Origin of the sequence: Streptomyces sp. NPDC014623 (genome assembly GCF_043088245.1) — a bacterium.
In the GTDB taxonomy this organism is placed as follows: Bacteria; Actinomycetota; Actinomycetes; order Streptomycetales; family Streptomycetaceae; genus Streptomyces.
Window position 1 is genome coordinate 669,656 of sequence record NZ_JBIBZU010000001.1, and the last position, 55,642, is coordinate 725,297.

Genomic DNA, 55,642 nt, shown 5'->3' on the forward strand with positions numbered 1-55,642 from the left:
CGTGCGGCGGGCCTCGGCCTGAGTGAGGCCGGGACCCGCCGCACACCGGGGCCTAGACGAACGGGATCTTCACGACCGCCGCGTCCGTACCGGTCTGCACCTGGGACGTGCCGTTGCCCAGCGCGTTCCAGATCTCCAGGCGGACCGTTCCGCCCTTGAGGTTGCCCAGGCTTCCGGTCACCGCTTTGGTGCCCGCCGCCTGCGTGTACTCCTCCCACCCCGTGACCGGGTCGGTCGCGAAGTAGCGGAAGGTTTCGGTCCGGTCGAAGGTACCGTCGCCGGTGAGGTCGTAACTCACCCTGACCTGCGAGGCGAGGCCCACCTTCGTGCCCGCGTCGACCCGCAGGCGGAAGGCGGTGGACGTGCCCGCCGCGAGCGTTCCGTCGACCTTCCTGACCTCGTAGACCGTCGGCCTGTACGGCGTGCCGTCCCGGTTGACGCCGTCGGCCGAGGCCAGCGTGTCGGCTCCCGCCGCGCCGTCCGTGGCGGTGGTGAGGGTGCCGCCCGACTTCAGCCGGAAGGTGTTGCCGGTCGACGGACCCGGCTCCTCGGGATCCGGGTCGGGGTCCCCGCCGCCGGTACCCGTGCCGGTCGCCGTGGAACGGGCCGGCACCGAGAGGGTCGCGCCGTCGGAGAAGGTGACGGTGCGGGCGGTGGAGCCGTGGTTGTGGGCGCTGTACGTCCGGACGCCGTTCTTGGTGAAGACCGCCGACGTCGGGATGTTCCCGCTGACGGTCAGGTCGGGCGCGCCCAGGCTGTCGAGCGTGGTGATCCAGTGGTACGTGTGCGCCTTGGACTCACCCTGCTCCGGGGTGTAGCCCGCGTTCCCCGCGTCCCACTTGGCCTTCGCCGCCGCCGGGTCGGCCAGTGACTCGAACTCCCACAGGAGGTCGCGCCACTCGACGGCCGGCCCGCCGTTCTCCCGCTCCATCTCGGCGATGTTCCGCTTGACGGCGGCCTTCTCGCGGGCCAGGTGCAGGGAACCACCGGTGACGGGGAGGACGTTGATGCCGTGGATCTCCTCCGGGTTCGCGGTCCACCAGGTGGAGTACGCCCCGCCGCTGCCCCACACCATGCCGACCGTGTCGTGCCCGAAGGAGCCCGGGAAGACCTGCTGGTCGGCGTCGAACCAGTACTGCGTGATCGCTTCCGACTCGGTGGTCAGCAGGAAGCTGCCGAGGTCACGCAGCCCGGTGTCGCCCGTCGCCGCGCCCCACAGGACGAGTCCCGCGCTGAGGTTGACGGACTCCGACGAGGATTCCTGGTTGTTGCCCGCCGCGAAGCCCTGGTGGCCGGAGGCCCAGCTGTGGCCCGCGTACACGTCGAAGCCGCGCAGGAACGGGTACGCGCTGTCCGTGCGGCTGGGGTTGGCGGTGTCCCGCACCAGGGTCTTGACCATGGTGCCCCAGGCGGAGTCCGCGGACCACGCCTGGTCGTACTGGGCGATGACCGCCGCCGCGTACACGTAGTAGCTGTAGTGGAAGTGGTGGTCGTTCAGCTCGGTGTCGCTGCCGTACGAGGCCGGGTAGCCGGTGAGCGTCTTCCAGCTCTTGTCGTAGCTGAACTCGGACGCGCCACCCGCCGTGAACCACTCCTGGAGGCGGCCCTTCATCAGGCCGAGCAGCTTGTCCCGGATGCCGGTCTGGCCGATCTGGTCGGCGACGGGCACCAGCTGGGCGAGGCGGCCGAGCGCCTTGCCGGTCCAGTACGTGTCACTGGCCCCGGAGAACGGGTCGGAGGCGTTCGCCACCTCGTTCAGATAACCGGTCAGCCGCGCCTTGTCGACCCCGCTCGACGCGGGCAGGGCGGGCAGCACGCCCTGGTTCTTCTGGCTGGTGGTGAAGGACGCGGACTCCCGCACCTTCATGGTGCCGCGCGGGGAGACGTACGTGTACGGCGTGAGCGCGTCGGAGGTGTGCAGCCACTGGTGGCGGTACAGCGCCTGGAGCGTGCCGCGTTCGGTCCCCTCCTTGGCCTCCGTGGTCAGGCTGTAGGTCGCCTTGACCGTGCCGCCGGTGGACTCCCAGGCCACCTTGGATCCGGTGACGAAGCTGAAGGCGTACTTCCGGTAGGTCGCGAGCGCGTCCGTGGACGGCAGCACGGCCAGCGAGAAGTAGTCCTTGCCACCGAGGCCCGCGGTGATCGTGGAGCCGGAGACGGTCCAGTCGCTGCCGGTCGGGGCGAAGAGGGCGTAGTGATGGCCGGCGACCGTGATGCCGAGGACGTTGCCGCTGTCCGCGAAGACCGCGGGGGTGCCCGCCGTGGTGATGCGGGCGTCACCACCGGAGCCCTTGGCGTACACGAAGGGCATGCCGTGCCCGATGGTCGTGCGCAGGGTGCGGGCGCCGTCCGACCAGTAGGGGGTGACCGTCCAGTCGGACCAGGCGTCGGCCTTGGTGTCCGGGGAGTTCAGACCGCTGAGGCCGACGGTGAGGTCGGCCTTGTGCGCGTATTCGTACTGGCGGCCGTCCCCGACGACCGCGGGCGTGGTCGGGTAACCGACCTCCAGTCCGCCGGAGGTCGCCTGGTAGGTCAGCGGGTGCCCGTACATCGGGGTGGAATACGGATTGCCGCCGTACCGCTGGTAGGCGAGCGAGGACCACCAGTCGTTGGTCGGGACGGGTTTGTCCTTGGCCGCCGCCGTGAGCTTGGGCGTGACGGGGGCGCCGGTGTCGGTGGTGGGACCGGAGGTGCCGGCGGGGCGGCTGTCGGTGTAACTGCCGGAGCCTGCGGGGATGGTGGCGGCTGCCGCCGGGGACGCGGCAGGGCCCAGACCGACGGCGGCCAGGGCGACGGCCAGAAGCGTCGCCGCTGCTGGTCTGGAGAAGGAGGCTTGCATGGGCAGCACCTCGTCATGGGGGGGGTCGGAGCGTTTTCGAGAGCGCTCTCAAGTGCCAAGGAAAGTAAAACCTTTGAAACATAAGTGTCAATAGAGCTGACACAGAAGGCAGTTGGCATCTACGCAAAGTTGTCATGCGTTCGAGTCTTGACGGGGAGGACACGCTGAGGATCGCTTCGGCCCCAGGCTTCGAGAGCGCTCTCACACCCGTGGGGTACCGGAACGACGACAAGAGGGTCCGCGTACGCCACGTTCGAGGCGCGACTCCAGGCCCTCAGCGTGGGGACCTGCGCATGCACCACGTGCGCGGGCCGCTGTCGGGGAGCTGGACCGCGGCCGTGACCTTGAAGCCCAGACGCTCGTAGAACAGCACGTTCGCCTCGCTGGAGGTCTCCAGGAACGCCGGATGCCCAGCGCGCTCGGCCTCCCGGAGGCCGGGAGCCAGCACCGCACTGCCGAGGCCCCGCCCTTGGGCCTCGGGGGCGGTTCCCACCGTCTCCAGGAACCATCCCGGCTCCTGGGGCCGGTACGGGGCAACGGCCGCGTCCGCGGCTGCGGAAGCGGCGGCCCGGTCGCCGCTGAGCTCGCCGAGGACCGGCCCGAGTTCGGCGAAGGCGGGCGAGGGATCCCGGCCGGGAACGGCCCAGACAGCCACGGCGCGGCCTCCCTCGGCGACCCAGACCCGTCCGTACACCATGCCGATGCGGGTCAGGCACAGCTCCTGGAACCGCCGGACCCGCTCCTCGTGATCGTCCGCTGCGATCACGTGCCGCGTGTAGGGATAGTCGGCGAAAGCGCGGGCGAGGGTGTCGACCGCGGTGGGGACGTCGGCATCGGTGAGGGGACGCACGACAGGTGCTCCCTGGTTCTGCGCAGTGTTCACCGGGCCATCCTGACACCGGGCACGGGCCCCAGCTCGCGCGGCGGACGGCGGACAGCCGCCGGTCCTCACCGGGAACTGCCGCACACCGCGCTCCGCCGCCGCGCGAACGGCGGGCTTCCGCGGGCGGCACCGGTCTCCGGGAGCCCCCGGACAGGCGCGGGCGGATACGCCGCCGGCCCCCGGGAAGAATCCCGGGGGCCGGCGTCGTACAGGTACTACGGGTACCGCGTGGAGCTGCTGATCCGAGGATCAGAAGTCCATGTCACCGCCCGGCATGCCGCCCGGAGCGGCCGCAGAGGCCTTCTCCGGCTTGTCGGCGATGACGGCCTCGGTGGTGAGGAAGAGCGCGGCGATGGACGCGGCGTTCTGCAGGGCGGAGCGCGTGACCTTCGCCGGGTCGATGATGCCCTCGGCGATCATGTCGACGTACTCGCCGGTCGCGGCGTTGAGGCCGTGACCGATCGGCAGGTTGCGCACCTTCTCGACGATGACGCCACCCTCGAGACCACCGTTGACGGCGATCTGCTTGAGCGGGGCCTCCAGCGCGAGCTTCACGGCGTTGGCACCCGTGGCCTCGTCACCGGTCAGGTCGAGCTTCTCGAAGACGGCCGAGGCCTGGAGCAGAGCCACGCCACCACCGGCGACGATGCCCTCCTCGACGGCGGCCTTGGCGTTGCGCACCGCGTCCTCGATGCGGTGCTTGCGCTCCTTGAGCTCCACCTCGGTGGCGGCGCCGGCCTTGATGACGGCCACGCCGCCGGCCAGCTTCGCGAGGCGCTCCTGGAGCTTCTCGCGGTCGTAGTCCGAGTCGGAGTTCTCGATCTCGGCGCGGATCTGCTTGACGCGGCCCTGGACCTGGTCGCTGTCGCCACCACCGTCGACGATGGTCGTCTCGTCCTTGGTGATGACGACCTTGCGGGCGGTGCCGAGCAGGTCGAGGCCGGCGTTCTCCAGCTTGAGACCGACCTCCTCGGAGACGACGGTGCCGCCGGTGAGGATGGCGATGTCGCCGAGCATGGCCTTGCGGCGGTCACCGAAGCCCGGAGCCTTGACGGCGACGGACTTGAAGGTGCCACGGATCTTGTTGACGACCAGCGTCGACAGAGCCTCGCCCTCGACGTCCTCCGCGATGATCAGCAGGGGCTTGCCCGACTGCATGACCTTCTCGAGCAGCGGAAGGAGGTCCTTCACGTTGCTGATCTTGGAGTTGACGATCAGGATGTACGGGTCGTCGAACGACGTCTCCATACGCTCCATGTCGGTGGCGAAGTACGCCGAGATGTAGCCCTTGTCGAAGCGCATACCCTCGGTGAGCTCCAGCTCCAGACCGAAGGTCTGGGACTCCTCGACGGTGATGACGCCTTCCTTGCCGACCTTGTCCATCGCCTCGGCGATCTTGGCGCCGATCTCGGTGTCGGCAGCGGAGATGGAGGCCGTCGAAGCGATCTGCTCCTTGGTCTCCACGTCCTTCGCCTGCTCCAGCAGAGCGGCGGAGACGGCCTCGACGGCCTTCTCGATGCCACGCTTCAGAGCCATCGGGTTGGCACCCGCGGCGACGTTGCGCAGGCCCTCGCGGACGAGCGCCTGAGCGAGAACGGTGGCGGTGGTCGTACCGTCGCCGGCGACGTCGTCCGTCTTCTTGGCGACCTCCTTGACCAGCTCCGCACCGATCTTCTCGTACGGGTCCTCGAGCTCGATCTCCTTGGCGATGGAAACACCATCGTTGGTGATCGTGGGCGCGCCCCACTTCTTCTCGAGGACGACGTTACGGCCCTTGGGGCCGAGGGTGACCTTGACGGCGTCGGCGAGCTGGTTCATCCCGCGCTCGAGACCGCGCCGTGCCTCCTCGTCGAACGCGATGATCTTGGCCATGTGAAGTGGTCCTCCCGGACAGGGGTGGATTTCTCCGGACCGAGTGGCGCCCGCGACGGACGGCCAGCGTGCTCAGTGGTTCCTTGCACCACTGGGCCTGCGGGCCTCACCGGCCCGGTCCAAGTTCTGTCACTCTCACCTGGAGAGTGCTAACGCCAATGATTAGCACTCGACCCCTGCGAGTGCAAGCGTCACCCCCCGGTTGTGGACAACATCCGAGGCGCGTGCGGGCGCACGTGAGGCCCGCACCCCCTGGTGAGAGGTACGGGCCCCGCGTGTGTGAGTGGTGTCGTCGGACGACCGCGCCGAGCTCAGCCGACGGCGAGCTTGACCATGTCCGCCTGCGGCCCCTTCTGGCCCTGCGAGATCTCGAATTCAACTCGCTGACCCTCTTCGAGGGTGCGGTACCCGTCCATCTGGATCGCGCTGTAGTGGACGAAAACATCCGCACCACCGTCGACCGCGATGAAGCCGTACCCCTTCTCCGCGTTGAACCACTTGACGGTGCCCTGAGCCATGCCTAACTCCCCTATTACTGGCCCTTGCACGAGACCGCACTTCGCGGGCCCGGGTCAGAACTCACCCTCCGACAGGAGAGGGTGGCGTGCGCCGGAACGCGTCGACCGCGGCTGAATGTATCTGCCCAACTGCCCTCTGCAACAGGTCAATCGGACGAGAATTCTGGGCACACGCGACCGCACGCATTGGAGGAATCAGTAATATTCCAGGGCAAGTCGGGCCTGACAAAGGCCACTTATGCCACAAGGAGTTCACGTACTTTGGCTGCTTCTTTTCGCGGCCGGGCGCATTCTCATATGCGGGCGGCATGGGCAGCTGCGAGGGCTTCCCCAACTGTACCGCGCTCAACCATGCAGAATGACCCCCTCCGCTTCTCTCGCGGAGGGGGTCATCGTGTTCACGCCGTGCATGCGGACAGCCGGTCGCCCGGCCGCCCGGGGCCGTGCGGCGGTCAGCCTCCGGCGACGGCCGGGATGATCGAGACGCCGGCGCCGTCCGGGGTCGCCGCGTCCAGTCCGCCCTCGAAGCGCACGTCGTCGTCGTTGACGTACACGTTGACGAAGCGGCGCAGCTTGCCCTGGTCGTCCAGCACGCGGGCGCCGATGCCCGGGTGGTTCTGCTCCAGGGACGCGATGACCTCGGAGAGGGTCGCGCCCTCGGCCGGGACCTCGGCCTGACCGCCCGTGTAGGTGCGGAGGATGGTGGGGATACGGACCTTGACGCTCATGTGGGTGCCTTCCTTCGGTCTCGGGTGGTCAGTTGGCGGCGGCGAGGCCCGCGTCGCGGAACGCGTCCAGGCTGGGCCGGATCGTCGCCGCCAGCCCGGTCGTGGGGGCGACGGCGTCGAGCGTCTTCAGCCCGTCGCCGGTGTTCAGGACGACGGTGGTCAGGGCCGGGTCGAGCAGACCCGCGTCGATCAGCTTCTTCGTCACACCGACCGTCACCCCGCCCGCGGTCTCCGCGAAGATGCCCTCGGTGCGGGCCAGCAGCTTGATCGCGTCGACGACCTGCTCGTCGTTCACGTCCTCCACGGCGCCGCCGGTGCGCCGGGCGATGTCCAGGACGTACGGGCCGTCGGCCGGGTTGCCGATCGCCAGGGACTTGGCGATGGTGTCCGGCTTCTGCGGGCGCACGACGTCGTGGCCGGCCTTGAAGGCGGTGGAGACCGGGGAGCAGCCCTCGGCCTGGGCGCCGAAGATCTTGTACGGCTTGTCCTCGACGAGGCCGAGCTTGATCAGCTCCTGCAGGCCCTTGTCGATCTTCGTGAGCTGCGAGCCGGACGCGATCGGGATGACGAGCTGGTCGGGCAGCCGCCAGCCCAGCTGCTCGCAGATCTCGTAGGCCAGGGTCTTGGAGCCCTCGCCGTAGTACGGCCGGAGGTTGACGTTGACGAAGCCCCAGCCCTCGCCCAGCGGGTCACCGATGAGCTCCGAGCAGAAGCGGTTGACGTCGTCGTAGTTGCCCTCGATGCCGACCAGCTCGCCGCCGTACACCGCGGCCATGACGACCTTGCCCTGCTCCAGGTCGTGCGGGATGAACACGCAGGAGCGGAAGCCGGCCCGGGCGGCGGCGGCGCCCACCGCACCGGCGAGGTTGCCGGTGGAGGAGCAGGAGAGGGTGGTGAACCCGAAGGCGCGGGCGGCCTCCACGGCGATGGCGACGACACGGTCCTTGAAGGAGTGCGTCGGGTTGCCGGAGTCGTCCTTGACGTACAGACCACCGGTCACGCCCAGCTCGCGGGCGAGGTTGTCGGCCTTGACCAGCTTCGTGAAACCGGGGTTGATGTTGGGCTTGTCCGCGACGTCGGAGGGGACCGGCAGCAGCGGCGCGTAGCGCCAGATGTTGTCAGGCCCCTCGGCGATGCGCTTCTTCAGCTCTTCGGGGGAGCCGCTCGGCAGGTCGTACGCCACCTCGAGCGGCCCGAAACAGGACGCGCAGGCGAAGATGGGACCGAGCTCGAAACGCTCGCCGCACTCGCGGCAGGAGAGCGCCGCGGCGGGACCGAGGTCCACGGCGGAAGAATTGGTGTTCGCTGCAACTGTCTGCACGGCCATGATGGCGGAGGCCCTTTCTCCTCATCTTCCTTGCGACGTATCTCGCCACAAGACGGAATTGGCACCTTCCCCACCGTGACCTCGCGGTCGGCAGGAGGGTTGCCGGGACTTCGACGGGCCGTTCCCTCAGTCCCTCTGGATGAGCGCTGTGGCACCGGACCACGGGTCCGGGCATTTGTCTGCGGACCTACCCCGACGTGCGAGGCTCGTCCGCGTTGCTCAGACTGTAACCGACACGTCGGACGCCGGAACCAGTCGTCCGTACCGCGAGATGGATCACACCCAGGGAGAACCGACCGTGCTGGAAGAGATGGAACGCTGGTTGAGCAGGCGTTCCTGGTCAGCCGCCGATCGCCCGCTGGACCGGCTCGTGGCTGCCAGGACGCAGGATCCGCACCGCACGACCGTGAGCGTCGTGCTGCCCGCGCTGAACGAGGAAGCGACCGTCGGGGCGATCGTGGGGACGATCCGGCGCGAGCTCATGGAACGCGTCCCGCTCGTGGACGAACTCGTGGTGATCGACTCGGGCTCCACCGACCGCACCTCCGCCGTCGCCCGCGAGGCCGGTGCGCGCGTCGTGCACCGGGACGCGATACTGCCGCGCATACCCACCGTCCCGGGCAAGGGCGAAGTGCTCTGGCGGTCACTCCTGGTGACCAGCGGAGAGATCGTCTGCTTCGTCGACGCCGACCTCAAGGACTTCTCGCCGGACTTCGTCTCCGGCACCGTCGGCCCGCTGCTCACCGAGCCCGGAGTGCACTTCGTCAAGGCGATGTACGACCGGCCGCTCAACGGAACCGCAGGCCAGGGTGGCCGCGTCACCGAGCTGATGGCCCGCCCCCTGCTCAATCTGCACTGGCCGCAGCTGGCCGGCTTCGTCCAGCCGCTCGGCGGGGAGTACGCGGTACGGCGCTCCCTGCTGGAACAGCTTCCCTTCCCGGTCGGTTACGGAGTGGAGCTGGGCCTGCTCGTCGACGCCCTGAACACGGTGGGGCTCGACGCCCTGGCGCAGGTCGACGTCGGCGTGCGCAGACACCGCCACCAGGACGGCCAGGCGCTGGGCAGGATGGCGGCGACGATCTACCGCACGGCGCAGCTGCGCCTCTCCCGGGCCACCATCGTGCGGCCCGAGATCACCCAGTTCGAGCGGGGCGAGAACGGCTTCGTACCGCACACGCACGCCGTCGACACCGAGGAACGTCCGCCGATGCTGGAGATCGCGGAGTACGCGGCCCGCCGCGCGGCCTGACCCCCCACGTTTGACACCCTCCGGATCGGGCTAGGTTCCGCTCATGGTCTCCGAGCACACCGCCCAGGTCCTCGTCGCGTCCAACCGCGGCCCCGTGTCGTACGCACTGCGGGAGGACGGCACGCTCGACTCGAAACGGGGCGGCGGCGGGCTCGTCTCCGGCCTCAGCGCGGTCGACGACAAGCTGTGGGTGTGCGCCGCCCTCAGCGACGGGGACCGCGAGGCGGTCCGGCGCGGGGTGTCCGAGCCGGGTGTGCGGATGCTCGACATCGACGCCGGGGTCCATGCGGACGCGTACAACGGCATCGCGAATTCGGTGCTCTGGTTCGTCCACCACATGATCTACCAGACACCGCTGGAGCCCGTCTTCGACGCGGAGTTCCGCCGGCAGTGGGCCTCCTACGAGTCGTACAACCGGGCCTTCGCCGAGGCACTCGCCCAGGAGGCGGCCGAGGGCGCCGCGGTCCTGGTGCAGGACTACCACCTCTCGCTGGTCCCCGGCATACTGCGCGAACTCCGTCCCGACCTGCGGATCGGGCACTTCTCGCACACCCCCTGGGCACCCGTCGACTACTTCCGCCTGCTGCCCGACGACATCGGCGAGCAGTTGCTCAGGGGCATCCTGGGCGCCGACCGCGCCGCGTTCCTGACCCGCCGCTGGGCGGACGCGTTCATCGGCTGCTGCACGGAGATCCTGGGTGGCACCGGCCGCACCCGGATCGGGGTGCACGGGCTGGGCGCGGACGCCGACTTCCTGCGCCGCCGCTCCCGCGAGGCGGATGTGGACGACCGCATGGAGATCCTGCGGGAGCAGGTGGGCGCGGACCGGCGCACGATCGTGCGGGTGGACCGCACGGAGCTCTCCAAGAACATCGTCCGCGGGCTGCACGCCTACCGGGCGCTGTTGGAGGAGCGCCCCGAGTGGCGTGAGCGCGTGGTGCACGTGGCCTTCGCCTACCCCTCACGGCAGGACCTCGCGGTCTACCGCGACTACACGGCGGAGGTCCAGCGGGTCGCCGACGCCGTCAACGCGGAGTACGGCACCGAGGGCTGGACCCCGGTCCTGCTGCATGTCGACGACGACTTCGCCCGCTCCCTGGCGGCGTACCGGCTGGCGGACGTGGCCCTGGTCAACCCGATCCGCGACGGCATGAACCTGGTCGCCAAGGAGGTCCCGGTCGTCTCGGACAGCGGCTGCGCACTGGTGCTCTCCCGGGAAGCGGGGGCGTACGAGGAGCTGGGCGAGGACGCGATCGTGGTCAACCCGTACGACGTGTCGGCCACGGCGGCGGCACTGCACGAGGCGCTCACGATGGAGCCCGACGAGCGGAGCGCCCGCACGGAGCGCCTGGCCGCCGCCGCGACCGCACTGCCGCCGCAGCAGTGGTTCCTGGACCAGCTCGACGCGCTGCGGAGCGGAGGCGTCAGCCCCGCGTGAGCTGCCGGGCCAGGCCCCCGAGCAGCTCCGCCACCGCCGCCGGACCCGGCAGCAGCAGGTCGGCGCGCTCGGCGAGGGCGGGGACCGCCGTGCCGCTGCACACCAGCAGGCCGGCGGCGCCCTGGGTGCGGAGCTTGTCCACGGCGGCGTACGCGGCGAGGTCACCGAGGTCGTCACCGGCGTAGAGCACCGTCTCGGCGCCGGTCTCCTTCACGTACTCCTCCAGCGCCACGCCCTTGTCCATGCCCGACGGGCGCAGCTCCAGGACCAGGCGGCCCGGCTCGACGATCAGACCGTGACGGGCGGCGAGGGCGGCCAGCGGAACGCTCAGGGCCTCGAAAGCGGCCTGCGGATCGGCGGCGCGGCGGGTGTGCACGGCGACCGCACGGCCCTTCTCCTCGATCCAGATGCCCCTGTCGGTGCCGGCCCCCGCCCCCGCCATGACCGCGGGAAGCTCCGCCCGGACCGCTTCGACCCCGGGGTCCGGGGCGGGTGCGTGGACGGCCCCGGTGGCGGCGTCCCAGCGTTCGGCCCCGTAGTGCCCGAGGACGACGAGGCGGTCCAGGCCCGGCGCTCCGGCGAAGCCGCCGTACCGCACGGCGGTGTCGGCCGGACGGCCGGTGATCACGGCGACGGCGGCGATCAGGGGCGCGAGGGCGGAGAGAGCCGGGACGACGCCGGGGTGGGCACGGGACTGTTCCGGGTCCGGGACGATGTCGGCGAGGGTGCCGTCGAAATCCAGTGCGACGACCGCCCGGGAGGGACGGGCCAGGAATGCGGCGAGGCCTTCGCGGCCGGCCTGGGTGGACGGGGTCGGGAGGGGGTGTGCCGGGTTGCCCATGGGCAGAGCGTATCGGTGCCCGGGAGTGCCTGCCGGACCCGACGGCCTTCCCCCCGCCCGGGGGCCCGGTCCCGCCCCGTGCCCGGCGGAGCGGGCGTCGGCTCAGCGGCGGTCCCGCCTCGCCTCGCGGACCCGGCGCAGACGGTTCACCGTGACCGGGTCCTCCTCCAGGGCGCGTCGGTCGTCCAGGAGTGCGTTGAGCAGCTGGTAATAGCGGACCGGCGAGATGCCCAGCTCTTCCCGGACCGCCCGTTCCTTCGCCCCCGGCCCCGGCCAGGACTGCCGCTCCAGGGCCAGCACGGCACGCTCCTGGTCGGTGAGCGGGGCCGGGGGATCAGGGGGGTCAGATGGGTGGGCGGTCATATCGACCAACTTACCTACTCGGCGCTCTCCGCCTGCCGGGCCAGGGACCCGATCTCCACGAGCACGCCCTCCGGGTTGCCGCCGGGCTCGACCGCGGAGCCGATCTTCTTCTTGATCATCTCGCTGGTCTGCGCCCACGACGTCTTGCCGAACGGATACAGCTGTGCGTTCGGCAGTGCCGCCAGGAACGCGTGCAGCGGCTTGTGCGTGCTGTCGGCCGCCATCACGTCGGACGCGCTGCTGGTCACGGGCAGCAGGTCGTACTGGTCGGCGAAGGCCAGCACGTTCTCGTCCTTGTAGGCGAAGTCGAGGAACTTGCCCGTCTCCACCCGGTGGCCGTTCTGCTTGAAGCCCATCATCCAGTCGGCCACGCCCATCGAGCCCTTGGTCGGCCCTTCGATCCCGGGCAACGGGACCATGCCGACCTCGACACCCTTCTTCTCGGCCTCCTGCATCAGCGTCGGGTGGCCGTTGAGCATGCCGACCTCGCCCTCGGTGAACGCCTCGAAGGCCTTCGCCCGGTCGAGTTCCCCGGGGGCGACGGGCCCGGTGAGGCCCTTGCCGACGAGGTTGTCCTTCAGCCACCGGAAGGTCGCTATGTTGGCCGGGGAGTCGATGGCGTAGTTGCCCATGTCGTCCGTGTAGCCGCCGCCTCCGCCGAGCAGCCACATCAGGGTCTCGGCCTGGGACTCCTCCTGGCCGAGCGGCAGGGCGACGGGGTAGGTCACACCGTCCTTCTCGAGCGCGGTGGCGTTACGCCGGATGTCGTCCCAGGTCTGCGGGGCGTCGAGGCCCGCCTTCGCGAACAGGCCCTTGTTGTAGAAGAGGAGCCGGGTGCTCGCCACGAACGGAAGGCCGTACGTCTTGCCGTCCACCTCGCCCGCCTCGATGAGCGAGGGCAGGAAGTTGGACTCGGTGCGGATGGCGAGCATCTCGGCGGAGGTGTAGAGCTTGCCCGCCCGGGCGTAGTCGGCGTACGCCCCGATCTGCGCGATGTCGGGGGCCTCGCCGGCCTTCACCATCTCGGCGACCTTGCGGTCGACGTCCTTCCACGAGTAGACGCTGACCTCGACGTCGATGCCGGGATTGTCCTTCTCGAACTTCTCGGCGACGTCGTCCCAGTACTTCTGGGAGCTGGTCGCCGCGTCGGTGCCGTAATCGGCCGCCACCAGCCGCAGCGTGACGTCGCCGTCTCCGGTGTCCGAACCGCACCCCGTCAACGTCGCCGTCATACCGAGTGCGGCCACTGCCGCGGTCAGACCTACAAAGCGCCGCTGCACAGCCCTGTCCATCCCTACGTCGTTCGACGCGGGCCTCGCCGCTCCGGCGACGGACCCGCGAGCCTGCCTCACGTCCACACGGAGGTCTACACCACCGGTGTATCGATTCGGCAATCTAGCAGGGCCGTTTTGTATGGGTACTCAACAAACCAGGATAGTGGACTAGACCTTTTAGGGGTCGTCGGGCGAAACTGTCTTCCGTGAGACACGTCATCGCCCTCGATGTGGGCGGCACAGGAATGAAGGCCGCTCTGGTCGGGGCCGACGGCACCCTGCTCCACGAGACGCGCCGGGCCACCGGCAGGCAACGCGGCGCCGCGGCCGTCGTGGAGACGATCCTGGGCTTCGCCTCGGATCTGTACGCCCACGGCGAGGAACACCTCGGCGAAGGCGCCGCCGCCGTGGGCGTCGCCGTGCCCGGGATCGTCGACGCGGAACGCGGGATCGCCGTCTACGCCTCCAATCTGGGCTGGCGCGACCTGCCTCTGCGGAAGCTGGTCGGCGAACGGCTCGGCGGCATACCGGTCGCACTCGGCCACGACGTGCGCACCGGCGGCCTCGCCGAAGGACGGCTCGGCGCCGGGCGGGGCACCGACCGCTTCATGTTCGTGCCGCTGGGCACCGGTATCGCCGGAGCCATCGGCATCGCGGGCACCATCGAGGCGGGCGCCCACGGCTACGCGGGCGAGATCGGTCACATCGTGGTCCGGCCGGACGGCCCGGACTGCGGCTGCGGGCAGCGCGGCTGCCTGGAGACCCTCGCCTCGGCCGCCGCGGTGTCCAGGGCCTGGGCCGCCGCGTCCGGCGACCCCGGTGCGGACGCCGCGGACTGCGCGAAAGCAGTGGCCTCGGGCGACCCGGAGGCCCGGCGCGTGTGGCAGGACGCGGTCGAGGCGCTGGCCGCCGGACTGGTCACCGCGCTCACCCTGCTGGATCCCCGCACGCTCATCATCGGTGGCGGTCTCGCCGAGGCGGGGGAAACCTTGTTCACACCACTGCGAGCGGCTGTCGAGGAACGGGTCACGTTCCAGAAGCTGCCTCACATCGTCCCGGCGGCCCTCGGGGACACCGCCGGATGCCTGGGCGCAGGGCTGCTCGCCTGGGATCTACTCTCCACGGAGGTATCCGCCTGATGGCCGGACGCGCAGACAGCATGGTCCTCGCAGGGGCCCGGGTGGTGCTTCCCACCGGCACCGTCGAGAACGGCCGGGTGATCGTCGAGGGCACCCGGATCGCCGGCAGCACGACGGACGACGCCCGGACCGTCGACCTTTCGGGCCACTGGGTGGTCCCCGGATTCGTGGACATGCACAACCACGGCGGCGGGGGCGCGTCCTTCGTCACCGGCAGCGCCGAGGAGGTCCTGGCCGGAGCGCGGACGCACCGCGAACACGGCACGACGACCATGGTCGCCTCCACCGTCACCGGCGACATGGACTCCCTGGCCCGCCAGGCCGGAATGCTCTCCGAACTGGTCGAGCAGGGCGAGTTCGCCGGCATCCACTTCGAGGGCCCCTTCATCTCCCCGTGCCGCAAGGGCGCCCACAGCGAGCAACTGCTCCGCGACCCCGACCCCGCCGAGGTGCGCAAGCTGCTCGACGCGGCCCGGGGCAGCGCCAGGATGGTCACCCTCGCCACCGAACTCCCGGGCGGCGTCGAGTCCGTACGGCTGCTCGCCGAACACGGGGTGATCGCCGCCGTCGGCCACACGGACGCCACGTACGAGCAGACCGTCGAGGCGATCGACGCGGGCGCCACCGTCGCCACGCACCTCTTCAACGCGATGCCGGCCATCGGCCACCGCGCCCCGGGGCCGGTCGCGGCCCTGCTGGAGGACGAGCGGGTCACCGTCGAGCTGATCAACGACGGGACGCACCTGCACCCGGCCGCCCTGGAGCTCGCCTACCACCACGCGGGCGCCGACCGGGTCGCCCTGATCACGGACGCCATGGACGCGGCCGGCGCGGGCGACGGCCTCTACGAGCTCGGACCGCTCGCCGTCGAGGTCAGGGACGGTGTCGCACGCCTGGTGGAGGGCGGCTCGATCGCGGGCTCCACCCTCACCCTGGACACCGCGTTCCGCAGGGCCGTCACGATCGACAGGATCCCCGTCGACGACGTCGTCCGGTCCATCTCCGCCAACCCCGCCCGCCTGCTCGGCCTGTACGACAGGGTCGGCTCGCTGGACCCGGGCAAGGACGCCGACCTGGTGGTCCTGGACGCGGACTTCGCCCTCAAGGGCGTCATGCGCCGGGGCGAATGGATCGTGGACCCCCTCACCGGATGAGAGCGGTCCTTCGCGGGCGGCCGGTCGAAGACGTAACGAAGAGACGGCGTTTCTCCCCTGGACCTGGGACGGCCGCCGCCTCTTTGGCATGATCACCGAGGAGAGCGCCGTGCGGAGACGGCGCACGGGAACGGGACCACCGGGGAACGGGGGCAGGCGCAGGTGATACTCACCGTCACGCTGAACACCGCACTCGACCTGACGTACACCGTCCCCGCCCTGGTCCCGCACGGCAGCCACCGCGTCCACGAGGTGACCGAACGCCCCGGCGGCAAGGGCGTCAACGTGGCCCGGGTGCTCTCCGCGCTCGGCCACGACACCGTCGTCACCGGCTTCACCGGCGGCGCCACCGGAGCCGTCCTGCGCGAGCTCCTCGGCGCGCTCCCCCACCGGCCCACCGACGCGCTCGTCACCGTCGCGGGCAACACCCGCCGCACGGTGGCCGTCGTCGACCGCTCCGGCGGCGGCACCACCCAGCTGAACGAGCCGGGCCCGCACATCGGCGCCGACGAATGGGCGTCCTTCCTCCGGACCTTCGGGGAACTGCTCCCCGGGGCCGAGGCCGTCGCCCTGTGCGGCAGTCTGCCTCCCGGCATCCACGTCGGCGCGTACGCGGAACTCGTGCGGCTCACCCGCGCCGCCGGCGTACCCGTCCTCCTGGACACCGACGGCGAACCCCTCCGCCGCGGCATCGCCGCCCGCCCCGACCTCGTCAAGCCGAACGCCGACGAGCTCGCCCGGCTCACCGGGGCCCGCGAGCCCCTGCGCGCCACCCGCGACGCCCGCCGCCGGGGCGCGCGAAGTGTCGTCGCCTCGCTGGGCGCGGACGGGCTCCTCGCCGTCACCCCCGACGGCATCTGGCGGGCGGCCCCGCCGTCCGCCGTGCGGGGCAACCCGACGGGCGCGGGCGACTCCGCCGTGGCCGGGCTGCTCTCCGCCCTCGCCGAAGGGCTGGGCTGGCCGGACCGGCTGGCCCGCGCGGTGGCCCTGTCCACGGCGACCGTGATGGCCCCGGCGGCCGGAGAGTTCGACCCCGCGGACTACGAGGACCTGCTGGCCCGCGTCACCGTCGAACAGCACGCGCCGGCAGCCTGAGAACACCCGGGCCCCACCTCTGCGGGCGGGAACACACGCCGTTCCCCCGGGGGTGCCCGCACACCGCCGCGTCCCGGCTCGCCGGGCGACGACCGGGACGCGGCGGTGCCGGGTTCCCGCGGCGGGCTAACTCTTGACGTGACCCGACTTCAGCGAGAGCTGATCGAGGTTCGCGTCACACGAGTCGCCCTCGTTGCACGACAGCATCAGCTTGTTCGACCCCTTCTCCAGCTGGACGTACGCGTACGTCCTCGTCCAGCCCTTCTCCAGGTCGCCCTCCGCGGCACGCGCGAAGTTCTTCATGTTGATGGAGCGGGGCGCCTCGTCGTTGACCGTGAGGGACGTCTTGGCGTCCCTGCCCGGCACGCCGTACGTCACGTACAGCGTGTACGGGCCGCTCTCCGGCACATCGACCGTCCAGGTGGCCGACCGGCCGACCTCGTTGAGGCTGATGTACTGGCCGTTGGCGCTCTTCGCGCCCTTGACCGTGTTGTCCAGCGAGGCCGTGCCCCCGAGCGTCAGCGTCGCCGCGTCCTGCTCGGGAAGGTCGACGGGCTCCTGGGACGGCTCCGTCGACTTCTCGGGCTTCGAGGACTCCTCGACCCCGTCGGCCGGACCCGCCGAGGAACCGGCCTCGGCCTTCTTTCCGTCGTTGTCGTCGCCCGTCATCAGTGCGACACCGATACCGACGAGCACCACCGCGACCACGGCGACGGCCGCGATCAGCAGCGCCTTCGTGTTGGGACCGCCACGGCCGGGACCGGCATTCCTGCCACCCCCGCCCGGCACCGACCCGTGCTGCGCGGTCACCGCGCCACCCGGATAGGTCTCCGGCGCCGCGTACTGCGGGTTCGGCCGGCCGTACTGCGGCGGCTGCTGGCCGTAGGCCGGCTGCGGCGGGACCTGCCCGTACTGGCGCTCGCCGACCGCCCGCACCTGGTTGTACGACGTTCTGGGCCTGCCGGGCTGCGCCGCCGGACCGGGGTAGCCGTAACCACCCTGCCCGGGTGGCTGTGCGCCTGCCGCCTGCCCGTCCGCGTACAGATAGCCGAACGGATCGTCGTCCTCGGGCTTGCTCGCGCCGTTGTTTCCGGCCGTCATCCCTGGGTCACTCCTCACCATGTCGCCAGCCGTCGCCGACCGGCCGAGCCTACCCCGAACGGAGCACGCGTCGAATTGCCTCCGGCCCCCCGGAAAACCGGGCGGTGTACGGGAACAGCCAGGGCGTTAACGTCAGCCTGCTCTGCGGTGAACCTTCGATCGGGACCGCTTCTCCACGTACATCCGCTGGTCGGCGGAGTGCAGGACCTCTTCGTCCGTCATGCCGCACTCGGCCCAGCCGATACCGAAACTCGCCCCGACCCTGACTGCCCGGCCGTCCACCCTGATGGGCGGAATGATGGCGTTACGCAAGCGTACGGCCAGATCCGCGGCATCTGCCGCCCCCAGGCCGTCCGCGAGGACGACGAATTCGTCACCCCCGAGCCGCGCGACGGTGTCACCGTCCCGTACGCAGGTCGTGAGGCGGCGGGCGACCTCGATGAGAACCGCGTCACCCGCGTGGTGCCCGAAGCGGTCGTTGATGGACTTGAAGCCGTCGAGGTCGCAGAAGAGCACCGCGAGCCCCTTGGTCCCGTCGTCGTGTTCCGGATCGGGCGCCTCGATGTGCACATGGTGGTCGTAGGGACCGACGCCCGGCGCGACCTCCCCTTCGTAGCCGTCCATCCGGTACCCCTGCGCCGAGCTCCCGACATCGCCGTACGCCGCGTCCAGCGCCTCGATCGCGGTGGAGGTGAGCGAGTGAGGCCTCTCACACAGGCGTGCGCTGAGCCGGGAGCGCAGCTCGGCACTGTTGGGCAGGCCGGTGAGCGCGTCGTGCGAGGCGCGGTGTGCGAGGTTCAGCTCGTTGCGCTTGCGCTCCTCGATGTCCTCGACATGGGTGAGCAGGAAGCGCGGGCCGTCCGTGGTGTCGGCGACGACGGAGTTGCGCAGCGAGACCCAGAGGTACGTGCCGTCCCTGCGCCCCAGCCGCAGCTCCGCCCGCCCGCCCTCGGCGGACGTGCGGAGCAGGGTGCCGATGTCCTCGGGATGGACGAGGTCGGCGAAGGAGTAACGGCGCAGGACCGAGGCCGGCCGCCCCAGGAGCCGGCAGAGCGCGTCGTTGGTGCGCAGCAGCCGCCCGTGCTGGTCACCGCCCATTTCGGCGATGGCCATGCCGCTGGGGGCGTACTCGAAGGCCTGGCGGAAGGATTCCTCGCTGGCGCGCAGCGCCTGCTGCTCGCGCTCGAGTCTGACGAGGGCGCGCTGCATATTTGCTCGGAGGCGAGCGTTACTGATCGCAATGGCCGCCTGGGAGGCGTACATCTGGAGGGCCTCACGGCCCCAGGCGCCGGGACGGCGGCCGTTGCGCGGCCTGTCGACCGAGAGGACCCCCAGGAGGTCCAGACCTCCACCGGAGGCGTACATGGGGGCGTAGAGGCGGTCCAGGGGATGCCACTCGTCCTCGAAACGGGGTTCCGGGCCCTCGGTGTGCCACTGCGGTACGTCGTCGTCGAGGAGCACCCAGCCCTCGGTGTGGGGTATGAACCGGAGCTCGTCCCAGGCCTCACCCATCGACAGCCTGCGCTCCCAGGACTCACGGGAGCCGACACGGCCGGTGATCAGGGCTTCCGCGGCGTTGTCGCCGGCGAACGCGGCGACCACGAGATCGCCGTCGGGACGGACGAGGTTCACACAGCCCAGCTCGTAACCGAGGCCGGTGACGATGCCGTCGGCCACGGACTGCAGCGTGTCCGCCAGGCTCCGCGCCGTGTTGAGATCAGCGACGGCCTGGTGCAACTGCCGCATGGTCGCAAGGCGGACGTACGGCTCCGACTCGGCCTCCATTGCTCGCACTCCCCGAGACCTCGACAGCAACTCCAGGTTTCATATCGACGTACTTGTTGCACTGTCACGGCCACTGAATCACAGTGAGCTGCGCACCCGGTACACAGGGTCAACAAATATCGCCCTCTGTGACTCAAGTCACAAGAGATGGCAAAGAACGCCCGAGACACCTCCAGGGGTTCCCGTTGTTTACCGAACGCAAATCGGGACGCATGGTCCCGGAGTCCTAGGACCCGGCTGGTCCCCTGGCCCGATGCGACGCCGGGCCCGGCGGCACTAGCGTGCCCGGTGTGCCCCAGACGACTCCTCCCGCCCCGCGCCCCGAAGCCGTCCTCCATGCTGAAGGGGTGAGCAACGACGAATTCCGTGCCGCCCTGTCCCGTCTGGCCGCGGGCGTGGTGCTGATCACCGCCCAGGAGCCGCCGCTCGACGAGCTCGGCCGGGGCGAGGACGTCGGGATGACCGCGACCGCCTTCATGTCGGTCTCCCTGGACCCGCCGCTGGTCATGGTGAGCCTGCGCAACGACTCACGGATGGACGACCTGCTGGCCGAACAGCCCCTGTGGGCGGTGTCGGTACTGACGGACGGCCAGCGGCACGTCGCCGGGCGGTTCGCCATGAAGGGACGGATCAGCGACCGGCTGCTGTTCGCGGACATCCCGTGCACACGGGGCGGGACCACGGGAGCCCCGCTGGTGGACGGGGCCCTGGCCACCCTGGAGTGCCGTACGGAGCAGCGCGTCGTGGCCGGGGACCACACGCTGGTGATCGGCCGGGTGCTGAAGGCGTCGCTGCCGAGCCCTGACGGCGAGCCCCTGACGTACTTCAAGGGCCGCTACCGGCAACTGGGCTGACCCGAGCCCTCCGCCCGGCACGCCTACCAGTCGCGGCCGGAGCGCCCGCGCTTCGTGTCGCCCCGCTGCTTCTTCTCCCGCAGCCGGCGCTCGTTGATGCCGCGCGGGATCTTCTTCTTGAGGCGCGGCCTGGGCGGCGGCGCCGTGGCCTCCGCCAGGAGGGCGGCGAGCCGCACGGCGGCCGTCTCACGGTTGCGCCACTGGGAGCGGTGGTCCGAGGCCCGTACGGACACGACACCGCCGACCAGCCGGCCCGACAGCCGCTCGAGCGCGCGGGCCTTCCACGCCTCGGGCAGGGATGAGGTCGCCGCGAGGTCGAAGCGGAGCTCCACCTGGGAGTCGCTCGTGTTGACGTGCTGCCCGCCGGGCCCGGAGGACCGCGAGAAACGCCACATGAGTTCGGCCTCCGGCAGGGAGACCGAACCGCGGATGACATAGGGCCCGGACATGACACCCATGTTCCCCGGCCCGCGGCCGGTCCGTCACCTTGTTTTGCGAGCGTTCGGCCAGAAGTTCGGCAAAGAAAGTAAAGCGAGCAGGAACCTCGTGGTCTCTTGTCTGCGTTAGGACGGGTGACGGTAGCTTTCGTGATGGCACGAAGCCCGCACATGACGAGGAAAGGGACTTCCCATGGCTGTAAGCCTGTCCAAGGGCGGCAACGTCTCGCTCACCAAGGAGGCCCCGGGCCTGACCGCCGTCACGGTCGGCCTCGGCTGGGACGTCCGCACCACCACCGGCACCGACTTCGACCTCGACGCCTCGGCGATCGCGGTCGACGCCGCCGGCAAGGTCTTCTCCGACGGCCACTTCGTCTTCTTCAACAACAAGGCGACGCCGGACCAGACCATCGTCCACACCGGTGACAACGTCACGGGCCAGGGCGAGGGCGACGACGAGCAGATCAACGTCAACCTCGCGGGCCTCCCGGCGGACATCGACAAGATCGTCTTCCCGGTCTCCATCTACGACGCCGAGGCCCGCAGCCAGAACTTCGGCCAGGTGCGGAACGCCTTCATCCGCATCATCAACCAGGCCGGCGGCACCGAGATCGCCCGCTACGACCTGAGCGAGGACGCCGCCACCGAGACCGCCATGGTCTTCGGCGAGCTCTACCGCAACGGCGCCGAGTGGAAGTTCCGCGCGGTCGGCCAGGGTTACGCCTCGGGCCTGCGTGGCATCGCCCAGGACTTCGGCGTCAACCTCTGACGTAGACGGCCTCCTCACGGGAGCCCCCGCCCGGCTCAGGCCGGCCGGGGGCTCCCGTGCGTTCGCGGTCCGGTCGCGTCGTCCGGCATCCGCCTCACCTAGCGGAGGCGCCGCCTGGACCGGTGTGAACGTCAAGCCACCCCGTCGAACCCGGGAGCCGGCCGGCCTCGGGCGGTGTGCCGGACCTCTCCGGGCCCGCGACCGGTTCCGGCCCCGGCCCCGGGGTCGCGCCGCCCGCTACCGGCCGAGAGCGGCGACGCCCGCCACGGCGAACTTCTCGTCCAGGGCGCCGCTCGGGGCGCCCGCCACACCGATACCCGCCACCGGGGCGCCCTTGACCTGCACGGGCGAGCCGCCCGCCAGGAACAGGGTGCCGGGGATATCCTTCAGGTTCGGTGCCTGCTCCAGGCGCTCGACCAGCTCCGAGGTGGGCGCGTTCCAGGAGACCGCGGTGTACGCCTTCTTCACGGCGGACTCGGGGGACTGCGGGCCCGCACCGTCACCGCGCAAGGTCACGACGGTGTTGCCGTTACGGTCGACGACGGCCACCGAGATGCGCTGGTTCTCCCTCTTCGCGGCGTCCAGAGCGGCCTGCGCCGCCTTGGTCGCGGCGGCGACGGTCAGGTGGGTGGACTGCTGGAGATTCCGGTCGGAGACGTCGGCCCTCACTGCGGCGGCGGGCGCGGCGGCCGGGGCGGACGCGTTCGCGGACATCGCGCCGAAGGTTCCGGCCCCCAGGGCGGCTGCGGCGACGGCACCGGCCAGGACACGGGTGCGCAGCGACATCTTCTTCATGTGGGACTCCTCGGGTGTTTTCGGTCCGGCCTCGAACCGTCTGGCTTCCGGTACCGATCCTCCGGCCGGATGCGGGCCCGCCCCGTCGGCGTACCGGCTGGAAGCCGCACCCGTGCCGGCTGACCGCCCCGTCAGCCGATCGGTTGATGCGGAGGTGGCCCCGGGGGGTGACCATGGGGTGTCCGCGCAGGTCAGCAACAGCGCGGGAGGCAACAGCGCGGCGATGCGGCAGCGCAGGTCCTGGTCGAGGAAGCGCGGGGTACGAGGTGCGGCGGAACGGAAGCGACCCGGACGCGGAGCGGACGGCGTCGACGGGCGCCACGGACCGGAAGGGCGCGGCCGACGGCCCGGACACCACCGGCCGGCAGGAGGCGGCGGGCTCCCCGGGCACCACCGGCGCCACGGACCGGAAGGGCGCGCCAGGTGACGACCCGGACGCCCGGTGGATGGCCCTCCTCATGCACGCGGCGTTCTTCCTGCTGCTCGGCGCCTCGCTCACGCGCTTCCTGATGCGCCATCCCGGCGAGACCCGGACCCCCTGGATCATCGCGCTGTCGGCCGTGCTCGCCGTGCTGTACCTCCTCGGCCCGGTGCTCGGCTCCCGTCCCACCCCCCGACGGCTGGCCTGGCTCGGCGTCCTCGTCGTGGTGTGGATGGTCCTGGTCGTCCTCGCGCCGAGCTTCGCGTGGTGCGCCGTCCCGCTCTTCTACACGGGCCTGGGAATCCTGCCGCCGCGCGCCGCCCTGGCGCTCGTGGCCCTGCTCACCGTCTTCGTCGTCGCCGCACAACTGCGGCTCGCCACGGGCTTCGACCCGAATCTCGTCCTGGCCCCGCCCGCGGTCGCCGCCGTCGCCACCGCCGTCTTCGTCCACATGCAGCGCCAGGCCGTACGCCAACGGGAGCTCGCCGCACATCAGCGCGAGCTGATCGACGACCTGCTGCGCACCCGGCGGGAACTGGCCGCGACCGAACGCCGCGCGGGGACGCTCGCCGAACGCCAGCGGCTTTCCATGGAGATCCACGACACCCTGGCCCAAGGCCTCTCCAGCCAGCAGATGCTGCTCCAGGCGGCCGACCGCTCCTGGGGCACCGATCCGGCCACCGCCCGGCGTCACGTCCTCACGGCGACCGGCATCGCGGAGCGCAGTCTCGCCGAGGCCCGCCGCTTCGTGCACGACCTCGCCCCGGCCGACCTGGCGGAGGGCGGCGGTCTGGAGGCGGCACTCCACACGCTCGCCGCCCGGGAGACCGCCCAGGCACGCGGCAGCCTCACCGTCCGCTGTCATGTCGAGGGTGACCCGGCCGCCCCGCTGCCCGACCGGGTGCAGTCGGCGCTGCTCCGCATCGCGCAGGGCGCCCTCGCCAACGTCACCGAGCACGCGGAGGCCACCGCCGCCGCGCTGACCCTGACCCACCTCGGTGACCGGGTCGTCCTCGACGTCGCCGACGACGGCCGGGGCTTCGGCCCCGGCCGGCCGGGGCCCCGCCCGCCCCAGGGCGTACGCGGCCACGGGCTGCCGGCGATGCGGGTCCGGGTCCAGCAGCTCGGCGGCACCCTGACCGTCGAATCGGCCCCGGGTGACGGCACGGTCCTGTCCGCCACCGTCCCCCTCCACTCCACCACCCGGCCCGCCTCGGAGGAACGCGCATGACTCCGCCCGTCCGCATCCTGCTCTGCGACGACCACACCGTCGTACGGGCCGGGCTGCTCGCCCTCCTCGGCGGGGAACCCGGCATCGAGGTCGTGGGCGAGGCGGGCAGCGGCGAGGAAGCCGTCGCCCTGGCCGCCCGGCTCGGCCCCGACGTCGTCCTGATGGACCTCCAGCTGGGCCCCGGCATCGACGGGGTCGAAGCCACCCGCCGCATCACAGCCGCCGGAGCGGGCACCGCCAACGTACTCGTCCTCACGACGTACGACACCGACGCCGACATCACCCGCGCCATCGAGGCGGGAGCCACCGGCTACCTGCTGAAGGCCGAACGCCCGGAGGAGCTCTTCTCCGCGATCCGCGCCGCCGCGCAGGGCCGCACCACGCTCTCCCCACCGGTCGCCAGCCGGGTCATGGCCCGGATGCGCAGCCCCCGGCCCACCCTGACCGACCGCGAACGAGACATCCTGGGCCAGCTCTCACGGGGCCTCGGCAACCGTGACATCGCGCGGGCCCTCTTCATCAGCGAGGCCACCGTCAAGACCCACCTGGGCCGGATCTACGACAAGCTCGGCGTGGAGACCCGGACGGGAGCGGTCGCCGTCGCCAAGGAACAACGGCTCCTCCCGTAGCCCCCCGGCCCCGCTCCCCTCCCCCCAGACGGTCGGCACCGCCCCCGCAGCCGACGGGACCCCGGAGCACCGGACGGCGCGGGACGCCCGCACGGCATGACACCATCGAACCGTGCTCGACATCGGCTACTCCCTCTCCCGGCGCTTCCCGGACCCCCCGCAGACCGACTACCGCCGCGCGGATGTCCACGCGCTGCGGCACGACCTGTTCTCCGGGGACGTCTACCTCGCCGACACCAAGGCCGACCGCGAAGTATCCACAGGCTGGGGCTGGGTGCCCGTACTCGACTTCGCCTGGGCGCTCTGCGACATCGTCGAACAGATCGACCGCGACCCCCGGGGCAACCGCTCGCACCGCCAGCAGTACGCCGAGCTGGACTTCACCGAATCGTCCGACCGGATGCTCTTCGAACGGCGCTTCGGCTGGGTGGACATCGAGGCCGACTGGATGCCCGGCGACGAACCCCCGCTCACCTTCAGCCACTCCCTGCTGCGCCGCGAGGCCCGCGACTTCCTGCACGACCTGATCGCCGACCTCGCCGACATGCACGAGGGTCTCGCCGACAATCCCGTCGTCTGGGACCTCCAGGCCCGCTTCCCCCGCCTCTGACGGCACCCGGAGACCCGCGACGCCTACGCCTCCACCCGCACCCCGATCTGCGCCGCGAACGCCGGAGCCAGCTCCATCAGCTGGGACGGGCTGATCACCGCCCCCGCGAGCCGCTCCACACCCCGTACGATGTCCAGCTCGGCGACCGACCGCAAATCGACGGACTCCATCCGCACAGAACTGAAGTCGGCACGCTTCAGCACACAGTCCCGGAACTCCACCCGCACCAGCTGCGCCTCACCGAAATCCGGCTCCGAGAGCACACACCCCTCGAACACGACGTCCTTCAGCCGCGCCTTGCGCAGATTCAGGTAATCGATCTTCCCGCCCCGCACGAGCACCCGCTCCAGCACCGCACCGTGCAGCTGCACCCCGCCCAGCCGCGCGTCCACGACCTCCACATCCCGCAGCGACGCCCCCGCGAGATCGGTGCCCACCCCCCGCACGCCCGTCAGCACCGAGTCGACGAACCTGGCCCGCGCCAGCTCCGCGCGGTCCAGGTCACAGCCGCGCAGCTCGCAGTCCATGAAGCGCGCCCCGGGCCCCGACGCGTCGGCCAGATCCGTCTCCTCGAACCGCACACCGTCGTAATCCCCGTCGGGCTCCAGACCCTCACCGTCGTACGCCACGAGCGAGGGCAACCGGACCTCCGGCCGCCGTGCCTCGGCCACCCCGTCCTTCGCACCCGCGCTCCTGCTGCTCCTGCCGCCTGTACGTGCCATGCCCCCAGCGTGGCGCACACCACCGGCATCACCCCCGGCCCGGCCCGGGCCCGGGATCCCGGCGTGCGCGTCGAAACCGCCGAACACATCGGCCCCGGGGACCTGACCGGTCTCCGGCCCAGCGCACCGGTGCTCGTCGCCAACCGGCTGGACTCCGCCCGCACCCTGCTGGAAGACCCCGCCCTGACCCCGGGACGGCGACCGGACCGCCCTGCTCGACCTCACCCTGCGGACCCGCCGCCGTGACCCGGCCCCGGCCCCGGCCCCGACGCCACCTGCTGGACCACACGCCTCACCGCCCAGGACCCGCCCCGCGCCCCGCCGGGCGAACAGTTCGTCGGACCCGGGCCCCCTCTCCCCGGCGCCCCGCGCGCCGACGTGATCCACCACGCCGAGCACCTGTTCGGGCTCGGCCACCCGGGCCGGCGCGACCGCACACCAGCGCCCGGAGAGCCCGCCCGACCGAGAAGTGGACGAAGCGGCACAAGGCCCCGGAAAGGCGCGGCATGACGGGCAAGCCGCCCTCGTACCGCGAGGGACCTCAGGAAGCCCCGAGTTCCGCCAGCGCCCCGTCCGTCAACCTGTACACCGTCCATCCGTCCTGCGGACGCGCACCCAGCGACTCGTAGAAAGCGATCGACGGGGCGTTCCAGTCCAGCACCGACCACTCCAGACGCCCGTAACCCCGCTCCGCACAGATCCGCGCCAGCTCCGTCAGCAACGCCTTCCCGTAGCCACCGCCGCGCCGCTCGGGACGCACGTACAGATCCTCCAGATACACGCCGTGCACCCCGCGCCACGTCGAGAAGTTGAGGAACCACAGGGCGAACCCGACCACCTCCCCGTCCTCGTCCGACACCGCCACATGCGCGTACGCGGCGGGGCGCTCGCCGAACAGCGCCTCACGCAACTGCTCCTCGGTCGCGTTCGCCTCGTCGAGCGCCTTCTCGTACTCGGCGAGCTCACGGACCATGGCGTGGATGGCAGGAACGTCTTCAACAGTGGCTGTACGAATCATGGGAGGCAGCCTAGACAGGCGGGCAGGCCCCCCGTCCTTCATCTCCGTCCCAGCAACTGCCGGGCGATCTCCGCGTGATCCGCCGCCAGTCGCCGCGCCCCGCCCCGGACCCCCCACAGCCCGTTCTGCAGCACCCGCCCCAACGTCCACGCCCGCGCACGCTCCCGGTCCAGCCCCAGCACCCCGGACAGCAGATCGAACCTCCACAACACCTCGGACGCGTCGAACCTGTTGTACAGCGCCGGGAACAGCTCGAACCCCGGATCGCCGCTCAACGGCTTCGGATCCAGCACGACCCACTCCCCCGCCCGGCCCTCCTCCGCGCGCCCGGCCAGGACGTTGCCGTCATGCAGGTCCCAGTGCAGCAACCGGTCCCCCGGCTCCCCCGCCACCTCCCGCACCGCAGCCGCACAGTCCAGCAGCAGCCGCCGCTCGTCCTCGTCCACCAGTCCCGCGGCGGCCCCGGGCGCCTCCTCCAGCATCCGGGCGGCAGCGTCCCCCAGCCGCCGCATCCCCGGCGGAGCCGGTACACGCACCAGCCGGGCCAGCGACCCGGCGAGCACCCGCACCGCCACCCGCGCATCCGCCACATCGGCCAACGGCCGCCGCTCGTCGAGTCGTTCCAGCAGCATCACCCCGGTCGCCGGGTCATGCTCCAGCAGGCCCACCACCCCCACCCCGGCCGCGCCCCAGACCCGTAGCGCGACCGGCTCCCCCACCGTCTCCTCATCCACCATCTGCAGCTTCAGCGCGGCCCGGCGGCCGTCCGCCTCCCGCACCACCGGAAGCACCAGCGCGCACACCCCGCTCATCGCGACCCCGTCGAGACGCAGCCCCCACCGCTCCAGGAAACTCCCGGCCAGCGCGGGCAACGCAACGGCGAACGCCCGCCCCTGCGCACCCTTGTGCTCGCTCAGGTTCACGACCAGGCCGCCCGGTACGTCGATCACCCCACGAGCGTAGAGGTAACGTCCCCCCAGCGACTGGGCCGCACACGGACAAGCAGGGGACACATGAGCACCGTCAGTACCGTCAACGGCGGCATTTCGTTCTGGTACGCGAAAGAAGGCACCCCCGCCCCACGCGAACCCCTGCCCGGCGACACCGGTGCCGACGTCTGCATCGTCGGCGGCGGTTACACCGGGCTCTGGACGGCGTACTACCTCAAGAAGGCCGCCCCCTTCCTCGACATCACCGTCCTGGAAGCCAAGTTCTGCGGCTACGGCGCCTCCGGCCGCAACGGCGGCTGGCTCTACAACGGCATCGCCGGCCGCAACCGCTACGCCCAACTGCACGGCCACGACGCCGCGGTCCGCCTCCAGCAGGCCATGAACGACACCGTCGGCGAGGTCATCCGCACCGCCGGCCACGAGAACATCGACGCCGACATCCACCACGGCGGCGTCCTCGAGGTCGCCCACACCCCCTCCCAGCTCGCCCGCCTCAAGGACTTCCACTCCGTGGAGATCGCCTTCGGCGAGACCGACCGCGTCCTGCGCGGCGCCCGCGAGACCGCCGAGCGCATCCGCGTCCGTGGGGCCGTCGGTTCCAGCTGGACCCCGCACGGCGCGCGCCTGCACCCCGCCAAACTGGTCAAGGGCCTCGCCGACACCGTGGAGGCCCTCGGCGTCACGATCCACGAGTCGACACCCGTCACCGAGATCAAGCCCAAGCACGCCGTCACCCCCTACGGCACGGTCCGCGCCCCCTACGTACTGCGCTGCACCGAGGGCTTCACCGCGGGCCTCAAGGGACACCGCCGCACCTGGCTCCCCATGAACTCCTCCATGATCGTCACCGAGCCCCTCCCCGAGTCCCTCTGGGACACCATCGGCTGGGACGGACGCGAAACCCTCGGCGACATGGCCCACGCCTACATGTACGCCCAGCGCACCGCCGACGACCGCATCGCCCTCGGCGGCCGCGGCGTCCCCTACCGCTACGGCTCCGCCACCGACAACGACGGGCGCACCCGGCCCGCCACCGTCGAAGCCCTGCGCGACCTGCTCGTCCGCTTCTTCCCCACCACCGCGGGCGCCCGCATCGACCACGCCTGGTCCGGCGTGCTCGGCGTCCCCCGCGACTGGTGCGCCACCGTCACCCTGGACCGCAGCACCGGCCTCGGCTGGGCCGGCGGCTACGTCGGCTCCGGCGTCGCCACCGCCAATCTCGCCGCCCGCACCCTGCGCGACCTGATCCAGCAGGACTCCGGCCAGGCCGGCCCCACCGAGCTGACCGCCCTCCCCTGGGTCAACCACAAGGTCCGCCGCTGGGAACCCGAACCCTTCCGCTGGCTCGGCGTCCACACCCTCCACGCCGCCTACCGCACCGCCGACCGCCGCGAATCCGCCTCACCCCACCTCGGCACCGACCGCCTCGCGAAGACGGCGGACCGCATCGCGGGGCGGCACTGACGAGGGGGCCGGCGCCGGAGGCGGACGCGGTTCCAAAAAATCCGGACGGCGATGTCGAGAACGCGCGTCCGGCTCCGTCCCCGGGGTGAACGCGACCACAATGGGCCGCACCCTCACCGAGGAGAACCACCATGGCCAAGTACCTGCTGCTGAAGCACTACCGCGGCGCCCCGGCCCCGGCCAACGACGTGCCGATGGACCGGTGGAGCCCGGAGGAGATCTCAGCACACATGCAGTACATGAACGACTTCGCGGCCCGCCTGGAGAAGACGGGCGAGTTCGTCGACGGTCAGGCGCTCGCCCCCGAGGGAGCATGGGTCCGCTACGACGGTGAGGGGCGCCCGCCGGTCACCGACGGACCGTTCGCGGAGACCAAGGACCTCATCGCCGGCTGGATGATCATCGACGTCGACAGCTACGAGCGCGCCGTCGAACTGGCCGGGGAGCTGTCGGCCGCCCCCGGAGCGGGCGGCAAGCCGATCCACGAATGGCTGGAGGTGCGCCCGTTCCTGACCGCGCCGCCCACCATCACGGAGTGACGTCACCGATGGACGAGCTCTCGCTCAGGAGCCTCGTGCCGAGCGTGATCGCTGTCCTCGTCCGCCGCGGAGCCGACTTCGCGTCGGCCGAGGACGCCGTCCAGGACGCGCTGGTGGAGGCCCTCGGGGCCCGGGCGGCCGGCCCTTCCCCGAACTCCCGGCCTCCCTCGGGCGGGGGAGAGCCCATCCGCGACCCCAAGGGCTGGCTGGTCACCGTGGCCTGGCGCAAGTTCCTCGACGCGGCGCGCGCCGACACCGCACGCCGCCGGCGCGAGGACCGTTTCGAGGACGAGCCGGCGCCCGGCCCGGCGCCCGCGGTGGACGACACACTCCGGCTCTACTTCCTGTGCGCCCACCCGTCCCTGACCCCGGCATCGGCGGTCGCGCTCACGCTGCGTGCCCTCGGCGGGCTGACCACCCGCCAGATCGCCCAGGCCTACCTGGTGCCCGAGGCGACCATGGCGCAGCGCATCAGCCGGGCCAAGCGCACCGTGGCCGGCACCGGCACCGGCACCTCCCCCGCCCGGGCGGAACCGGGAGCCCGGGGGCGTTTCGACCGGCCCGGCGACGTCGCCACCGTGCTGCGCGTCCTCTATCTCGTCTTCAACGAGGGCTACTCCGGTGACGTCGACCTCGCCGCCGAGGCCATCCGGCTCACCCGGCAGCTCGCGGCCGGCATCGACCACCCCGAGGTGTCCGGGCTGCTCGCCCTCATGCTGCTCCACCACGCCCGGCGTGCCTCCCGGACCGCGTCCGACGGCAGCCTGGTGCCGCTCGCCGAACAGGACCGCGGCCGATGGGACACGGAGCTGATCGCCGAAGGCGTCGGAATCCTCCAGGCGGCCCTCGCCCGAGACCGTCTGGGCGAGTTCCAGGCCCAGGCCGCCATCGCGGCACTCCACGCCGACGCGCCCACCGCCGGGGAGACGGACTGGGCACAGATCGTCGAGTGGTACGACGAGCTCACACGCCTGACCGACAGCCCGGTCGTCCGGCTCAACCGCGCGGTCGCCGTCGGGGAGGCCGAGGGACCGCGTGCCGGCCTGGCGGCGCTCGCGGCACTGGACACCTCCTCCCCGAACCCCCGGCGCCACTCGGGCGAGGCGCATCCCCTCCCCCGCCACGCCGCGGTGGCGGCGTACCTCCACGAGCGCGACGGCGACCTGGCGACGGCGGCCCGGCTGTACGCCGAGGCGGCCCACAAGGCGCCCAACCTCGCCGAACGCGACCACCTGACACGCCAGGCCGCCCGTCTCCACGCCCGCCGATGCCACTGACGGGCCGCACTCGGATTCCCCGCAGCGCCGGGCCTCCACCCGCAGGGCCCGCCCCCGGTGACGTCGACACAACCACCGGAACGAGGAAAGCCCAGCTCAGAGAACATCTGAGCTGGGCTTTCCGCTGAGCCCCCTGTCGGATTCGAACCGACGACCTACGCATTACAAGGGCCTGCACGATCGTGACGAACGATGCCGGCACATGCCGTTCGGTACCGTTTTCGCAGGTCACAGGCGGGCGGCACCCTCAACCGCATCACGGGGTGCCGCCTGCTTCCGTACCGTCCGCTCACGCAATGCTCACGTGATACCGGCTTGCCGGGCCTTGCAGCCAGAGGGTCGGCGGCGCGGCGGCGTCAGCGGATGAAGAACCGCGCCGCGATGACCTGGATCGCGATGGCGCCGCCGGCGTAGGCGGCACCCTTCAGCATCTGGACCGCGAGCGCCCAGCGGAGGAAGCGCAGCCGGCGCAGGATCTTGCGCCACGAGCACCAGACGGCACCACCACCGGTGCCGCCCTTGCGCATCCAGACAGCCTTGATCTTCCTGGCAACCCTGGCCAGGTAGGCCGTACAGTTCATTAGCGGGAACTCCTTCTTGTCTTCGATTCGAAGCAGGGCGTTTCCTGCAGGGGAGGTTGGACCACGGTTCGCAGCCTCTGGCCGGCCTTCCCTGCTCTGCCTGCACGGAGGCGCACGGGAGCAAGCGCTACATGAATTACGAGCGCCACTCAGCGCAGGAGCGCGCACAGAATACCCCGCCTTCACACCTTCGGGTAACACGGATGATCACCCGACTCCGCATTAAGGCACATGCTGGCAGCAAGCGTGATTTTTACGGGATCCCTGCCCGCATATTCCGCAGAACGCAGGATCACCTCCATTTCGGAACGCATTCGGACACGCCCCAGCGCGGCCACCAGTTCGCCGATTCCGTCCTCATCGAGACTCGCCCCCAAGCTCCACAGGGAGGCGGCCCGGTCGGCGAGGGAGAGTGCCGCCAGGCGGCCGGGAAGTGTCGAATCCTCCATACCCGTACTGCCGCTGTTGCGCCGGTCCCCCTTGTCGGCACGGCCGTCCACTTCGTTGCGCCGGTCCCCCTGGGGCGACTTCTGGCGGCAGGCGCATTCACCCGCGCAGCGGCGGCAAGACGCACTCCGCGCCGCCTGCAGGAGCCCCTCAAGGCGAGCAAGCACCTGACCAGTCCGGCCTTCTTCACCCACCCGTCCGTCCTGCACCAAAGGTCCGAGTGCGCGCGAGATTCCCGACCGAGGCAGCCTTCGCCCATGCAGCCAGTGCGAAAGCAAGGAAGAGGAGACGCCAAGAGCCCGAGCCTTCTCGGCCATGGTCGCTCCGGGGAGGACCTGGGGCAGCACCTCCTGGAAGGCGAGCGCGAAAGCCTTCACCTCCTCCGCAGCCTCGCCCACGCAGGAGCGTTTGATCGATCCGAGTGACGGCATGCAAAAGAGCCTCTCGCTCGCCAGAGATCAGCAGGGTTACGTGATCACCGGAAGCCTAGCCCCTCCCTGCGACACCAGGGGACGATCAGACGTTTTTACGTCGATGTATTAATGGAAGCGGTCAGAATGAATCCATAAATGCGCATTTAAGGGTCAAAACGGATCTTTACTTCAGCAAGAAATGTAAAGACATCGGAACTACTGGAGTAAGCGATGCCTCCCGTGCTAATAATGATCCGGAGCCGCAGCCTGAGACACATATCCAGGACTGCACCGGAACACTGCATGGAGCGGGGGGCACTGTGACGCCATCGTGGCGCGATGACAGCCTCGGAACGATGAAGCGGGTCGCCCTCTGGCTGGTCGCAGAGGTCGGCGAGGGAGAACCCTTTACCAAGGAGGCGCTACGCGAGGCGTTTCCCGGGGTGTCCCAAGTGGACCGGCGGATGCGGGACCTCCGGGACTTCGGGTGGCGTATCGACACCAACAGGGAGGACGCCAGCCTCGACTCGCACGAACAGCGTTTCGTGAAGCGCGGCGACCCCGTCTGGGAACCGGGCCGCGCCACCCGGAAGACCGGTACGACGGCCATCGGCGCGGGGCGCCGGCGCGAGGTGCTCCAACGGGATGGTTATATGTGCCGCTCCTGCGGGATCGCCCCAGGCGAGACCTATGCCGACACCTACGAAGCGGCTCAACTGGACATCGCACGTCGAGAGGTCCTGAAGCCCGACGGGACCAAGGCCACCGAGCTGATCACCGAGTGCAAGCGGTGCCGCATCGGCGGCAGGGAACTGGTCGCGGACCTCGACCGAGTCCTCAGGGAAGCCGCCGCACTCAGCTCTATCGAGCGCGAGGTACTGTCCGGCTGGATGGAAGCCGGCGAGCGGCGGTTCGGTCGGCTGGAACAGCTCTGGAGCGACTACCGGTCCCTGCCCGAGGAGTCGCGCACCCATCTGCGCAAAAAGCTCGGACTCGACTGAGTATCCGGCAGGTGCGGACAGTGGCCGAAGCAGGACGAACAGAAGCAGGAACGAGGACAGCGGAGATGGCAATGGAGTACGGACTGCCCCCGAGGGCAGAGGAAAACCGGTCCATCGTCCGGGGCCGGCTCGCCGAGAGCGCGGCCGGCAGCGGCACCCGCGAGACGTTCACCGTCGAGTGGCGGGGCAAGCCTGAGCACCTCGAAGTGATCGAGATGCAGGTCGGCGACCTGTACTACAACCCGGCGACCCATCGGATCCGTGCACAGGCCGGTCATGACCCCGAGAAGTCCGCAGCTCTCCAGGCCGATTCCTGGAGTACGGAGAGCCAGACCTACCTAGGCCGTCTGCTGCAAGTCGTCCCGCACGACCCGGCAAGGACCGACCCCGAGTTCGACGAGCTGCTCACCAGTCTGAAGGACTTCGGGCAGACCGATCCCGGATTGATCACCCACGAGGGCATCCTCGTCAACGGCAACACGCGGCGCGCCGCACTCCTGAAGCTCCACGGGCCCACCTACCCCATGCGCGTGGCCGTGCTGCCCCCTTCCTGCGACTGGCGGGACATCGCTGCCATCGAGCTCTCGCTGCAGTTGCGGAAAGAGCACCGGCGGGACTACTCGTACATCAACCGGCTGCTCGCCGTGGAGGAGCTGGTCGAACAAGGCACCCCGCTCGCGGCGATCGCCGCCACTTTCCGCACCACCGCTGCCCGGGTCCGGCAGGACCAGTGGGTGCTCTCCCTCATCCGCCAACTGGTCAAGCGCAGCGAGACTTCCGGAGAGCGGCTGTCGCTGGTCGCGTTCGAGGAACAGGCCGAGAAGTTCCGCGAGCTGCACCGCGCCTATGAGAAGCAGTACAGCGCCAACCCTGAGCGGGCAGATCTGCTGGTGGAGAACCGTCTGGCCGCCATGCTCCTGGGCTTCGCCAAGACGGACGTGCGCTTCATCGACGCCGCATTCCGTGACACGTATCTGTCCAAGACCCTGCCGGCGGGCATAGTCACCGCCTCCGCAACCGCAACCGCAACCGCCCAGGAAGGCGTCGCGATCCCTGGTCTAGGACGTGCGGTGCAAGGCCCCAGCCAGGCTGTCTCCGCGGCCAAGGCCCTGACGGATACCGTCCTCCACGCTCGGGTGGTCATCCAAGCCGGCAGCTCCGCGCCGGCGGAGGTAGTCACTGCAGCGCAAGACGAGGTCAAGCGCATGCACAAGGCGATGGATGAAGCCATCACCGACGCCGGCCGCGACGCCCGCATCACCAAGCGCAAGCAAGCTGCCCCAGCTCGCCTCGCCGACGCGAACCGCAGCATCGAGCAGTGCGTCACGGACCTCGTCCTCTCCCGCTCGCAGCGAAGCCTCGACGAGGAAGCCTTCGACGACGCCATCGTCGAACTGCGGAAGAGACTGGAGAAGCTCGCGATCGAAGCCCGCCGGACTGTCGGCGAACCCGGCGACGGCCTGTCGTGGCTCCTCGATGCCACAGGAAAGGCACGCTGAGTGGGTAATCAGCCCAGTCTGGTGATCGGCTTCGACACCACTCGCACCCAAGCGGCACTCAGGACCGTTCCCGAGTGCCGCGGCGAGTTGGGACAGATGATCGCCAGCTTCCCCGGTGGCCGGATGACCGACCGCCTCTCCGCCGCTGTCCCTATCGACAGCTTCCTGGCCAGTCTCGGCTCCCTAGCGGCATGGCCGCAGCCCGAGAGCGTGGTCTGGGAGGACGACTTCCGCGCCCTTGTCAGCGAGATGCTCGACACCGCGGAGACGGCGGACCGGTTGCTGAACGGCACACCGGGCGAGGAGAGCGTCGCCCCGGAAGAGGTGCCAACCCTGCTGGGCGATGCTTGGACGGGGCCCCTCACCCCCTTCCAGCTCCGGGACATCGCCCGGCTGCTCTCGGTCGGCCACGGGGCCAACTTCAGCGTGCCCGGTGCCGGCAAGACCCGCGTCTCCCTGGCCGTGTTCTCGGCCCTGCGGGAGCGGGGGGCGGTCAACCGCATCCTGGTGGTCAGCCCCAAGTCGGCCTATGAGGCGTGGCAACTGGAGGCGCGAGAGTGCTTCTCCTCGCCTCTGGACGTACAGGTACTCGGCAAGTCGGTGCCTCCGTCAGCAGACATCCTCCTCCTCAACTACGAGCGGCTCGACCGGGCGCTCGCCGGCCTGTCGCAGTGGTTGAAAGCAGCCCCGGCCATGCTCATCCTCGACGAGGCCCACCGTATGAAGCTCGGCGGCGCGGGCGTCTACGGCGCGGCCTGCATGGCGCTGGGGCCGCTCAGCCGCGTGCGCATGATCCTCAGCGGTACCCCGGCGCCGAACGGGGCGAAGGACCTGGAGAACCTGCTCTCCTTCGTCTGGCCCGGCCACGGGCGGCGCGTGGTCACCCAGGCCGTAGACGGTGGCGACCTAGCCCATGCAAGCCAGGTGCTGCGTCCCCTCTACACCCGGACAACCAAGGCAGAGCTGGGGCTGCCTCCTGTCGACCTGCGCGTCCGCCCTCTCCGCATGCCTCCCCTGCACCGAGAGATCTACGACGCCTTGATCGGCAAGTTCTCTCCGCGCGCAGCAGCCGACCGAGGCGATCTCGAGGCACTCGGCAAGGCAGTCCTGCGTCTGCTCATGGCCGCGACCAGTCCGGCGCTCCTCGTCGGCGGCTCGACCCGCTACGAGCCGCTGAGCTTCCGTGTCCCGCCTTTGGATGTTCCGGAGGGGGACTCGCTGGCGGCCCTCCTCCGCAAGCTCCCCGATTACGAACTGCCGCCCAAGTACACGGAGACGCTGTCCATCGTCTCCGCCAATGCCGCGGCAGGCCGGAAGACCCTGGTGTGGACGGGCTTCGTCCGGAGCATCACGTCATTGCAAGCACTGCTCGCACCGTTCCAGCCCGCCGCAGTGCACGGGGGTACTCCCGACCGGGAGGAGGAGCTGCGCCGCTTCCGCGAGGACCCGGATTGCAGCGTCCTCATCTCCAACCCGGCGACCCTGGGTGAGGGCATCAGCCTCCACCAGGTCTGCCATGACGCCGTGTACGTCGACCGCGACTTCCAGGCAGGCCGGTTCCTCCAGAGCCTGGACCGCATCCATCGCCTGGGCCTCGCCCCGGATACGGAGACGCGGGTCACCGTCCTCACCTCGGTGGGAAGTGTCGATGATGTCGTCTCGATGCGGCTCGCCGAGAAGCTGGAGTTCATGGGCAGCATCCTCGACGACCCCGAGGTGCAGCAGCTCGCCGACCCGGAGGACGAGGCCCCGATGGCAGCAGGGATGAACTCGGCCGACGTCCAGGCGCTGCTGGAACACCTCAAGGAGCGCCCGGCGTAGCGGGCGCCACCAGCCCCCTCCGGTGCTCGTCAAAGCGCGCCCTCGCCGAGGAGCCGCTCGATGGCGTCCGCTTCCCGCTGCAGCACGATGCGCCCGTCGCCGTCGCTGAAAGCGAGGAGGCGGCTGCCTGCATCGAGCCCCGCCTCCGCTAGGAGTCCGAGAGGGAGTACGAGCTGCCCGTCGTCGCCGACCAGGAGTTCTGCTGGTTCGCGTATCACGCCCAGCAGTCTGCCAGCACCGTCCCGCAACCGACTGCCCCAGCACATCCTCTGCCGATAGAGTCCCGCTGTGGACGGCGAAACGATCAGCGTGCAGGCGCCCCTGTGGCCAGTTGGTGAGAGCGACGACCCTGCCTTGGAGGCGGTGGCCGAGGAGATCCTTCGCGCGGACCCGGACGGCAGCCGGTTCGCCGGCGCGGTCCGCCGCAGCATCGACATGCTGCTGGACGGCCAGCACACCGGGCGCTTCCGCTGGGACCAGCTCTTCAAGACCGAGAAGGCCCACCTGGGGACCCTCATCGAGATCAACGTGCAGCGCGAATTCGGCTTCGCGGACGGCGCCAGCATGGACTACTCGATCGCCGGGTCGGACGTCGACTGCAAGTACTCCCAGACCCTCGGCCAGTGGATGATCCCGCCCGAAGCCCACGGGCACCTGCTGCTCGTCGTCTGGGCCAGCGACGAGCAGTCCCAGTGGTCGGTGGGACTCGTACGGGCACTGCCCGAGCGGCTCAACAACGGCGGCAACCGCGACGCGAAGAAAACACTGAACTCGGCCGGCCGGGGCGCAGTGCGTTGGCTGTTCCGCGATGCGCCCCTCCAGGAGAACATGCTGCTGCGCCTCTCCCAGGCGGACATCACAGCTGTCTTCTCCCACAAGAGCGGCCAACGCCGCGTGGACGAACTGTTCGTCCGAGCGCAGGGGCGCAGGGTCAGCCGCAATGTCGTTGCTACGGTGGCTATGCAGGAGGACTACATGAAGCGCGTCCGCTACAACGGCGGATCGCGCTCCAGGCTCCAGCCCCGCGGGATAGTGATCTTGGGTCACTACAGCCGCCATGGGCGCATCGCCGAAGTCCTGGGGCTGCCGGTTCCGGGCCCTGGTGAATCCGTCAGTGCCCGCCTGGCCCTTGCACGGGCCTGTCACGCAGGGGCACCGACAGTAGAGCTGGACGAACAGAAGTGGGTCCTGGCCACGGCCGACGACCCCGAAGAAGAAGTACCGAGACTGCCGGAAATATGAACGGTCACAGCAAGCCCAGCACAGTGCCGGAGTCGGGGCCCCAGACAGGCCCATGGGTCCCACCCGAGGGATCGTGGGCCTCGTCAGCCGCGAACCGGCGCAGCATGCTGGGCAACCGGAGCCGCGACACGGCTCCAGAACTACTGCTGCGGTCACTCGTCCACGCAGCGGGGCTGCGCTACCGGGTGGCGGCCAAGCCCTTGCCCAAGATGCGGCGCACAGCTGACATGGTCTTCCGCCCGGTAAAGGTGGCTGTGTTCATCGACGGGTGTTTTTGGCACGGCTGCCCTGCCCACTTCGTCATGCCGAAGACCAACCGTCCGTACTGGGAAGACAAGATCGGGCGGAACGTCCAGCGCGACCGGGACACCGACCAGCGCCTGGCCGACGAGGGCTGGCTCGTGTTGCGCTTCTGGGAACACCTCGATCCCGAGGCGTGCGCCGACACCGTAATCGACGCGGTGAGGTCTCGGCGGCAGGCGGCAGCGGGGTCGCGGCGGCCCCATTAGGCCCCGCGAACACCGTACCCCGCTTTCAAGTACACCCTCAGCGGGTGGTCAGCTGATCTTCGCCTGGTTCAGTGAGAACAGCTCGTGCCGCTGGTGCCCCTCCTGGCCGACGAAGGCTTTGAACTCTCCGAGGCTGTAGGCGTACGTACCGCCGGAACGCTGCTCCCTCCGGATCTCGAAGTCCCTCTCGAGATGCGCGATGTGCCGCTCGACCTCAGGCTCAGACAGACGCTTGCCCGCCTTCTCCAGGCGTCCGATGATCTGGGTGATGCCGAGGAACCTCTGCTTCTCGGCCTCCGCGCGAAGCAGTTTGTACACAGGATCGTGCACCGTCTCCGTGTCCTCGACCAACTTCGCCGGAGCGCCCTCCTTGTCCAGCGCGCGGGCGATAGACCGGCCGATGGCCTCGGCCACAGGCGGGGGGAAGGCGTTCCCGACCTGCCGGTACCGGCTGGTCTTCTTCCCTTCGAAGACCCACTTGTCCTCGGGCTTCCATCCTTGGATGCGGGAGACCATCTCCACCGTGAGCTTCGGCCCGGGCTTCCCCTCGGCAGGCTCCCAGTCCTCGCCTGGTGCTTCATCCGCCACACCATGGGCATCGACCCCGAGCTTGGCCCAGGCAGCCTTGGCACGGGTCGGCCCCAGGTCCGCCCCTCCGTGCTTCTTAGAACCGCCGACGATGGTCGGCGCAATGTCGTCAGCGCCCTCGGCCCATTCCTCAGCGCCCTTCCAGCCACGGGCAGCCATGAGGTCGTAAAGCGTCTCACCGACCTTCGGACGCTCGCCTTCCAGAGGCTTCGGCCAGGCAAAATAAGGTGCGTACTCGCGCTGGAGCGCCACAAGGACGAACCTCGGGCGCAGCTGCGGTACGCCGAAGTCCGCAGCGTGGAAGAGCTCCCACTGCGCTACGTAGCCAGCGTCTTGCAGCGTGTCCAGGACGTTCTGCCGGTAGGCGGCGAAACGGTTCGCGCTGAGCCCTCGCACGTTCTCCAGGAGAAGGGCCTTGGGCCTTACCCGCTCGGCCAGCCCGACCGCCCAAGCGAACAGGTCTCGCTCGTCAGCGGCGCCAAGCTGCTTGCCCGCAATAGTGAAGGGCGGGCAGGGGACGCCGCCGGCGATCAAGTCCGGGGTGCCGTGCTCAGCACAGAACTGCTCAGGGTTCCAAACCGACCGGTCAGCCACGTCCCCAGTGCGCACATCGCAGCCCGGCATGTTCCTTTTCAGGGTTTCCGCGGCCGTTGGGTCGAGCTCCACGGCGACAGCGTGCTCGAATCCGGCGCGCTCCAACCCCAGAGCCTGCCCGCCAGCACCTGCGCAGATCTCGGCAACCTGAAGCTTGGCCATTAGTCCTCCATACGTGCGCACCGCCCGCCGCGCGCTCGGCTGCACTCGCGACGGACCGGACTCGAACACGTTAGCGAGTCCGTCTCCGCTCACGAACATCCCAGCAAGATCGCAACAAGTCCACTGGGTCGGGGCAGGAACAACTGAGCTGACCGCGAACGCGGTCAGCGAGGTGGCCTATATTAGTTCGTCGGCATCAACTCCTGCGGTTATCCACAGGCACTGCTCGGCGAAAAGGGACGAGCGTCTCATCCGAAGGCAGAACTGAACCCTTCTGCCTGATGTAGATCCGATACGACAGCCTGGTCAGTTTCGGACACCGAGCGTAGTCGCTAGTACTACTACAGGCCGAACCGTCTAACCTGCGGAGCATGATTCGTGCCGTGGTGTTCGACGTCGGTGAGTGCCTCGTTAATGAGACGCGGGAGTACGGGACCTGGGCGGACTGGCTGGGGGTGCCGCGGCATACCTTCGCCGCCATGTTCGGGGCAGTCATCGCCCAGGGCCGGGACTACCGGGAGACCTTCCAGGAGTTCCAGCCAGGATTCGACCTGACCGAGGAGCGCGAGAAGCGCGCGGCGGCGGGGAAGCCTGAGTGGTTCGGCGAGGACGACCTGTACGCCGATGTGCGGCCCTCGCTGACTGCGCTGCGTGAGGCCGGGCTGTGGGTGGGTATAGCCGGGAATCAGACGGTGCGGGCGGGTGGACTGCTGCGAGGGCTGGATCTGCCGTCCGATTTGATCGCTACCAGTGACGACTGGGGGGCATCGAAGCCTGACGTGGCCTTCTTCAAGCATGTGATCGAGGCGACGCCTGCCGAGCCGGGCGAGATCTTGTACGTCGGCGACCGCCTCGACAACGACATCCGCCCGGCCGTGCAGGCCGGCCTGCTGACAGCGCTGATCCGGCGTGGACCCTGGGGCACGATCCAGCAGCGTGATCCAGACGCCGACACGATTACAACGATGCGGATCGACTCGTTGGCGGAGTTGCCGGGGAAGATCGCTAAGTTCAACGCTGGAGAGCGCTGACTGTCGTACCCCAGTCGTAGAGGCGGTCGTCGAGGGCACGGACGCATTGCTCGTTCTGCCAGGGGGCGAGCGTGCGCCGGACCTCGCGGACGCGGTCCATGCCGGTGGCGTACCAGGTGATCGCGAGCTGGTCGAGGGCTTGGGTTGCGTAGCGGCATGCCTCTTCCGGTCGGCTGTCCGCAGCTTCAACGGCTGCGAGGTCACCGAGGATGACGGTGCGCTGTTTGTCGGCTGTAGGCGGCAGGCCGTCCAAGACCTGGCCAAGGGTCTCCCGCGCCTGGGGGAGGTGGCCGGCCTTGAGCTGCGTGTTGCCCTTGAAGGCAGCCAGACGCATGGAGCTGAACCAGTCCATCCAGATCGGTGTCGGGTGCTCGGAGCCTGCGGCAAGGGTGTCCTCCGCGTGGCTGATCAGTCGCAGTGCGGTGCGTGGGTTGCCGCAGCGAGTCTCGCATTCAGCCTCGACCGCGTCGAGCCAGGCCCAGAGTTCCGCGGAGCCACTTCCGCGGCGTGCGTAAGTACGGGCGGCGACCATGCGCTCGACCGCTGCGTCGCGGTCTCCTGCCCACCCAGGTATGAAGGCCATATGGGCGAGGACTGCCGATCCGAGGATTGGGTCGTCGGCCTCGCCTGCGGCTTGGAGCGCACGCAGGAGCGTTTCGGATGCCTGGTCGGGCTGGCGTAGGTCGAAAAATTCGATGCGCCCGGCAAGCAGGTAGGACTCGGCCAGGGCGGCGGCGAGGATTCTGCGGGTGGGGTTCGCTGTCTCGGGCAACAAAGCACAGCCAAGCCGAGCGTGCTCCATGACTGCGGGATGCAGGGTGGCTGGTGCCACGGACCAGTACAGGTGCCGGTGGGAACGTGTGACGGCTTCGAAGTCCTTGCCGACGGTGGCCGGCTGCGTCGCGGTGGTTGACTGGGCGGGGACTGAGGCCAGCCGCGCTCCGGGCCGGCGTCGGCGCGAGATGTCGCTGGCTGCCACTTCGGGCTGACGCCCCTCAGTTCCCCAGGGAGGGGTGAAGCCGAGGTCCTCCATGCTTTGACCCAGCAAGTGGGTTAGGACTCGGTGTACGTCTGGCTGCGGCCAGGGCGGTGTGGCGGACTCCCAGCGCCTGATCTGGCGGACGCCGACAGCGAGACCTCGGATGCCGAGCTTGGGCGCGGCCTTGGTGATCGCGTCAGCCAGGGCCTGTTGGGAGTTGTATCCGGCAGCCATACGGGCGGCCTTGAGGCGGGTGTTGCCTGCGATACGGGACATGGATCTCCTCGGGGAACGAACTCTCGTCAGAGGGTGGCATGCGATGTCCCCGTAACGGCGCAAAATCATCCCCGGTCAGGCAAGGAAGCCCTCCAGAAGTCCTGTTGGTGGCCTCTCAGAGTCCTCGAATAGGGCCTCTAGTGCGTAGAAGATGGCATCTCCTCGAGCCAAGGAGCACCGGGCGGCTTGGCCTCGGGGGACTCTGCATAAGCATGTCGGCAGCACTGACAGCCGCTTCAGGCGAAGCGGATTCGGCGGGGTGGAGGTGCGGGGAATGGGCGGTACAGGGGTGGCCGAGCCGTGGACCGAGCACGGTCTCGGCCCGTTCGGGCCGGCAGTCCACAAGTCGTATTCGAGAACGCAGCACGCCACAGACGGCAGTGCCTTCTTGAAGGTCTACGTGGGCATCGATCCCGACGGCAGGCGTCGGCGCGAAGTTGCAACGATCAAGCGCGCCGCCTTACGGGGGATCTCGGTTCCGCTCGTCCTTGCCTCCGGGGGAGGCGAAGCCGGCACTTGGACCGTTTTCCGGACGATGACCGGGACGCCGTGCTCGATAGGCACGCGTGAGGCGGTTGAGCGATACATCGGTCACGTCGTGGCTGTGAGTGGGCGACTTCACCGGCCCACTGCTGGCGTCACACCAGGCTCAGGTTGGGGAGCAAGGCGTGTCGATCTATGTTCCTCTCACCAGTTCCTTCTGGACCAGCTCTCCAGTTGTTGTCACCGACTGCCCTGGTGGTCGGTGCTGAGCGCGGCCCTTCAAACCATCGATGCGCACCCGGTCGTTCACCTGCACGGCGATCTCAAGGCCGAGCACCTCCTCGTCGACGGCGATCGCCTGCACGTGGTCGATTGGGAGGCGAGTGCCCGCGGACCGGCCGTCCTGGACTACACCGATGTGGTCTTCCACCTCATACGTGACCTGCTGTACGAGGACGTTCCACCCGCGCGTATCCCGGTCGATCTCGTGACCCGGCTGCCCTTCAGCGGCCCGGTTCTAGCCTGGCGGCTGCTCCTATGGCTCGATCGCCGTCGGCCCCAAGACATCCGGCTCGTCACCGTCCACGAGGTCTGTCGACTCGCGGCCGACGAGCAGGACATCTCCGCGTACCAGTCGCTGGCCCACACCATCGTCCGCCTCCGCGCTGCCGGCGTTCCTCGCTGACTCTGCCCCTCATTGCTCGGCCAGGCGTGCTGACGCCTGCGCTCATCCGCCTCTGCCCCCGGAAAGGGAGTTCGTGATGCCTCGTACGAGCATGACCATCGACAACAGCCATCTCGTCATCGACACCGGCATGGCCCAGCCGAACGCGACAACCATCGTGGAACGCAAGGGACTCGGCCACCCAGACACCCTGGCCGACCATCTTGCCGAGCGACTGTCCCGTGCCTACAGCCGCTACACGGTCGAGCACTTCGGCGCCGTACTGCACCACAACTTCGACAAACTCGCGCTCCTCGGAGGAGCCAGCGAGGTGCGCTACGGGGCCGGCGGGATGACCTCGCCGGTGCGGGTTCTGGTCAACGGCAGGGCGGCGCCAATGTGTGGTGGCGAGCCCATCCCGGTCAGGGAGATCGTGGAGGCCGAGGTGCGGGCCTTCTTCGCCGAGCGGCTCGCCGAGGTCTCGAATCACCTCGACATCGCCTTCAACATCACCAGCAATTCCAGCCCTGGTGCCGTCCTCACCGGGGATGCGGTGCCGGACCGAACCCGTTGGTTCAACCCGCGCTCCATAGACGATCTGCGGGAGCGGCGCGTGCGGCTCTCGAACGACACCTCCCTCGGCACCGGATGGGCGCCGGAGAACCACTTCGAGTCGTTCGTCCGCAAGCTGGTGGACCATTTCTCCGGCGAGAGCGAATTCACGCTCTCCCGCGCCTGGTGCGGCTCGGACGTCAAGCTTATGGGGTACTGGGACGGGGACCAAGCGGACATCGTGCTGTGCGTCCCGCAGAAGTCGCGTCACGTGGGCAGCCGCGCGGAGTACCGCCGGAACACCGAGAGCATCCTCGCCGAGTGCTACCGGCTTGCCGGACTACGGCTGCCCGGCTCCAAGGCTCGCTTCCGGTTGAACGCACGCGACGTGCCGGAGAAGGACGAGCTCTATCTGACCTACACCGGCAGCTCGATCGAATCCGGTGACGAAGGCGTGGTGGGGAGAGGCAACCGCGTAAACGGCCTCATCACGCCGCTGAGGCCGATGAACCTGGAGGGGGCCAACGGCAAGAACCCGGTCTATCACGTCGGCAAGCTGTACAACGTGGCTGCGCAGCGGCTCGCCAACCGGCTTCACGAAGCGACCGGGGGGCATGCTGAGGTGCATTTGGTGAGCACCACGGGGCAGCGGCTGGATCAGCCCTGGCGCATCCTCGTTCGGCTGTCCTCGCCCGATGCCGAGGTCGACAAGGTGCAGGCGTTGATCACGGAAGCTCTCGGGGAGTTCCCGGCTCTGACGGATGAGCTTGTTTCCGACGGGATTGTGCTGAGCTGATGAATGCGCGGACACTCGGAGAGATTCCAGCAGGATCCCGACAGCGATTGCTCGACCACTACGGGCCGGGTGCGCAGATGTGGCTGGCTGCGGTACCTGGCCTGCTGGAAGAAGCTGCGAAGCGCTGGAAGCTGTCTCTCGGCGGCTACCACGACGCCGGACACGCCTCAGTGATCGCGTTGGCCACCTCCCCCCACGGCTGCCCGCTGCTGCTAAAGGCATGGGCTGACCCTGCCCGATACCGGCACGAGATCAGCGCTCTGCAGCTGTGGGCCGGCGGTCCGACGGTGGACGTCGTCGAGACCGCGGACGATCTTGGGGTAGCCGCCCTCGAACTGGTGGCAGGCCGCCCCGGTGGTGCTCAGCGGCCTCCGCGCGAAATGCAGATGGTCGCTGCCGCCCTCCAAGGGCTGCACACCATCGGCCGCCGCAGAACCCTGCGAGGTGCCTTACCTCACCTCGCAGACCACATCCGCACCGAAATGCTGCCGCGGATCCAGCGACGGACACAGACACTCTGCCTCGGCTCATGGCGCCAGCTCGTCGACGCCACGTACCCAGCCTTATCCGGCTTACGGGAAGACGCCGGTCGCACGACCGTCCTTCACGCAGACCTATACCGCGAGAACGTGCCCTTCGACTGGCTGGGGCACCCGCGCCTGCTGGATCCGCTGCCCATGGTGGGCGACGCGGTATTCGACTGGGCCTTCTGGACTGTCTACTACGACCTCGGGCGCGGAACCGACAGGCGGCTTGCCGCCGCCGCCCGGATCTCCCGGATCCCCGTCCCTGTACTCGCCCCCTGGTGCAGAGCGCTGGCCGTCGACGGACTCCTCTTCTACGTGGAGACCGCGGACCCGAGAGCGCAACGCATGTCGGAAGTGCTCTCCAGCCTCTCGGCGTCGATCCCGAGGAGGGACTCGTGACCACCTACATCCTCCGCCATGGGCAGACGAACTACAGCAGGCGATATCTGGTCAATGGTGATCCGTCCAAGCCCATCCGGCTGACCGAGGAGGGGCGGCAGTCGCTCAGCCGAGGCTGGGCGACCCTGCCTCTCCACACGGTACGGACGTGGCTGACCAGCGAATTTCCCCGAGCTCAGCAAACAGCATCTCTGCTGATGGGAGTTCCGGCATCGAAGCTGATCATCGACCCTCGCTTGAACGAACTCGACTACGGGATCTTTGAAGGCAGCCCATTTCTGGAGTACGCGGTCTGGCTCGACGGCCACGGCTCAACGAAGCGCCCAGAGGGCGGAACCGAATCCCAGCGAGAGGGCATCCGGAGAATGCTCGTGGGATTGCTCTCCGCCCTGGAGCGCCCTGGGCCCCGTGTCCTCGTAGGGCATGGCCTGCTGATCTCGGTGCTCCTCTGGCAGCAGACCCGCTGCTCAAATGAAGCCATGCCGCTCTTCTTTACGGAGGCGCCCTATCTCGATCCGATCGTCATCCCTGACGATGAGCTGCCTGACCGGCTCACGGCGTTGCTGGGCGATCTTGACCGGGATGGCCGACACCAAGAGGCCAAGGACGACGGTGCCGCGTCCGTATTGCGGATCGGTGGAGGCTCGGCGGTTGCTACCGTCGAATCCGCATCCCACTCGCCGGATCAGAAGGATCTTCCTCATGCATGATGCCCGCGCCCTGATTGAAATGGGTGCCGAAGCGGTTCGTCGGCTCGCTCGTCGCGGTTACACACTGGACCTGTCCGCGCTGGAGGACCTCCAGTCCCGGCGCAACCAGAACATTCGCTCGACCGACGAGCTGCGGGCGGAGTCCAAGCGGGTGGCAAGCGAGGTCCAGCAGACGGCCAAGCAGGGCGGTGACATCACCAAGCTGAAGGAGCGCGCTCGCGAGCTCAAGGACGAGATCCGGGAGATCGAGACTGGGCAGGAGCAGGTCCAGGAACAGCTCCGCGACCTCCTCCTCAGCATTCCGAACCTGCCGGACGACGCCGCACCCGATGGTGACTCCGATGAGTTCGCGGTCGAGGTCAGGCGTGTCGGCACACCGCCGGCATTCCCGTTCGAGCCGAAGGACCACGTCGACCTCGGCGAGGCCACCGGCATTCTCGACTTCGCACGGGCGACGAAGCTCTCCGGCCCACGCTTCGCGGTCTCCCGCGGCGCCGGAGCAGCGCTGGAGCGGGCGCTGGCCACGCTCTTCCTCGACCTCCACACCCGTCGGCACGGGTACATCGAGCACGCGGTTCCGTACCTGGTCACCCGAAAGACCATGACGGGCACCGGGCAGCTGCCGAAGTTCGAGGAAGACCTGTTCAAGACCGGCGTCGCCGACCGGGAGCTGTTCCTGATCCCGACCGCCGAAGTGCCACTGACCAACCTCTACGCCGACGAGATCATCCCTCCCGCCGAGCTGCCGTTGGCGCTCACCGCCCACACGCCATGCTTCCGTTCGGAGGCCGGATCGTACGGGCGCGACACCAGGGGCTTGATCCGCCAGCACCAATTCTCCAAGGTGGAGATGGTCCGAATCGTCGACCCGAAGGACGCTGACGCCGAGCTCGAAAAGATGGTCAGCCATGCCGAGGCATGCCTGAAGGAACTCGGCCTCGCTTACCGGGTCGTCACCCTCGCTGCCGGCGACACGGGTTTCTCCGCCCAGCTCACGTACGACATCGAGGTCTGGATCCCGAGCCAGAACACGTACCGCGAGATCTCCTCAATCTCCAACTTCGGCACGTTCCAGGCCCGCCGCGCGAACATCCGCACCCGCGGTGAGGACGGCAAGCCCAAGCTCGTCGCCACGCTTAACGGCTCTGGCCTCCCCGTGGGCCGAACCGTTGCCGCGCTTCTCGAACAGTCCCAGCAGGAGGACGGCTCCCTGGTCCTGCCCGAATCGCTCTTTCCGTACCTCGGCTTCCGCCGTATCTCGGCGGACGGAACACCGGAGGCATAACGTGCTCGTCGGCGTCTGCGACTTCCCTGGTAGCTACGCCTTTCCACCCGCCGGGTACGGCGGGATCGAACGATGGCTGTGGGCGGTCGCCGTAGGCGCCCGGGCCGCAGGCGCCGACGTACACCTCCTCGGGCCGGGCTGGCTCACGGACTTGGAGAACGACTGGGTCCGTAAGCCCGTCCGGCTGGAGGACATCACCACAGGAACCCTCGCCGAGCGTGAGCTCCGCAGCACCGGATACGACCTCCTGGTCGTTGGACACGAATATCCCTCGCTCCCCGCCTGGACCCGCACTCTGGCCGCGCTGGACTGCGATGTGGCCACGTTCCAGCACTCGCCGATCTTCCAGCACGCAGACACAGCCTTCGATGGCAAGCGGTCACGTCTCTACTGCTACTCGCCGGAAATGATCGAGAGGTACGCCGCTCACCAACCAATCCCCGAGCTTGCCGTTCACCTCGGTCTCCACGAGGAGGAACCCCCGGCGGTCCCCGGAGCCGATCTCGTCTGGCTCGGCCGGATCGACGAGGAGAAGGCGCCACACATAGCCGTACGGGCAGCCCAGTTACTCGGCCACAGGGTACGAGTTGTTGGCCCCGTCTTCAACGCGGACTATGTGCGGCGCTACGACCGACTGTTCAGCGCAGACCATGTCGAGTGGGTCGGTGAGCTCGGCGGCGCTGCCAAGACCGCTGCCATCCGTGACGCGTCCGTCTTCGTCTACACCTACGCCCGCACCTACGTGGAAGCTGGCGCCGCAGTCTTCGGGGAATCCTTACGGGCCGGCACGCCCATGGCCGCACTCACCTGGCGCGAGGGCACCTGCGCAGAAGCGGCACTGTGCGAGCGCACCGGCGCGATCACCGTGGCCGACCCCGGTGCGGACGACGAGACAGCCGCCCGCCAACTGGCTCGTGCCATCGAACGAGCGGCAACGCTCGATCACCAGCAGATCCAGGAGATCGGTCAGCACCGCTTCGATCCTGTCCGGCACTTTCGAGCACTGGCGACAGGATCAGCATGACCGGCACGGCCAATGAAGCGCTGTCGGGACGGATACCCGCCGTTCTCCGCGCGGCGCTAGGCAGGCACTGGGAGTTCACCGTTGCCGACTCCCGGATCGACATCCGCCATCCCCACCGCGGAACCCCCTACAGACCACCTCGCCGCCCGCCCTCCTGGAAGGAGCTCCTCGACCGCCTGGAGAACGGTTTCGCAAGGGACGGCGCCCCACGCGCCGCCTGCCTCCCGCTCAGATGCGGACGCGAGACCGAACTGACCATCTCCGCGGTCCAAGCCCTCGACCCCCTCCTCAAAGAGGGCAAGCCACACACGTACCGGACCGGGTTTCTCCCTCAGCCCGTCGTACGCTTCACAGGCCCACGCGACACCGCTGGCGTCCTGTGCGAAGGAGCCCTGACATCCTTCGTCAACATCTCCAGAGTCCAACCCGTGCAGACCCTGGACGAGTACGGATCCATTCTCGACAGCTGGCTGTCCGTCCTTTCCCAGCTCGGCTTCCATGCCCGGCATCTGAGCATCTACGGCAGCGTCACTCCGTGGCGACGACGACAGGTCGGCGGCGTAACGCTGCGCTTTCGGCACCTGGACCTCACGCTCGGAGACCTCGTCCTCCTGTGGAACCTCGAGAACCCGGATCGCCTGGCCGTCGACCTAGGAACGGGGCTGGAGCGCCTTGCTTGGGCGCGCACCCAAATGCGCTGGCACGAAATGATCTACGGTCGCTTCGCCCGGGCGGCCCCAACAGAAACTCTGGACGCCATCCGCACCGCCACCCTCCTTCTGGGCCACGGGATCGCTCCTGCGGCCCGCGGGGCAGGTGGAATCACACGATGGGTTATCGGTTCGATCGACTCAAACGCTGTGCGCCTCGGTGTCAGCGCCGTGGTCCGAGACCTCTACGACTATTGGTCGCTTTTGGGCCCTCCGCTCGTTCCCTGGCCAGAGATCGCTCGGGTTATTGAGCAAGAGGTACGTGTATGAGTGCAGCCGCCCAGCCACCCGCCTCTGCAGCGGGAGGTAGCCGTCGCCTGATGAGACGGGGATGAGCTGTGGGGAGTGTGGCTGGGGTGGGTTCGTGACCCTGACGGGGCTCTGGGTAACGCGCTCTCCTCAGGGTTAGCGGCGGGGGCGGCTCTGCTGGCTCGTGGGGGCTGTTGTTGCCGTGGGCGGCTGGGTGCCGGGAGACGGTGTGCTGAAGACTGACGCGGTGGTGCTTCGTAGGCGGGCTGCTTCGGCGCGGCGGTTCGGTGCGGGGTTGCGGCTGGTGTGCTGGATGCGGGTGATCAGGACGCGGGCCGGTTGGCGGGCTGTGCCGAGCTCTCGGCGGGCTGCGGCTTCCGTGAGGAGCTGGTGGGGCTTGTGGCCGCTGGCTTCGGCGTCGGCGAGAACAGTGGCGAGCCCGGGCCAGCCCGGGTCGGCGAGGATCCGCTCGGCGTGTTCGGGAACGGCTGCGCGTACGTCGTTGGCAAGAGTGCGGCGGGTCCCTTCACTAGGGCGCCGGGCTTCGAGTTCGGTGAGCGTCGGAGCGAGCGCGGCGTCGGCTGCCGACTGGAGGTGCTGGACGGCTTGGCGGGCAGCGTCGGCCTGGTGGGCGTGGCCCTTGGCCTCGTGCCAGCGTGCGGCGAGGATGGCGGCCCAGAGGAGTGCGGCGGTCAGGACTGCGAGGGCGCTGCCGTCGGGCCCGGTGGCGGTGTGTGCGATGTCGCGGGCCGCGGTCCGCAGGGCGTGGGCGGCACGGTCCTCGGCACGCACCTGTGACCGCTGGGCACGGGCGAATGCCACACTGGCTGAGCGCAGTTGGGCACGGTGGTCGGCGGGCGCTGCCTGGGCGGTGACTTCGATCAGTTCGCCCAGAGCGCTGATGTTCGCCTGTGTCCGTGCGTCCTCGTCGGCACCCGTGGTGGTGGCCTCTGGGCCGAGGGTGTCGAGGGCTTCGGTGGCCTGATGCCAGGCAGTGGTAGGCCGGTTGCGGCGGGCTGTGGGGTGTTCCTCAGGTGTGATGGTTTCCAGGCGGGCCTTGAGCTTGGGCAGGGTGAGGTCGGGGGCGATCTTCCCGCCGGGGTGGTAGATCTGCTCGCCGTCCTTGTTGAGGTCGCCGGGCCTGCCGACGGCGTAGCCGAGGAGGTCTCCGGAGGGGCCTCGGCGGGGCTTGACCAGGATGTCGTCGGCTTCGAGGTAGGCGAGGAGTTCCTCGGCGCTGGTGGCATGGGGGATGGCGGATCGGATGCGGTCCTGGAGCCACTGGCGGCTGGTCTGCTCCCAGCCGAGGCGATCGGCCTTGTGCATTTCGGCCTGGGTGGGGCGATGCTCGGCGGTGCGGTCGCCCTTCTTCAGGCGGCGGAGCCCGTAGTCCTCTTCAATCTGACGGCACTCGTCGCCGACGCGTACGCCGCTGCCGTGGAGCTTGGGGCGGCGGCCGTCCTCCCGGACGGTGGTGGCGAGGATGTGGATGTGGTCGTCGGCGTGGCGTACGGCGATCCAGCGGCAGGCCAGGTCGTCGCCTTCGGGGGCAATGCCGGCCGCCTGCACGATGCGCTGGGCGATCTCGCCCCATTCGGTGTCTGAGAGGTAGCGGTCCTCGGGTGCGGCGCGGACGGGGCAGTGCCAGACGTGATCGGTGACAGGCTTGCCGAACTCGCTGTTGCGCAGGCGTACGGGCTCGTCAAGGTGGTGGCCGAGTTCGGTCAGGGTGGCGTGTTCGTCGCGGCCGGGGTCGGGCATGCCGAGCATGGCGAAGGCGGCGATAAGGTGCGGGTCGAGGTGTTCGTCGTGCTGGCCGGGGCCGTAGAGGTATGCGAGCAGACCGCGGGTGTTGGAGCCGGCCGGTTTGATGGCGGCGATCACGCGGATCAGCCCTCCCTCGTGTCGGCGGGCTGACGCAGGGCCTCGGCGATCAGAGTGAGCAAGCGGTCGAGTTCGTCGAGGCGCTGACGAATGCCAGGTGGGTTGAGGTCGCTGTTGAGCGCGCGGGCGATCTGATTGACGTTGACGCCGATGCGGTTGAGGGCGCGCAGGACGTGGGCACGGAACATGTGGGTGCGGCGGCGGTCCTCGGACAGGGGGAGGTTCGCGGTGAAGCGGCCGTCGACGAAGGCGAGGACGACGTCGGCGGCGAAGCCGGATGCGCCCTTGTAGCCATGCTCGGCTGCGGCCTCGCGCAGGCTGGTGCGCTCGTCGTCGGTGAAGCGCAAGGGCCCGACGCGCTTGAGGCGCGCGTCGCCGGTGAACCGGCGGATCGTTGGCTGGACACCCTGCACAGAGAGCTGGCCGACGGCGGGAACGTCAGTAGGCGTCGGGCGGAGGATCGCTTGCTGGGTGGCATGAAGGTTGTCCAGGTCGAGGCCCTCCTCGGCCACGGGCACCTGGTCCGGCGCCCCCCGGCGCTGGGCCGTCTCCGCCACCCCCGGGGCGGAGACCCCCGAAGACCGGCCAGGAGTCGGACTCGGGGTACTACTGGCTCCGCCAGGAGCCGTCCGTCCGAACGCCTGCCGCAGACGTTCTGTCAGCGTAGGGGACTGCGGTGACGCTGACAGCTCAGCATGGGTGTCATCGGGCAGGTGCTGGTCGTGAGTCAAGGGACATGCTCCAAGTGCGGCGGGGCGAGCGGGGCCAAGATGTCTGCGCGGCGCGGCCATCGCGGTGTCCACAGGTGTGGAAATCTGCGGGCCGGTCGGCCGATGCCCGGGCGGCCGGAAGGGTTCCGGTCACCCGAGCCGGCTCGGCGTCAGCGCCTGGATACCTCGATACCGGCAGCTTCGAGTTCCGGCCGAAGCCTCTCCATCACCTCGGTCTGCCGCTCACTGCCGATCGTCAGGTTCCGGTCCTTCACGGCCGCTCGGAGCAGGCCGCGCGTGAGTTTGCCGTGCTGATGACCGGTGGCCCGGCCGATATCCGTCAGCTCCGCGATGGTCGCCTTCGGCGGCCGGCCACCGCTCGGTTTGCTCTCCGGCACCTGGGGCGCAGGTTCCGTCCGCTCGTCACTCGGGGCTTGCGCACCATCAGGTGCGCAAGCCGGCCAGTGGCTGTGGCTGATGTCGCCGGCCGACCGTTCCAGGACCTGTACGGAGCCGGTGTCCGGGACGTCGTCCTGCGGTGCGACGAGCTGGTGGATCTGTCGCATCAGGACGCCGAAGGCGACCATCGCGGCGGCCGGAGGAACGGCTGCGACCACGTAGTCGAGGAACGGTACGGTGCCCGCGTTTCCGGTGCCGCTGACCCCGGCGACGTTCAACGCGATGGAGCCGGCCGATCCGACGGCGGTCACGGCGATCGCCCAGGGGTCGGTGACGCGGCGCAGCGCTGCGCGCAGCATGAGCAGTTCGCCCGCGATGATGAACGCGTCCAGGGTGGCGGGCCAGGCCCAGCGGCGGATGGGGGATGTGCCGAGCCCGTGCTGGCCGGCGACGTCGGCGAGGTGCGCGTAGGAGAGCCAGAACGCTCCGGCTGTCAGGGCGACGATGACGATGCCGGCCACGCCGAGCACGAGCTGCTCGGCGTCAACACGCTCCTTCGGCTGCCTTTCGCTGCGGGCGTCGTCTCGTGCTCCTGGTGCTTGCGTGGTGAGGTGCGGGGCAGTCAAGCGGGAAGCTCCTGGGGGTAGTGGTGTGGGGCGTCTTTGCCGTCTCGGCCGTTGCACGTGCAGGTCAGCGCGGGACGGCAGCGCTCCGGACGTGCCGTCCCGGCAGGGCGGCGCCAGCGTCTTGTCCCGACTCGGAACAAGGAGGCGGCGGCTGCGGTTCGGTCTCTGCCTTGGGTCGGCTTGCCTCCTGCCGGGACGGCTGCGTTGCGGCAGCCGTCCCGGCAGGCAGGGCTGTGGCCAGGGGTGATACGGCAAGGACGCTTGGGACGGGGCAAGACGGATCTGGGCGGTGCCCCGTGGCGGGCTGCCAGCACGGGGACGTCTGCGTTGCCGTCTTGCCCTCGGCTGCCGTCTTGCCGGTGTGTGCTCTGACCTGCGAGATCACGGCAGGGACGGCAAGTACGGCAACCAAGGAGGGCACGGCTCAGCCGTCACCGCGAGAGGCGATTGGGTGGACGGTCGGGCAGTACCGCCGCCAAGCGTCGAGGAACTTGTTGCGGGTGTAGCCCTTGCGCTGCGACCGGTCGGCCATGCGCACGTTGCCGGGCCGGATGTCGTAGTCGCGCAGCAGCCCGCTGAGCTCCCGGGAGGTCAGGCCATAGCGCCCCCGCTCGCCCCACGGGGCTTCGGCATCCGCGTTCAGGTAGTGCAGGAGATCCTCGGTGGAGAGGCTGTCCGCCTCCCGCTGGGCGAAGAAGACCCGCCGGATGTCGGCGAGGATGCGCGCCCCGCTGGGGTGGTCCTCCTCGGCTGCCACTTCGGCGGCGACCATCCGCGCGCACGCGACCCGCGCGAGCCGGGGCCAGCGACCGCCCGCCAGATCGGCGACAGTCACCAGGGGCTCCCACGTGTCGGCAGCACGGTCCTCGACCGGCATACCCGGCTCCTGACTCGCGGCATCCTCCAGCAGCGGGCGGGCCCAGGTGTGGATGCGGTCGCGCAGCTCGTGCAGGGCCGGGATGTCGCGCCGCGAGCGGAAGGGTTTGACCTTCTCGCCCTCGGCCCTGCGGCGCATGCGGATGACGACCGACCGGTCCATCACCGTGTCCGGCAGGTCTCCAATGCCCGCGATGGCCGCCATGGCGAAGGTGGCGAACTTATGCGGGATGTGGTCGTTGCCGACGACCCGGGTGACGTACCGGCCGCGCTGATGGCCGGCGTTGAGGAGGCCGCGTGTCTCCTCGTTCTTCTCCGCGACCTTGGGTCCGAAGATGGTGTCGGCCTCGTCCACCAGCAGCGTCGGCGGCTCCTCGCCGTCGATGGAGCGGAAGATGGCCGCCGGTGTGGTGTTGATGGTGAGCATCGGCTCGTGGACCGTCTCGGTCAGCACGTCCAGGAGCCGCGACTTGCCGCAGCGCTTGGCCGGCCCCACCACCGCCAGCCGTGGTGCGTGCTGCCACGCGGGCTGGAGATGCGTCGCCACCACCCAGAGGGTGATCGCGTCCAGCGCCTCGGAAGAAGGTGGGATCACGAACTGGGCTATCTGGGAGCGCAGTTCGTCGAGCAACTTGGTGCCCGGTGTCGGTTCCGCGTCCGGGACGGCCTCCAGTCCGCTCGCCGGGTCCTCCTCGCTGGCGCTGCCGTCTGCCGCGCCTTCGCCCGGGTCCACCGTGGCGCTGTCGTCCTGCGTGGGGCGCAGGTGGGCGCCGGGCCGGCCGGGGACGGCCGTGGCGGGCCAGACTGCTCGGGCGGGGGCGGAATAGGGCTCGGGGTTCTCGGGTTGCACTGGGCGGCTCCTCGTCTGGCGGCGCCGGGCTTGCACGCCCCTGCCGCCGGGTCGGTTCTCATGGGATTGCTGGGGAGTCCTAGGGCCTCTGGCGTTGCACCGCCGGGGGCCCATTTCCTTCTGGCGGGTGGTTGGCCGTCCCGTGGCCAGGCATCCCGCGTTCCTTCAGGGAACGCACGGCCTGTTCCCTCGGGAAACACAGGCCGCCGCCCTTCGGGGAACACGGACAGTACGTCCGCACCTCGCAGCAGTCCAGCATTTCTGTGTCAGCTCAGCGCAGAAGCATCTACGGCGCTCAAGCCGCCAGGCCCAACAGGGCCAACAGGTCCGCGGTCACCACCCGGTAGGCGTTCCCGAGCTTGAGCACCTTGCAGGGGTACTGGCCACGCTTGGCGAGCTCGTACCCCTTGCTCCGACCAAGCCCCAGCGCCCG

General features: G+C 69.6%; 54 protein-coding genes and 1 riboswitch (2 of these 55 cut by a window edge). Of the genes, 28 read left to right on the forward strand and 26 right to left on the reverse strand.

The annotated features are described in order from the left end of the window. On the forward strand, positions 1 to 22 hold the 3' portion of the coding sequence (locus tag ACF1FZ_RS03195; RefSeq protein ID WP_391771619.1) for a LacI family DNA-binding transcriptional regulator. 1,019 nt of this gene lie to the left of the window's left edge; the window shows 22 of its 1,041 coding nt (coding positions 1,020–1,041); its start codon lies beyond the left edge, outside the window; it ends in the stop codon at positions 20 to 22. A 30-nt stretch (positions 23 to 52) separates the two neighbouring features. Here ACF1FZ_RS03195 and ACF1FZ_RS03200 read toward each other — a convergent pair whose 3' ends face one another. From ACF1FZ_RS03200 to thrC, 6 genes are all read right to left on the reverse strand, one after another. Continuing rightward, positions 53 to 2,839: a glycosyl hydrolase gene (locus ACF1FZ_RS03200; RefSeq protein WP_391771620.1), complete on the reverse strand. Its 2,787-nt coding sequence runs from the start codon at positions 2,837 to 2,839 to the stop codon at positions 53 to 55. A gap of 274 nt (positions 2,840 to 3,113) precedes the next feature. Then, the gene (locus ACF1FZ_RS03205) at positions 3,114 to 3,722 is read right to left on the reverse strand and encodes a GNAT family N-acetyltransferase (RefSeq protein ID WP_391771621.1); all 609 of its coding nucleotides are present in this window, start codon (positions 3,720 to 3,722) and stop codon (positions 3,114 to 3,116) included. Between the two features lie 249 nt (positions 3,723 to 3,971). Further along, positions 3,972 to 5,594, reverse strand: a complete 1,623-nt coding sequence (gene groL, locus ACF1FZ_RS03210; protein WP_391771622.1) for a chaperonin GroEL — start codon at positions 5,592 to 5,594, stop codon at positions 3,972 to 3,974. Positions 5,595 to 5,905: 311 nt separating this feature from the next. After that, a complete protein-coding gene (locus ACF1FZ_RS03215) occupies positions 5,906 to 6,112 on the reverse strand; it encodes a cold-shock protein (RefSeq protein WP_003967346.1) in 207 nt (68 codons plus the stop codon). Between the two features lie 452 nt (positions 6,113 to 6,564). Next, positions 6,565 to 6,840 carry a MoaD/ThiS family protein gene (locus tag ACF1FZ_RS03220; RefSeq protein WP_145804483.1) on the reverse strand — a complete coding sequence of 92 codons (276 nt, stop codon included), beginning with the start codon at positions 6,838 to 6,840 and terminating at the stop codon, positions 6,565 to 6,567. A 28-nt stretch (positions 6,841 to 6,868) separates the two neighbouring features. After that, a complete protein-coding gene (gene thrC, locus ACF1FZ_RS03225) occupies positions 6,869 to 8,167 on the reverse strand; it encodes a threonine synthase (RefSeq protein WP_391771623.1) in 1,299 nt (432 codons plus the stop codon). A gap of 18 nt (positions 8,168 to 8,185) precedes the next feature. Further along, positions 8,186 to 8,313, reverse strand: a riboswitch (SAM riboswitch). 152 nt (positions 8,314 to 8,465) lie between these two features. Between thrC and ACF1FZ_RS03230 the strand changes: the two genes are divergently transcribed. Both ACF1FZ_RS03230 and ACF1FZ_RS03235 read left to right on the forward strand, forming a co-directional pair. Continuing rightward, entirely contained in the window at positions 8,466 to 9,416 is a 951-nt protein-coding gene (locus ACF1FZ_RS03230) for a glucosyl-3-phosphoglycerate synthase (RefSeq protein ID WP_391771624.1), read from the forward strand. 43 nt (positions 9,417 to 9,459) lie between these two features. Continuing rightward, a complete protein-coding gene (locus ACF1FZ_RS03235; RefSeq protein WP_391771625.1) occupies positions 9,460 to 10,854 on the forward strand; it encodes a trehalose-6-phosphate synthase in 1,395 nt (464 codons plus the stop codon). Here the strand turns inward: ACF1FZ_RS03235 and otsB are convergent. From otsB to ACF1FZ_RS03250, 3 genes are all read right to left on the reverse strand, one after another. Then, entirely contained in the window at positions 10,841 to 11,695 is an 855-nt protein-coding gene (gene otsB / locus ACF1FZ_RS03240) for a trehalose-phosphatase (protein WP_391771626.1), read from the reverse strand. The two genes, ACF1FZ_RS03235 and otsB, sit on opposite strands and share 14 nt — an antisense overlap. Positions 11,696 to 11,797: 102 nt before the next feature. Beyond that, complete coding sequence (locus tag ACF1FZ_RS03245) at positions 11,798 to 12,058, reverse strand: DUF3263 domain-containing protein (protein ID WP_391771627.1); 261 nt, start codon at positions 12,056 to 12,058, stop codon at positions 11,798 to 11,800. Between the two features lie 14 nt (positions 12,059 to 12,072). Then, positions 12,073 to 13,350, reverse strand: coding sequence for an ABC transporter substrate-binding protein (locus tag ACF1FZ_RS03250; protein WP_391771628.1), 1,278 nt, complete (start codon positions 13,348 to 13,350; stop codon positions 12,073 to 12,075). A 227-nt stretch (positions 13,351 to 13,577) separates the two neighbouring features. Between ACF1FZ_RS03250 and ACF1FZ_RS03255 the strand changes: the two genes are divergently transcribed. The 3 genes from ACF1FZ_RS03255 to ACF1FZ_RS03265 all read left to right on the forward strand — a co-directional run bounded on the left by ACF1FZ_RS03255 (position 13,578) and on the right by ACF1FZ_RS03265 (position 16,720). Next, complete coding sequence (locus ACF1FZ_RS03255; RefSeq protein ID WP_391771807.1) at positions 13,578 to 14,471, forward strand: ROK family protein; 894 nt, start codon at positions 13,578 to 13,580, stop codon at positions 14,469 to 14,471. Then, entirely contained in the window at positions 14,471 to 15,625 is a 1,155-nt protein-coding gene (gene nagA, locus ACF1FZ_RS03260) for an N-acetylglucosamine-6-phosphate deacetylase (RefSeq protein WP_391771629.1), read from the forward strand. The genes ACF1FZ_RS03255 and nagA overlap by 1 nt, the downstream gene beginning before the upstream one ends. 162 nt (positions 15,626 to 15,787) lie before the next feature. Continuing rightward, positions 15,788 to 16,720: a 1-phosphofructokinase family hexose kinase gene (locus ACF1FZ_RS03265; RefSeq protein ID WP_391771630.1), complete on the forward strand. Its 933-nt coding sequence runs from the start codon at positions 15,788 to 15,790 to the stop codon at positions 16,718 to 16,720. Between the two features lie 126 nt (positions 16,721 to 16,846). On the opposite strand, the gene ACF1FZ_RS03270 is transcribed toward ACF1FZ_RS03265, so the two are convergent. Both ACF1FZ_RS03270 and cdgB read right to left on the reverse strand, forming a co-directional pair. Further along, positions 16,847 to 17,821 (reverse strand): carbohydrate-binding protein, encoded by a 975-nt coding sequence (locus ACF1FZ_RS03270; protein ID WP_391771631.1) that lies wholly within the window; start codon positions 17,819 to 17,821, stop codon positions 16,847 to 16,849. 132 nt (positions 17,822 to 17,953) lie between these two features. Continuing rightward, positions 17,954 to 19,606, reverse strand: coding sequence for a diguanylate cyclase CdgB (gene cdgB, locus ACF1FZ_RS03275; protein ID WP_391771632.1), 1,653 nt, complete (start codon positions 19,604 to 19,606; stop codon positions 17,954 to 17,956). 347 nt (positions 19,607 to 19,953) lie between these two features. On the opposite strand from cdgB, the gene ACF1FZ_RS03280 reads away from it, so the two are divergent. Then, positions 19,954 to 20,460: a flavin reductase family protein gene (locus ACF1FZ_RS03280; RefSeq protein ID WP_391771633.1), complete on the forward strand. Its 507-nt coding sequence runs from the start codon at positions 19,954 to 19,956 to the stop codon at positions 20,458 to 20,460. 23 nt (positions 20,461 to 20,483) lie between these two features. On the opposite strand, the gene arfB is transcribed toward ACF1FZ_RS03280, so the two are convergent. After that, on the reverse strand, positions 20,484 to 20,918 hold the full coding sequence (arfB, locus tag ACF1FZ_RS03285) for an alternative ribosome rescue aminoacyl-tRNA hydrolase ArfB (protein WP_391771634.1): 435 nt from the start codon (positions 20,916 to 20,918) through the stop codon (positions 20,484 to 20,486). A 172-nt stretch (positions 20,919 to 21,090) separates the two neighbouring features. On the opposite strand from arfB, the gene ACF1FZ_RS03290 reads away from it, so the two are divergent. Next, positions 21,091 to 21,666, forward strand: coding sequence for a TerD family protein (locus ACF1FZ_RS03290; RefSeq protein ID WP_391771635.1), 576 nt, complete (start codon positions 21,091 to 21,093; stop codon positions 21,664 to 21,666). 237 nt (positions 21,667 to 21,903) lie between these two features. On the opposite strand, the gene ACF1FZ_RS03295 is transcribed toward ACF1FZ_RS03290, so the two are convergent. Continuing rightward, on the reverse strand, positions 21,904 to 22,461 hold the full coding sequence (locus ACF1FZ_RS03295; RefSeq protein WP_391771636.1) for a heme-binding protein: 558 nt from the start codon (positions 22,459 to 22,461) through the stop codon (positions 21,904 to 21,906). A 173-nt stretch (positions 22,462 to 22,634) separates the two neighbouring features. Here ACF1FZ_RS03295 and ACF1FZ_RS03300 point away from each other — a divergent pair, with 173 nt between their 5' ends. The 3 genes from ACF1FZ_RS03300 to ACF1FZ_RS03310 all read left to right on the forward strand — a co-directional run bounded on the left by ACF1FZ_RS03300 (position 22,635) and on the right by ACF1FZ_RS03310 (position 25,352). After that, positions 22,635 to 24,113 carry a sensor histidine kinase gene (locus ACF1FZ_RS03300; protein ID WP_391771808.1) on the forward strand — a complete coding sequence of 493 codons (1,479 nt, stop codon included), beginning with the start codon at positions 22,635 to 22,637 and terminating at the stop codon, positions 24,111 to 24,113. Next, entirely contained in the window at positions 24,110 to 24,742 is a 633-nt protein-coding gene (locus ACF1FZ_RS03305) for a response regulator (RefSeq protein ID WP_391771637.1), read from the forward strand. Before ACF1FZ_RS03300 ends, ACF1FZ_RS03305 begins: the two co-directional genes overlap by 4 nt. 112 nt (positions 24,743 to 24,854) lie before the next feature. After that, positions 24,855 to 25,352: a hypothetical protein gene (locus ACF1FZ_RS03310; RefSeq protein WP_391771638.1), complete on the forward strand. Its 498-nt coding sequence runs from the start codon at positions 24,855 to 24,857 to the stop codon at positions 25,350 to 25,352. A 23-nt stretch (positions 25,353 to 25,375) separates the two neighbouring features. On the opposite strand, the gene ACF1FZ_RS03315 is transcribed toward ACF1FZ_RS03310, so the two are convergent. After that, positions 25,376 to 26,074 (reverse strand): pentapeptide repeat-containing protein, encoded by a 699-nt coding sequence (locus tag ACF1FZ_RS03315; protein ID WP_391771639.1) that lies wholly within the window; start codon positions 26,072 to 26,074, stop codon positions 25,376 to 25,378. Positions 26,075 to 26,083: 9 nt separating this feature from the next. Here ACF1FZ_RS03315 and ACF1FZ_RS03320 point away from each other — a divergent pair, with 9 nt between their 5' ends. Continuing rightward, positions 26,084 to 26,320: a hypothetical protein gene (locus ACF1FZ_RS03320; RefSeq protein ID WP_391771640.1), complete on the forward strand. Its 237-nt coding sequence runs from the start codon at positions 26,084 to 26,086 to the stop codon at positions 26,318 to 26,320. Between the two features lie 295 nt (positions 26,321 to 26,615). Here the strand turns inward: ACF1FZ_RS03320 and ACF1FZ_RS03325 are convergent, their stop codons facing one another. Further along, positions 26,616 to 27,092 carry a GNAT family N-acetyltransferase gene (locus ACF1FZ_RS03325; RefSeq protein WP_391771641.1) on the reverse strand — a complete coding sequence of 159 codons (477 nt, stop codon included), beginning with the start codon at positions 27,090 to 27,092 and terminating at the stop codon, positions 26,616 to 26,618. Between the two features lie 38 nt (positions 27,093 to 27,130). Further along, positions 27,131 to 28,042: an aminoglycoside phosphotransferase family protein gene (locus ACF1FZ_RS03330; RefSeq protein ID WP_391771642.1), complete on the reverse strand. Its 912-nt coding sequence runs from the start codon at positions 28,040 to 28,042 to the stop codon at positions 27,131 to 27,133. 63 nt (positions 28,043 to 28,105) lie between these two features. Between ACF1FZ_RS03330 and ACF1FZ_RS03335 the strand changes: the two genes are divergently transcribed. The 3 genes from ACF1FZ_RS03335 to ACF1FZ_RS03345 all read left to right on the forward strand — a co-directional run bounded on the left by ACF1FZ_RS03335 (position 28,106) and on the right by ACF1FZ_RS03345 (position 31,322). After that, positions 28,106 to 29,506, forward strand: a complete 1,401-nt coding sequence (locus tag ACF1FZ_RS03335) for an NAD(P)/FAD-dependent oxidoreductase (protein ID WP_391771643.1) — start codon at positions 28,106 to 28,108, stop codon at positions 29,504 to 29,506. Positions 29,507 to 29,637: 131 nt separating this feature from the next. After that, positions 29,638 to 30,045, forward strand: coding sequence for a YciI family protein (locus ACF1FZ_RS03340; protein ID WP_391771644.1), 408 nt, complete (start codon positions 29,638 to 29,640; stop codon positions 30,043 to 30,045). Positions 30,046 to 30,053: 8 nt separating this feature from the next. Further along, complete coding sequence (locus ACF1FZ_RS03345) at positions 30,054 to 31,322, forward strand: RNA polymerase sigma factor (RefSeq protein WP_391771809.1); 1,269 nt, start codon at positions 30,054 to 30,056, stop codon at positions 31,320 to 31,322. A 356-nt stretch (positions 31,323 to 31,678) separates the two neighbouring features. Here ACF1FZ_RS03345 and ACF1FZ_RS03350 read toward each other — a convergent pair whose 3' ends face one another. After that, positions 31,679 to 31,903: a hypothetical protein gene (locus ACF1FZ_RS03350; protein ID WP_391771645.1), complete on the reverse strand. Its 225-nt coding sequence runs from the start codon at positions 31,901 to 31,903 to the stop codon at positions 31,679 to 31,681. A 182-nt stretch (positions 31,904 to 32,085) separates the two neighbouring features. Continuing rightward, positions 32,086 to 32,781, reverse strand: a complete 696-nt coding sequence (locus tag ACF1FZ_RS03355; protein ID WP_391771646.1) for a hypothetical protein — start codon at positions 32,779 to 32,781, stop codon at positions 32,086 to 32,088. A gap of 338 nt (positions 32,782 to 33,119) precedes the next feature. Here ACF1FZ_RS03355 and ACF1FZ_RS03360 point away from each other — a divergent pair, with 338 nt between their 5' ends. From ACF1FZ_RS03360 to ACF1FZ_RS03370, 3 genes are all read left to right on the forward strand, one after another. Next, positions 33,120 to 33,764: a hypothetical protein gene (locus tag ACF1FZ_RS03360; RefSeq protein WP_391771647.1), complete on the forward strand. Its 645-nt coding sequence runs from the start codon at positions 33,120 to 33,122 to the stop codon at positions 33,762 to 33,764. 65 nt (positions 33,765 to 33,829) lie between these two features. Beyond that, on the forward strand, positions 33,830 to 35,263 hold the full coding sequence (locus ACF1FZ_RS03365; RefSeq protein WP_391771810.1) for a transcriptional regulator: 1,434 nt from the start codon (positions 33,830 to 33,832) through the stop codon (positions 35,261 to 35,263). Continuing rightward, a complete protein-coding gene (locus ACF1FZ_RS03370; protein WP_391771648.1) occupies positions 35,264 to 37,084 on the forward strand; it encodes an SNF2-related protein in 1,821 nt (606 codons plus the stop codon). A gap of 29 nt (positions 37,085 to 37,113) precedes the next feature. Here the strand turns inward: ACF1FZ_RS03370 and ACF1FZ_RS03375 are convergent, their stop codons facing one another. After that, entirely contained in the window at positions 37,114 to 37,302 is a 189-nt protein-coding gene (locus ACF1FZ_RS03375) for an AbrB/MazE/SpoVT family DNA-binding domain-containing protein (protein WP_391771649.1), read from the reverse strand. Positions 37,303 to 37,372: 70 nt separating this feature from the next. On the opposite strand from ACF1FZ_RS03375, the gene ACF1FZ_RS03380 reads away from it, so the two are divergent. Further along, positions 37,373 to 38,326, forward strand: a complete 954-nt coding sequence (locus ACF1FZ_RS03380; RefSeq protein ID WP_391771650.1) for a NaeI family type II restriction endonuclease — start codon at positions 37,373 to 37,375, stop codon at positions 38,324 to 38,326. Next, positions 38,323 to 38,835, forward strand: a complete 513-nt coding sequence (locus ACF1FZ_RS03385; RefSeq protein ID WP_391771651.1) for a very short patch repair endonuclease — start codon at positions 38,323 to 38,325, stop codon at positions 38,833 to 38,835. The genes ACF1FZ_RS03380 and ACF1FZ_RS03385 overlap by 4 nt, the downstream gene beginning before the upstream one ends. A 48-nt stretch (positions 38,836 to 38,883) precedes the next feature. Here ACF1FZ_RS03385 and ACF1FZ_RS03390 read toward each other — a convergent pair whose 3' ends face one another. Continuing rightward, positions 38,884 to 40,179 (reverse strand): DNA cytosine methyltransferase, encoded by a 1,296-nt coding sequence (locus ACF1FZ_RS03390; protein ID WP_391771652.1) that lies wholly within the window; start codon positions 40,177 to 40,179, stop codon positions 38,884 to 38,886. Between the two features lie 371 nt (positions 40,180 to 40,550). Here ACF1FZ_RS03390 and ACF1FZ_RS03395 point away from each other — a divergent pair, with 371 nt between their 5' ends. Beyond that, positions 40,551 to 41,210 carry an HAD family hydrolase gene (locus tag ACF1FZ_RS03395; protein ID WP_391771653.1) on the forward strand — a complete coding sequence of 220 codons (660 nt, stop codon included), beginning with the start codon at positions 40,551 to 40,553 and terminating at the stop codon, positions 41,208 to 41,210. On the opposite strand, the gene ACF1FZ_RS03400 is transcribed toward ACF1FZ_RS03395, so the two are convergent. Then, entirely contained in the window at positions 41,191 to 42,465 is a 1,275-nt protein-coding gene (locus ACF1FZ_RS03400) for a transcriptional regulator (RefSeq protein ID WP_391771654.1), read from the reverse strand. The genes ACF1FZ_RS03395 and ACF1FZ_RS03400 overlap by 20 nt on opposite strands. Positions 42,466 to 42,739: 274 nt before the next feature. Here ACF1FZ_RS03400 and ACF1FZ_RS03405 point away from each other — a divergent pair, with 274 nt between their 5' ends. The 7 genes from ACF1FZ_RS03405 (at position 42,740) to ACF1FZ_RS03435 (ending at position 49,885) form a co-directional block, all read left to right on the forward strand. Further along, a complete protein-coding gene (locus ACF1FZ_RS03405; RefSeq protein WP_391771655.1) occupies positions 42,740 to 43,633 on the forward strand; it encodes an aminoglycoside phosphotransferase family protein in 894 nt (297 codons plus the stop codon). Positions 43,634 to 43,724: 91 nt separating this feature from the next. Continuing rightward, on the forward strand, positions 43,725 to 44,960 hold the full coding sequence (locus ACF1FZ_RS03410; protein ID WP_391771656.1) for a methionine adenosyltransferase: 1,236 nt from the start codon (positions 43,725 to 43,727) through the stop codon (positions 44,958 to 44,960). A gap of 47 nt (positions 44,961 to 45,007) precedes the next feature. Next, complete coding sequence (locus tag ACF1FZ_RS03415) at positions 45,008 to 45,886, forward strand: aminoglycoside phosphotransferase family protein (RefSeq protein WP_391771657.1); 879 nt, start codon at positions 45,008 to 45,010, stop codon at positions 45,884 to 45,886. Continuing rightward, positions 45,883 to 46,596 carry a histidine phosphatase family protein gene (locus tag ACF1FZ_RS03420; RefSeq protein WP_391771658.1) on the forward strand — a complete coding sequence of 238 codons (714 nt, stop codon included), beginning with the start codon at positions 45,883 to 45,885 and terminating at the stop codon, positions 46,594 to 46,596. Before ACF1FZ_RS03415 ends, ACF1FZ_RS03420 begins: the two co-directional genes overlap by 4 nt. Further along, entirely contained in the window at positions 46,589 to 47,881 is a 1,293-nt protein-coding gene (gene serS / locus ACF1FZ_RS03425; RefSeq protein ID WP_391771659.1) for a serine--tRNA ligase, read from the forward strand. The genes ACF1FZ_RS03420 and serS overlap by 8 nt, the downstream gene beginning before the upstream one ends. 1 nt (position 47,882) lies before the next feature. Continuing rightward, positions 47,883 to 48,905 (forward strand): glycosyltransferase, encoded by a 1,023-nt coding sequence (locus tag ACF1FZ_RS03430; RefSeq protein WP_391771660.1) that lies wholly within the window; start codon positions 47,883 to 47,885, stop codon positions 48,903 to 48,905. A 428-nt stretch (positions 48,906 to 49,333) separates the two neighbouring features. After that, the gene (locus ACF1FZ_RS03435; protein ID WP_391771661.1) at positions 49,334 to 49,885 is read left to right on the forward strand and encodes a hypothetical protein; all 552 of its coding nucleotides are present in this window, start codon (positions 49,334 to 49,336) and stop codon (positions 49,883 to 49,885) included. Between the two features lie 135 nt (positions 49,886 to 50,020). On the opposite strand, the gene ACF1FZ_RS03440 is transcribed toward ACF1FZ_RS03435, so the two are convergent. From ACF1FZ_RS03440 to ACF1FZ_RS03460, 5 genes are all read right to left on the reverse strand, one after another. Further along, on the reverse strand, positions 50,021 to 51,748 hold the full coding sequence (locus ACF1FZ_RS03440) for a relaxase/mobilization nuclease domain-containing protein (protein WP_391771662.1): 1,728 nt from the start codon (positions 51,746 to 51,748) through the stop codon (positions 50,021 to 50,023). A 5-nt stretch (positions 51,749 to 51,753) separates the two neighbouring features. Then, positions 51,754 to 52,305, reverse strand: a complete 552-nt coding sequence (locus ACF1FZ_RS03445) for a MobC family plasmid mobilization relaxosome protein (RefSeq protein ID WP_391771663.1) — start codon at positions 52,303 to 52,305, stop codon at positions 51,754 to 51,756. A gap of 323 nt (positions 52,306 to 52,628) precedes the next feature. After that, complete coding sequence (locus ACF1FZ_RS03450; protein ID WP_391771664.1) at positions 52,629 to 53,483, reverse strand: DUF2637 domain-containing protein; 855 nt, start codon at positions 53,481 to 53,483, stop codon at positions 52,629 to 52,631. Between the two features lie 424 nt (positions 53,484 to 53,907). Next, positions 53,908 to 55,209: a DUF3631 domain-containing protein gene (locus ACF1FZ_RS03455; RefSeq protein ID WP_391771665.1), complete on the reverse strand. Its 1,302-nt coding sequence runs from the start codon at positions 55,207 to 55,209 to the stop codon at positions 53,908 to 53,910. A 295-nt stretch (positions 55,210 to 55,504) separates the two neighbouring features. Then, on the reverse strand, positions 55,505 to 55,642 hold the 3' portion of the coding sequence (locus tag ACF1FZ_RS03460) for a hypothetical protein (protein ID WP_391771666.1). 93 nt of this gene lie beyond the right edge of the window; 138 of the gene's 231 nt are visible here — the last part of the coding sequence; its start codon lies off the right edge, out of view; the stop codon is at positions 55,505 to 55,507.

What these genes read in the sequence shown, in the direction of transcription:
- ACF1FZ_RS03200 (WP_391771620.1), bottom strand. Translation starts at nt 2,839, where the DNA reads ATGCAAGCCTCCTTCTCCAGACCAGCAGCGGCGACGCTTCTGGCCGTC.
- groL (WP_391771622.1), bottom strand. Translation starts at nt 5,594, where the DNA reads ATGGCCAAGATCATCGCGTTCGACGAGGAGGCACGGCGCGGTCTCGAG.
- ACF1FZ_RS03215 (WP_003967346.1), bottom strand. Translation starts at nt 6,112, where the DNA reads ATGGCTCAGGGCACCGTCAAGTGGTTCAACGCGGAGAAGGGGTACGGC.
- ACF1FZ_RS03220 (WP_145804483.1), bottom strand. Translation starts at nt 6,840, where the DNA reads ATGAGCGTCAAGGTCCGTATCCCCACCATCCTCCGCACCTACACGGGC.
- thrC (WP_391771623.1), bottom strand. Translation starts at nt 8,167, where the DNA reads ATGGCCGTGCAGACAGTTGCAGCGAACACCAATTCTTCCGCCGTGGAC.
- ACF1FZ_RS03235 (WP_391771625.1), top strand. Translation starts at nt 9,460, where the DNA reads ATGGTCTCCGAGCACACCGCCCAGGTCCTCGTCGCGTCCAACCGCGGC.
- otsB (WP_391771626.1), bottom strand. Translation starts at nt 11,695, where the DNA reads ATGGGCAACCCGGCACACCCCCTCCCGACCCCGTCCACCCAGGCCGGC.
- ACF1FZ_RS03245 (WP_391771627.1), bottom strand. Translation starts at nt 12,058, where the DNA reads ATGACCGCCCACCCATCTGACCCCCCTGATCCCCCGGCCCCGCTCACC.
- ACF1FZ_RS03250 (WP_391771628.1), bottom strand. Translation starts at nt 13,350, where the DNA reads ATGGACAGGGCTGTGCAGCGGCGCTTTGTAGGTCTGACCGCGGCAGTG.
- ACF1FZ_RS03255 (WP_391771807.1), top strand. Translation starts at nt 13,578, where the DNA reads ATGAAGGCCGCTCTGGTCGGGGCCGACGGCACCCTGCTCCACGAGACG.
- nagA (WP_391771629.1), top strand. Translation starts at nt 14,471, where the DNA reads ATGGCCGGACGCGCAGACAGCATGGTCCTCGCAGGGGCCCGGGTGGTG.
- ACF1FZ_RS03270 (WP_391771631.1), bottom strand. Translation starts at nt 17,821, where the DNA reads ATGACGGCCGGAAACAACGGCGCGAGCAAGCCCGAGGACGACGATCCG.
- cdgB (WP_391771632.1), bottom strand. Translation starts at nt 19,606, where the DNA reads ATGGAGGCCGAGTCGGAGCCGTACGTCCGCCTTGCGACCATGCGGCAG.
- arfB (WP_391771634.1), bottom strand. Translation starts at nt 20,918, where the DNA reads ATGGGTGTCATGTCCGGGCCCTATGTCATCCGCGGTTCGGTCTCCCTG.
- ACF1FZ_RS03290 (WP_391771635.1), top strand. Translation starts at nt 21,091, where the DNA reads ATGGCTGTAAGCCTGTCCAAGGGCGGCAACGTCTCGCTCACCAAGGAG.
- ACF1FZ_RS03295 (WP_391771636.1), bottom strand. Translation starts at nt 22,461, where the DNA reads ATGAAGAAGATGTCGCTGCGCACCCGTGTCCTGGCCGGTGCCGTCGCC.
- ACF1FZ_RS03300 (WP_391771808.1), top strand. Translation starts at nt 22,635, where the DNA reads ATGGGGTGTCCGCGCAGGTCAGCAACAGCGCGGGAGGCAACAGCGCGG.
- ACF1FZ_RS03305 (WP_391771637.1), top strand. Translation starts at nt 24,110, where the DNA reads ATGACTCCGCCCGTCCGCATCCTGCTCTGCGACGACCACACCGTCGTA.
- ACF1FZ_RS03315 (WP_391771639.1), bottom strand. Translation starts at nt 26,074, where the DNA reads ATGGCACGTACAGGCGGCAGGAGCAGCAGGAGCGCGGGTGCGAAGGAC.
- ACF1FZ_RS03325 (WP_391771641.1), bottom strand. Translation starts at nt 27,092, where the DNA reads ATGATTCGTACAGCCACTGTTGAAGACGTTCCTGCCATCCACGCCATG.
- ACF1FZ_RS03335 (WP_391771643.1), top strand. Translation starts at nt 28,106, where the DNA reads ATGAGCACCGTCAGTACCGTCAACGGCGGCATTTCGTTCTGGTACGCG.
- ACF1FZ_RS03340 (WP_391771644.1), top strand. Translation starts at nt 29,638, where the DNA reads ATGGCCAAGTACCTGCTGCTGAAGCACTACCGCGGCGCCCCGGCCCCG.
- ACF1FZ_RS03345 (WP_391771809.1), top strand. Translation starts at nt 30,054, where the DNA reads ATGGACGAGCTCTCGCTCAGGAGCCTCGTGCCGAGCGTGATCGCTGTC.
- ACF1FZ_RS03350 (WP_391771645.1), bottom strand. Translation starts at nt 31,903, where the DNA reads ATGAACTGTACGGCCTACCTGGCCAGGGTTGCCAGGAAGATCAAGGCT.
- ACF1FZ_RS03355 (WP_391771646.1), bottom strand. Translation starts at nt 32,781, where the DNA reads ATGCCGTCACTCGGATCGATCAAACGCTCCTGCGTGGGCGAGGCTGCG.
- ACF1FZ_RS03360 (WP_391771647.1), top strand. Translation starts at nt 33,120, where the DNA reads ATGAAGCGGGTCGCCCTCTGGCTGGTCGCAGAGGTCGGCGAGGGAGAA.
- ACF1FZ_RS03365 (WP_391771810.1), top strand. Translation starts at nt 33,830, where the DNA reads ATGGCAATGGAGTACGGACTGCCCCCGAGGGCAGAGGAAAACCGGTCC.
- ACF1FZ_RS03385 (WP_391771651.1), top strand. Translation starts at nt 38,323, where the DNA reads ATGAACGGTCACAGCAAGCCCAGCACAGTGCCGGAGTCGGGGCCCCAG.
- ACF1FZ_RS03390 (WP_391771652.1), bottom strand. Translation starts at nt 40,179, where the DNA reads ATGGCCAAGCTTCAGGTTGCCGAGATCTGCGCAGGTGCTGGCGGGCAG.
- ACF1FZ_RS03395 (WP_391771653.1), top strand. Translation starts at nt 40,551, where the DNA reads ATGATTCGTGCCGTGGTGTTCGACGTCGGTGAGTGCCTCGTTAATGAG.
- ACF1FZ_RS03400 (WP_391771654.1), bottom strand. Translation starts at nt 42,465, where the DNA reads ATGTCCCGTATCGCAGGCAACACCCGCCTCAAGGCCGCCCGTATGGCT.
- ACF1FZ_RS03405 (WP_391771655.1), top strand. Translation starts at nt 42,740, where the DNA reads ATGGGCGGTACAGGGGTGGCCGAGCCGTGGACCGAGCACGGTCTCGGC.
- ACF1FZ_RS03410 (WP_391771656.1), top strand. Translation starts at nt 43,725, where the DNA reads ATGACCATCGACAACAGCCATCTCGTCATCGACACCGGCATGGCCCAG.
- serS (WP_391771659.1), top strand. Translation starts at nt 46,589, where the DNA reads ATGCATGATGCCCGCGCCCTGATTGAAATGGGTGCCGAAGCGGTTCGT.